The sequence below is a fragment of the Bacillus chungangensis genome (assembly GCF_030812995.1).
GTDB lineage: Bacteria > Bacillota > Bacilli > Bacillales > Bacillaceae_C > Bacillus_CF > Bacillus_CF chungangensis.
Genome location: NZ_JAUSTT010000028.1, coordinates 1 through 57,671, shown reverse-complemented (window position 1 = coordinate 57,671; position 57,671 = coordinate 1). Strand labels below are relative to the sequence as shown.

The window sequence follows — 57,671 nt, the reverse complement described above, 5'->3', positions numbered from 1 at the left end:
CAACTGTCACAATAACTCTGTTGCCATTTTTAGATATTACTGCTTCCAAGCAATTTGGCTGCTGAAGTACTCGTGCCGATATTTCTTTATCGTTCAAGCTGTCTGAATCACGATATTTCAGTTTGATTACATCTGTGTATTCAACTTTTTCTGTAACAACAGATGTTTTTGTATTGTCATGATGAGAATACCAAACATTAATATCATAAGAACCACATACCTCTATTTTTTTGCCAATTTTTCGTGCTTCGTACTTATGATTAATAATCCAACAGCCCAAAATGCTCGATGGGTGGTTTGGCGGTTTTACAGTATGATTGGACTTTGTAAACTTCCGCCCTTTCGCAACAACCGCTTTTGTAATAATCTCTCTACATTCTGCCATTCGAGCGAACCCTCCTCACTTATTTTCATTTCATCTTATGCTTAAAAATAGACTAGTGTGCCGATCATAAAGAAGGAGATCGCCCATTTTTGATCATCCTTCCATTAACCAATGTTTCATGGTATATCGTATGAATATTATTTTTGAAGGTGTGCTTTGCAAAAAATTAAATATACATTGTAGGAAAATCACTTCAAAAATTGATGCGAGAATTCTGAAATGATTGTTGAAGCTATTGATTGATCCAACCTCATTTAAAGCTGTACTTGATCATCGAGAAAAACAGCAGGGATGATTTATACATTGAAAAAACTTCTTATCATAAGGAGAAAAGAAGAATAAGATAATTAAAATGGTGTATGTAATAAGTGCAAGTTGAGGAAAAGTTATATAGATAATTTTTTTTAGAAGGAATGAAACGAAAAAAAAAATAAGAGGGAAATTTAACAGTTTTCTTCACATTCCCTCTTACTCTATTGTCTTTTTAAAAAATTACTCGTTGCTTAATCGATAGTCCCACATGTTTCCATCTCTCCAAAAACTTCTTTTCCTTCTAAAAGTAGTCCTGCGTCTAGATGTTCTGCGACCAGATCTTCTCCTCTTTGTACAACGTACTCTACATCGTATAGAAGTTCTTCTTCTCCTAGTCGTTCTTCTTCTAGTCGTTCTTCTTCTAGTTGTTCTCCGACAGCTAGAACTTCTTCTTCTCCGTCTTACTGTACAGTGTACTTTACAACGAATAGAAGTTCTCCGTCGTCTGGTTGTTCTGCGTCTAGTCGTTCTTCTTCTAGTCGTTCTCCGACATCCAGAAGTTCTGCGTCTCCGCGTACAGCGTACTCTGCATCGTATAGTCGTTCTCCGTCGTCTAGTCGTTCTTCGTCTTGATGTACACCGTCTTGTACGCCCTCTTCGACTAGGACCTTGAAACATAAAATCATCAGATCCTGATGAAATTAAGTCATCTGCAGCTCTTTGTATTTCATCACTGGAAATATAGCTCATTTATTAAACCTCCTTTTTTTTTAAAAAGGGAGACTGTACTTTATTTTCAAAATAAGATTCTGTATCCCTTTTCTTAATATAAGGTACGTGGACTGGTATATTTCTGCGTGAGGCATCCGCTCAATTATTGAAAATTGGTTTTCTGTCTATGTGGCAAATGTTTCATTTTTTCATACGATTAACAGCAAGGAGGGAATATTATAATGGAAAACAAATCAGAATTGCCTTTATATAAACTTTTTATTAATCCCATGGACTTAATGGAACTTAAAAGAGATATTTGGAATGATGAGCCAGTTCCTGCAATCTTAACGAAAAATAAAAAAAAATATGACATTGATATTGTATATCGCGGAGAGCATATTCGAGATTTTTCAAAAAAATCCTATCATATTTCCTTTTATAAACCTAATCGTTACCGTGGTGCTAAGGAGATTCATTTAAATGCAGAGTATAAAGATCCTTCTCTCATTAGAAATAAATTATCTTTCGATTTTTTTGAAGATATTGGAACATTATCGCCCCACTCTCAACATGTCTTTTTAACGCTAAATGGAAAAAAAGAAGGGGTATATTTGGAGTTAGAATCGGTAGATGAGAACTTTTTGACAAAACGGAAACTGCCAAACGGTGCTATTTTTTATGCAATTGATGGGGATGCTAATTTTTCACTCATGAGCGAACTTGATCACGAGGCAAAAAAATCGCTGAAACTTGGCTATGAAAGAAAATGTGGTACGCCTTTAGATGATTATTATTTACAAGAAATGATTTATAAAGTAAATACCATTTCTAAAGCCGACTTTGAAACAGAAATCATAAAGTTTATTGATATAAATAAATATTTGCGCTGGTTAGCTGGAATTATCTTTACGCAAAACTATGATGGCTTTGTTCATAACTATGCAATATATCGAAATGGTGAAACAGAATTGTTCGAAATGATTCCGTGGGATTATGATGCGACTTGGGGAAGGGATATAAATGGAGAAATAATGGATGCTGATTACGTTCGGATAGAAGGGTTTAATTCGTTGACAGCACGCATACTTGATGTTGATCAATTTCGAAAACAATATAAAAAATTGTTGGAAGAAATCATGGATCATCAATTTACAATAGAATACATGAAACCAAAGGTAGAATATCTTTACAATTTAATCCGCCCATCAGTTTTAATGGACCCTTTTGAGAAAGACAATATTGAGATGTTTGATCAAGAACCAGAGGTCATTTACGATTACATTGAAAGACGGCGCAACTATTTAACGAGCCGTTTAATCAAACTGGAATAGTAATTACGAATAAAAAATGAAATCTAAAAATGTTGCTATCGTATAGTGATATGAACAAACTGTTTGTACATCATAAGTAAAAATACCAATGAGGAGGAACTCATTGGTATAATGTTACAGATAAAATGATGCTATTATTCAAACCGCAATGTGTTTTTAATCATAAACGGTTTACTGGCATTGGAAGCAATCAAACTTTTGTTACTGTACGTGACTATTTAATAGATAAGCGCAACCAATTTATTACGTGCAAAGACTTTATTTATAAAGTTTGAAACAATCACTTGAAGACATGTATAAAATTGCTTGTAAATGTCATATGTTGTAATAATGAAGTTAATCTCTGAATAAATGAAAATAGTGAGGAGGAACGAAAAACAATGTACACTTTTATCAAAATAATGTTTCAAACAGTAAAAGTGTTTATTTTATTCCTAGGCTGCACAATCCTTTTTTACTATGGTATGATATGGATGAATCAGGAATATGAAAATTATCATCGCTATGACGAACCAGAGGGAAGATCAATAAAAGTTTTTCAGCAGCAAAGTATAGAGAAACCTCGCTGGCTAGAGCGTCTTTTACTTTTTTATGTAAATGGGGAGTAAGGTAGATGGAAGATCATATAAAAGATTTTGTTCATTATTTAACGGTTGAAAAAGGCTTGGCGAAAAATACAATCGTTTCCTATGAGAGAGATTTAAGATCGTATGCGGCATATCTTCAAAAAGTAGAACTGCTTAAGTCGTTAAACGAAGTAAACAGGACGCATTTGCTGCAGTTTTTAGGACATTTAAAGCAAAATGGCAAATCAGCGAAGACATTGGCCCGTCATGTAGCTTCGATCAGAGCATTTCATCAATTTTTACTGAGAGAAAAGATATGTGAGCAAGATCCTGCTGTTCATTTAGAAACACCACAGCAAGAGCAGCGTTTGCCAAAAGTTTTAAGCTTGTCTGAAGTAGAGGCTTTACTGGAAGCGCCGAAATCAAATTCCCCCTTTGACCTTCGCAACCGTGCGATGTTGGAACTCCTCTATGCGACGGGGATGAGGGTAAGCGAACTGATTCAGATGAAGCTTGATGACCTCCATTTGGCTATGGGTTTTGTAAGATGTATAGGCAAAGGGGATAAAGAACGGATTATTCCAATTGGACAAACAGCAATTAAAGTAATGGAAGCGTATTTAGTCAATGGACGTCCACACCTTCGTTCTGCCAAACATCGTTCAAATGCGCTATTTTTGAATCATCATGGCAAAGCGATGTCAAGACAAGGTTTCTGGAAGATATTGAAAAAAATTGCTGTAGATGCAGGAATCGAAAAACCATTAACGCCCCACATGCTTAGGCATTCTTTTGCAACACATCTATTAGAAAATGGTGCAGATTTGCGCGCTGTTCAGGAATTGCTTGGCCATGTGGATATTTCCACTACACAAATTTATACCCACGTGACAAAAACAAGACTGAAAGATGTCTATACGACATTTCATCCCCGAGCGTAAAGTGAAACTCCATTTATCTAATTGGCAGCTTCACTTTATTTTTGTTTTACGAATTTGATGTGTAATGGAAGTAAAAGTTCGTAAAAAAAACAAGACGTCAGACATCATACTTGGTAAATGAAAAAGAAAAATGTATGATAGAAGTAGGAAGATATTTTCTCATTTTTTTCCACAGGGAGGACATAGCATGAAAAACACGACATTTAAAAGAATTCATTTATTAGTGATGGACTCAGTAGGCATTGGTGAAGCGCCTGATGCTGCATTATTTGCTGATACTGGCTCTGATACGTTGGGACATATAGCAGAAAAAATGGATGGCTTAAAGATGCCAAATATGGGTAAATTGGGACTCTCTAATATTCGTGCAATAAAAGGAATTGATAGAGCTGAAAAACCACTCGCTTATTTTACCAAGATGAAAGAAGCATCGAACGGCAAAGATACGATGACAGGCCATTGGGAAATAATGGGTTTACATATAAAAACACCTTTTAAAGTGTTTCCAGAAGGTTTTTCTGAAGAGTTATTAAATAGGCTAAAAGCAGAAACTGGCAGAAATATTATTGGCAACAAGCCTGCAAGTGGAACAGCTATTATTGAAGAACTCGGAAAAGAGCATATGGAAACTGGAGCGATGATCGTATATACATCGGCTGATTCTGTCCTGCAAATTGCCGCCCATGAAGAGATTATACCATTGAAAGAGCTGTATCAGATTTGTGAAATTGCCCGTAAGCTCACATTAGATGAGAAATATATGGTGGGCCGTGTTATTGCTCGTCCTTTTATTGGAGAGCCAGGACAGTTTAAGCGCACGCCTAATCGCCATGATTATGCACTAAAACCATTTGGACGAACAGTGATGAATGAATTGAAGGATGCACAACTTGATGTTATTGCGATTGGGAAAATTTCTGATATTTATGATGGAGAAGGAGTTACTGAAGCAATTCGATCGACTTCAAATAAAGATGGAATGGATAAATTCATTCAAACCTTCGACAAATCGTTTACTGGCATCAGCTTTGCTAACCTCGTTGATTTTGATGCAATGTTTGGACATCGCCGCGATCCGATTGGCTATGGAAAGGCACTGGAAGAATTTGATGCTCGCCTGCCAGAAGTATTTGAAAAAATGACAGAAGATGATTTATTAATTATTACAGCTGATCATGGGAATGACCCTACACATCCAGGAACGGACCACACACGTGAATATGTACCTTTACTTGTGTATTCGACACGCTTTCAATCTGGCAAGGAACTTCCTATTAGAGAAACATTTGCTGATATTGGCGCAACGATCGCTGATAATTTTCATGTTCAACTACCGAAACATGGAACTAGTTTTTTGGATGAATTGAAGTAATGAAAGTACTTTATCGATTAAGAAATATTTGTATAAACGATTCCATTGAGTCATTATTTTTGATAGGACAAAAAAGAATCAGTAGGAAGCACTTTATGAGATCGATATGCGAAGTCGAAAGATGAATAAAAGGTGTAAAAGCACTGATAGTGAGGAGAGAAACACGTGAATTTTTCACAAGTAGAAGCGGCAGCAGCATTTTTACAGAAGCAATATCAGCAAGTTCCTAGTCTTGGCTTTATTTTAGGGTCGGGTCTTGGCATCTTGGCTGATGAAATCGAAAACCCACTAAAGATTAAATACGATCAAATCCCTCATTTTCCTGTTTCAACTGTAAAAGGCCATGCGGGTCAACTTGTGTTCGGCCAGTTGAATGGAAAAGAAGTTGTCATGATGCAAGGGCGTTTTCATTATTATGAAGGGTACTCGTTTCAAGAAGTTGCCTTTCCTGTTAGGGTAATGAAACAGTTAGGTGTTGAAATGTTAATTGTAACCAATGCTGCTGGCGGCATCAATGAACAGTATACACCTGGAGATTTTATGCTGATTTCCGATCATATTAATCTTATGGGAGGAAATCCGCTGATTGGACCGAATATAGAACAATTTGGAGATCGTTTTCCTGATATGTCAGAAGCATATAACCAGGAGCTAAGGGAATTAGCGAAAAAGATTGCAAAGAGAATGGAGATGAAAGTTCAGGAGGGGGTATATGTTGGCAATACTGGCCCTGTCTATGAAACCCCAGCAGAAGTAAAAATGGCTAGAATACTTGGCGGCGACGCAGTGGGAATGTCAACAGTACCAGAAGTCATTGCTGCTCGTCATGCTCGTTTAAAGGTTTTGGGAATTTCTTGTATTTCAAATATGGCAGCTGGAATCCTAGATGAGCCGCTGACGCATGAAGAAGTAATCGAAACAACTGACAAAGTAAGAGCTGACTTTATTCGCTATCTAAACGCAATTGTGAAAGAGATAGAAATTACGAGGTGAGAGAGAATGAGAATGGTTGATTTGATTTTAAAGAAGCGCGGAGGTCAAGTATTAACGGCTGAGGAGATTCAGCAATTTATTCATGGCTATACAGAGGGAGCCATTCCAGATTATCAAGCGAGTGCACTTTTAATGGCGATCTATTTTAAAGGAATGAGTGAACAGGAATGTGCCGACTTAACAATGGCAATGGTTCAATCAGGCGAAACGATTGATCTTTCAGAGATTAAAGGTGTGAAGGTCGATAAGCACTCAACTGGAGGTGTTGGTGATACAACAACATTAATACTTGGTCCACTAGTAGCGTCAGTCGGGGTTCCTGTAGCCAAAATGAGCGGGCGCGGGTTGGGTCATACAGGCGGTACGATCGATAAATTAGAGGCGATTAAAGGTTTTCATGTTGAATTAGAGAAGGAAGCATTTATTCAAATTGTGAATGAAAACAAAATCGCGGTCGTTGGACAAAGTGGCAATCTTACACCAGCTGACAAAAAAATCTATGCACTAAGAGATGTAACTGGAACAGTGGATAGTATTCCTCTCATAGCTAGTTCAATTATGAGTAAAAAAATTGCTGCTGGTGCTGATGCCATTTGTTTAGATGTAAAAACGGGTGCAGGTGCATTTATGAAAACTGTTGAAGAAGCACAGCAGCTTGCGAAAACGATGGTACAAATTGGGAATCATGTTGGAAGGAAGACAATGGCGGTCATATCTGATATGAGTCAACCTTTAGGAAATGCAATTGGCAATGCTTTAGAAGTAAATGAAGCGATTGACACACTAAGGGGCAATGGACCAAAGGATTTGACAGAGTTATGTCTTACACTTGGAAGCCACATGGTTTACATGGCAGGAAAAGCAGAAACAATAGACAGTGCTCGGGAAAAATTAGAAACTGCGATTAAAGATGGTTCTGCGATTACAACTTTTAAACGCTTTATTGAATCACAAGGTGGAGATGGGACAGTTGTAGACGACCTATCGAAGCTTCCGCAGGCCGCATATGTAATAGAGTTCTCAGCAGAGGAAGATGGCTATATTTCAGAGCTTATTGCTAATCAAATCGGAGAGGCTGCCATGCTATTAGGAGCAGGACGAACAAAGCTTGATGATACGATTGATTTAGCAGCAGGGCTTGTCTTGCATAAAAAGATAGGCGATCAAGTTCAGCCGGGAGATGTACTTGTCTCTATTCATTCCAATCGTGAAAATGTTGATGATGTCAAAGAAAAATTGAAAGCGAGCATCCGTATTTCAAAGCAAAAGCAAGCAGCACCTCCACTCGTTTACAAAGAGATATTATAATTGAATGACCCACGACACTTGACGTGTGGGATTCCTATACCTACGGTTATATAGCAGGTTAACCCCGTAGTCTTTACGGTTAAGTGTGGTCTACTTGGTTTTCGATTGTTCTATTTTATGAGTGGGGGATGAGAGAAAACCCCACTCATGGAAGTTTCACTTTATCCCTCTTTCCTCGTATGTTTTCTGAAGAGTGATAGACCTTCCTAACATTTTTCCAAATGCTCATCAAGGATGTGAATAATTTTACTTGGTTCGGCGTATTTAGCAAACATTAAGGCTGGATAAAGTGAATGAAATGATGGTAATGGATTTTGACACTGGGAAAATAGTAGTTTTTTGAAATGTTTTTAACAGATGATGTAATTCGATAAATCGTCTTGTCTAGGGACCTTCCTCTTGTATCATTTATACGGATTTCACATAAGGGAAGCCGTCTCAGAGTTAATTGTTTGCTTCTCAATAAGTAAGGAAAAGGACAATGGACTCTAAATTCGTGGCAACTCTCCAAACTACAGCAAATTTCCTTACGTTATTTTTTAACTTTTTACTCTTTCTTAAAAGCTCTTACTTCCATTATCGATGCTGTCAAAAAAGAGCTTAATCTCTCTTTGGTATGCTTCCGCTTCTTCAATGTATGGAAAATGATTGCTTTCTTTGAAAATAGTCAACTTTGAATTTGTTATTAGTTTATGCATTTCTTTTGAATAGATAGCTGGACACTGTACATCGTGTTCTCCACATAAAATTAAAGTAGGTATACGGATATGCGGCAATTCTTTTCGAACATCATAATGCTGTAAATCTTTAATATAAGCTTTTATGCGGCTTCCAATCGTTTTCGATTCTGATTGGTCATTTGAAGAAAAATATTGATCGTACTTCTCAGGTCTATGCAAAGAATATTCAATCCACTTTCTTAAAGCACGTGTTCTTTGTTTTTTTGTAGAAAACGGAAAAAATAAGGTCAAAAAGATTTTCATGTATTCATTTCCGAATTTGCCTTTCGGATTGTAAAGGCACTGTTCATTTTTCATAAACTCTTTCGATGGCGCAGAGCAAGAAATAATAAACGATTCAAAAGATTCTGGGAAGGTAATAGCATAAGAAAGACCTAAAAATCCGCCTGTGGAATGGCCGGCAAAAGACCATCTTTCATGACCTAAAGCGATTCTGATACTTTCTAAGTCCTTTATCGTTTCGCGCATGGTCAGTTCCGACTTTGTTTTTACTTTATCTGAGTTTCCAGCATTTTTTAAATTGATTAAATAAACGGTTTTATGTTTAGTGAAGTGTTCTGCAAAAGCATCCCCTTTCTCGCTAAATGCTTCATAGAGATGACTAATACATATCGGGTCACCTGCTCCTGAAACAAAAACTTCAAAAGTGCCGCGGTCTGTTGAGACTACTTGTTGACTCCAGCTCATAATATGACTTCTCCCTCTTTTGTTAAATTAGTACTCAAATTGAGTATAAAAATAGGATAACATACTTTTTCTTATTTTTTTCATTGATATCATCCTAAAACAGCAGTGTATAAAATCAAAGTTGATGGACAAAATGGGTTTATGGATAATATTTCCGCTAATGAAGATGAAAATGGAGGGTTCTCAATGAAAAAAATTGTCATACTCCTATGTACTTTCTTGTTATTTCTAAGTATTGCTCCTACTGTTTTGGCAGATGAAAAAGGCGAAGAGCTCGCTTATGAAGCGAAGTCTGCTATTTTAATTGAACGGGATACAGGAGCTATTTTATACGATAAAAATAGTACAGAACAGTTATCACCAGCATCAATGACAAAGGTAATGACGATGCTTTTAATTATGGAAGCACTGGAGTCAGGAAAAATAAAAATGGAAGAAAAAGTTAGAACCAGCGAATATGCTGCTTCAATGGGAGGCTCGCAAATATTTCTCGAGCCTGGTGAAGAAATGACTGTAAAAGATTTGCTTGCGAGTATCGCGATTGGTTCGGCTAACGATGCATCTGTAGCATTGGCGGAAAGAATAGCCGGAAGTGAAAAAGCCTTTGTTAAAATGATGAATCAAAAAGCTAAGGCGCTTGGGCTAAAGAATACGAAATTTCAAAATACGACAGGACTTCCGGCAAAAGATCATTATAGTTCTGCATATGACATGGCTGTTATGGCAAAAGAGCTGTTGAAATATGAGAAAATTACTGATTTTACAAGCTTATATGAGCGTTATTTAAGAGAAGATACAGACAATAAATTTTGGCTTGTAAACACGAACAAGCTTGTTCGCTTTTATCCAGGTGTTGACGGCTTGAAAACAGGTTTTACAAGTGAAGCGAAGTATTGTTTGACTGCTACTGCGAAAAAAAATGGAATGCGTGTGATTGCAGTCGTTTTTGGCGCACCAAACCCAAAAACGAGAAATGCACAAATAACAAAAATGTTAGATTTCGCTTTTTCACAGTATGAAACTCATAAGTTATATGACAAAGGAGCGAAGCTTTCAAAAATCAAAGTGAGCAAAGGTGATAAAAAATTGCTGCAAACAATGACAGATGAGCAATTGTCACTATTAACTAAAAAAGGGGAAAAGTTAAACGACGTTACAAAAAAATTAGACATCCCTAAAAATGTGAAAGCACCAATTAAAAAAGGCGAAGTTATTGGAAAGATAAAGTTTGAAAAAAAAGGTGAAATCATCTTAGAAAGTAAGATTGTGGCAGCACAGGATGTGAAGAAAGCAAACTGGTGGCAGCTTTATAAACGGGTTCTTGGGCATTTTACGAAAATGGATGCATAAATTCACTAACTTTGGCGAATTTCTTCTAGTTTTGTCATGCGGCAGGAATTAGTCTAACGAAGAGAGAAATCACTTCCTAGTAACAAAATCATCGTGATCAATGAAATCATGCAAAGGAAGCAACCCATTGTTGACTTTGTATTGGCAGCTGCTTGATCACATATATGAGAAAAGACATAGAGGAGGCTAGGCTAGTGAGTCTGACGATTGACTTAGAAGTAAAAAGAGGGGTTTTATGTATTCGTCTTGATGGTGAACTAGATCATCATACAGCGGAAAAGCTTCGCCAAAGTGTCTCTGAAAAAATGGAGATGCATGATATTGACCACATTGTCTTAAACTTAAAGAATTTGTCTTTTATGGATAGCTCAGGATTAGGGGTTGTATTAGGGAGATATAAGGAGATTAAGCAAAAAAAAGGAGAAATGGTTGTATGTGCTATTTCGCCTCCGGTACAGCGTTTATTTGAATTATCTGGCTTGTTTAAAATTATCCGATTGGAAGCCTCGGAGCAATATGCACTACAACGATTGGGGGTTGCATAAATGAGAAATGAAATGCAATTACAGTTCAGTGCTCTTAGTCAAAATGAGTCGTTCGCACGTGTAACAGTTGCCGCTTTTGTTGCTCAGTTGGACCCAACCATTGATCAATTGACAGAGATCAAAACAGTCGTTTCTGAAGCAGTGACTAATGCGATTATCCATGGCTATGAAGGAAATCCGGCTGGACAAGTTTATATTTCTGCGGTGATCGAAGATGACTTTGTTGATCTAATCATTCGTGATGAAGGCATTGGCATTCAAGATATTGAACAAGCCCGAGAACCATTGTATACGACAAAACCTGAATTAGAACGTTCGGGAATGGGTTTTACGATTATGGAAAACTTTATGGATGAGGTAGAGGTAGAATCACACCAAGGCATGGGCACCACAATCCGCCTCAAAAAGCATTTAACGAAAAACAAGACGTTATGTAACTAAGGGGTGGTGCCTGTGGATGTTGAGCTTAAAAAAGGAGAAAAACAGACCTATTTAAAGGACAATGAAGTCAAGCAATTGATCAAACAAAGCCAGGCTGGTGATCCTAAAGCTCGTGATACCCTTGTGGAAAAAAATATGCGCTTAGTTTGGTCAGTTGTCCAGCGTTTTATAAATCGAGGCTATGAAGCAGATGATCTTTTTCAAATCGGCTGCATCGGCCTTTTGAAATCTGTGGATAAATTTGATCTTTCTTACGATGTCAAGTTTTCTACCTACGCAGTACCAATGATTATTGGCGAGATTCAACGTTTTATTCGCGATGATGGCACAGTAAAGGTAAGCCGCTCTTTAAAAGAAATGGGAAATAAAATTCGTAAAGCAAGAGACGAGCTCTCAAAAAAGTATGGACGCTCTCCTACTGTGACAGAACTTGCCGAACATTTGAATGTGACGATGGAAGAGGTCATTATGGCACAAGAAGCCGGACGATTGCCATCTTCCATTCATGAAACAGTCTATGAGAAAGACGGCGATCCCATCACCTTGCTAGATCAAATTGCAGATCAACAAGATCAGAAATGGTTTGATAAAATGGTGCTGGAGGAGGCGATCCGTGGTCTTACTGAACGGGAACGTTTAATCGTTTTTTTGCGATATTATAAGGATAAGACCCAATCGGAAGTAGCTGAACGTCTTGGCATTTCCCAAGTACAAGTTTCTCGTTTGGAAAAGCGAATATTGGAACAAATGAAGGAATATATGGATGTATAAGAAGTGACTCAAAAGAAGGCAATAGCGTTCTTTTGAGTCACTTCTTTTATTGTGAATCATTTTAATTTGGATAATCCATATCCCATTAATGAATACTCCTTAATGAATACTTCGCATAGCTGCTTTTTTTCAGTACATACTATGCAGTACTGATGATGATGATATGTAAAGGAGGAGAGAATAAGTGGAAACCAGTGATTTAAGTGTAAAAGAGCCAATTCCAAAACTTCCCCAAGATCTCGAAGCCATTTTAAAAAAACGGATGGGATTAGGAACGAGTTTCGACATTGGAGTAAGGCAGCTGAAAATTTTAAAGAAGGATATACACCTTTATTATGTGAATGGCTTGACTGATCCGCTGCTTACGACAGAAGTCATTCAAGAATTGGTAGAAATAAATGATGATGAGAGGCAATCATCTAAAATATATGAAATCATCCAAAATCGCTTGATTCATCAGTCTGTCAATCCTGTAAAAACGATCGACGAATTGGTAGACCAAGTATTGTCAGGACTTATAGCAGTGGTTATTGAAGGAGAAGAGAAAGCGCTTGTTGTAGATGTTCGCAGCTACCCAGGCCGAGAGCCAGAAGAGCCTGATACTGAAAAAGTTGTCAGAGGTTCAAGAGATGGATATGTAGAGAATATTATTGTAAACACAGCTTTAACACGGCGGCGTATTAGAGATGAACGTCTGCGTTTTGAAACGTTAAAAGTTGGAGAGCGTTCAAAAACAGACGTTGTCATTGGATACATCGACGATATTGTGAATGAAGACCTTGTTAAAACAATAAAAAAAGAGCTGGAAGCTATCCAAATTGATGGAATTACGATGGCAGAGAAAACGATTGAAGAGTATCTATTAAAGCAAGGGTATAATCCGTATCCGTTAGTTCGTTATACAGAAAGGGCTGATGTAGCTGCCAACCACTTATTAGAAGGACATGTTCTTATTTTTGTAGATACGTCACCAAGTGTCATCATAACGCCAATAACTTTTTTTCATCATCTTCAACATGCGGAGGAGTATCGGGAAGCACCATCAGTAGGAACGCTCATTCGATGGATTCGTTTTTTAGGTGTTGCAGTTTCACTATTTTTATTGCCATTATGGTATTTGTTTACACTTGACCCATCACTTTTACCAGAGAAACTCGATTTTATTGGTCCAAATAAACAAGCGGATGTCCCATTGATCATCCAATTGTTCCTTGCCGATATTGGCATTGACTTTTTGCGGATTGCAGCAATTCATACTCCGACTCCTTTATCAACGGCAATGGGATTGATTGCAGCTGTTTTAATTGGAGAAATTGCTGTAAAGGTAGGACTTTTTGTCCCAGAAGTAATCTTATTTGTTTCTGTTGCTGCCATCGGCAACTTTTCAACACCAAGCTATGAACTTAGCGTGGCAAATAAGATTGTCAGAATGCTGCTTTTATTTGCGGTTGCTTTTTTTAAACTGCCTGGATTCGTTATTGCCACAACCATTTTTATTTTGTACTTGGTAAAAACACGTGTTCTAGACGTCCCATATTTATGGCCGTTCATGCCTTTTAATCCGCAAGCTTTTATGCAAATTTTCTTGAGGCATGCAGTTCCGAGCATCCAGCGTAGGCCAAGTATTGTGCAGCCGCGGAACTTATATAGACAGCCAAAGAAATCTTAGCCACAATGATTGCGAAAAGGACTTTTCTATGATAAAGTAAACATTATTTCACGCGAATCGGGACGGATAAAAATAGGCAGTTTGTCACTTTGACAGCTGTCTCTTCTGTTTATAAAACAAATGAGACAAACAGCAAGAATCTTGGAAAAGAAAAGGGGAAAAGAGATGCACTTTTTTGGCAATATGAAAGTGAATGACAGTGGTCACTTAGAAATCGGCGGGGTGGATACATTATTATTGGCGCAAAAATACGGCACCCCTCTATATGTATATGATGTAGCTTTCATTCGGGAAAGAGCGAGGGCATTTAAATCCGCATTCGAAAAGCTTCAAGTCAAAGCACAAGTAGCTTATGCAAGCAAAGCATTTTCATCTATCGCAATGTGTCAGATTGTAAAGGAAGAAGGTCTGTCTTTAGATGTCGTTTCAGGAGGAGAACTGTATACCGCTATTGCGGCAGATTTTCCATCAAAGCAGATTCACTTTCATGGAAACAACAAAAGTGAATCTGAATTGCGAATGGCCTTAGATTATGACATTGGCTGTATTGTCGTAGATAATTTCCACGAGCTTGAATTACTTGAAGATTTATGTAAAAATCAACATCGAAAGGCTTCGATTTTACTACGGGTAACCCCAGGCATTGAAGCGCATACACATGAGTATATTTTAACAGGACAGGAAGATTCTAAGTTTGGTTTTGATTTACAAAATGGCCAAGCTGAAGCTGCTTTAAACAGGGCGCTTCAATCTGGCCACCTTAAGCTTCTCGGTGTCCATTGCCACATTGGATCACAAATATTTGAGGCAACAGGCTTTATAGTGGCAGCACAGAAAATTATTCAAAAATTAGCTGAGTGGAAAAAGAAATATCAATATGAACCAGCAGTTTTAAATCTAGGCGGCGGTTTCGGGATACGTTATACGAAAGAGGATCAGCCGCTTGCTCCTGAACAATATGTTGTAGCGATCGTAAATGAAGTGAGAAAATTAATGGCAGCTTCTCATATGACAATGCCGGAAATTTGGATTGAGCCAGGCCGTTCACTTGTTGGAGAAGCAGGAACAACGCTCTATACAATCGGGTCTAGTAAAGACATACCTGAAGTTCGAAAATATGTTTCTGTTGACGGAGGTATGAGCGATAATATTCGCCCTGCACTATACAATGCAGTATATGAAGCAGTTTTAGCATCCCGGCCGCTTGCTGAATCAGAAGAAACGGTATCGATTGCTGGCAAATGCTGTGAAACTGGCGATATGTTAATATGGGATTTGCCATTGCCGAAAACAAAGCAAAATGATATTTTGGCCGTTTTTTGTACAGGAGCCTATGGTTATTCAATGGCGAATAATTATAACCGAATCCCAAGACCTGCAGTTGTTTTCGTCGAGAATGGCAAAGATACACTCGTAGTAAAACGGGAAAGCTATGAGGACATGGCGAGGCTGGATATAAAGCTAAAAACAACGATCCCGAACTAAATGCTCACTTTTTCGTATATTCATTTCATGTACATGTTCAAAATGAGGAAGAACATTTTTGAGAGATTATATGTATAATATAAAGGGAGTGCACTTGTTGAGGAAAAAAAATATCATACTTTTTATTATCATTTTACTTATTTCTCTGGCATGGGGGGCTATTTATTTCTTTTGGAAGGTTGTAGGGTAACTGTAAAGCATGAGAATGTTTATTTTCCGGGGAGTATGTGAATAATGGAAGCACAGCAGTTAATCACTGCAATATCTATAACGAGGGATTTTAGATGTTAATTAGGTATAAAAAAGCCTTTGAAAAAATTGCTATGGGTCTTTTGTCGTTTATGCCAAATGAAAAAGACATAAAAAAATTACAGCAAACGATGAAGTCTTATGAAACTGAAGAAGTATGGCAATTGTTTTTATGGAAAGATGATGAGGATATCATCGGATTAATTGGTGTTATTTTAAGTGAAGAAGTTGCTGAAATACAACATATTTCTGTCAATCCATCCCATCGAGACGAGGGAATCGGAAAAAATATGCTAAAATCGCTTCAGGAAATTTACCAAGACAAAAAGTTGGTTCCAACTGAACATACGGCTGCATTTTTTGATAAATGTGATTTTTTGCAAGTAAAAAGCTTGGAAGAGTAATTCCAAGCTTTTTTGCTCGCCTTGTATGTAACTTATGAACAAAATTCTTGGGGGAGTGAATCCCCCAGCCAATTTCATATATCCCACATCTAACTGGCAGTAAGACCCCCACCTCAAGAGTAAGAGGAATCAGAAGCGCTAGGTGGGGACAACTGCCAGTAAATGTCCGATTGGTTCAACTAACCATCAGTGGGGGATGGAGAAAACCCCCACTGATGGAAGTTTCACTTTATTAACAAATATAGGCGCTTCCAACAATGACCAATAAAATAAACAGAACAACAATCAATGCAAAGCCACCGCCGTAGCCAAAACCTCCATCTCCCATAAAAATACCTCCTAACTTATACTTTCATTGTATTCTATGTAGGCATTCTAGAAATGTATAGGCCGCAGCCTATCTTGATGTTAGAAAAATGATTTTTCTATTGGAATCGAATTCTCCTTCCACTATACTAATAGTGGTGTTCAAAAAGGGCGGATAGCTAAAGACTGCATCTGTATAACGCTGCTGATTAAAGAGCAGAAAAAGTTCTGTCATCACTTTGATTTAGACTTTTTGCATAACACCCTCTAATACCACGTGCTTATAAAAGACAATAGAGATGAAGGAGAGCTGAAGGATCGCTGAAGGATCGCCTATTCATGGGAGCAGCATCTCCATTTGTTTTCTTCTTGGACATTGATCGAGTTCTACCCTTTTGTAGAACAAAATGAGATGAGTTGGAAGAAAATTTGATACAAGAAATGGTGATGATTTTGGAATATAATGTAAAGATAGATGTATTTGAAGGACCATTAGACCTTTTACTGCACTTAATTAATCGTTTTGAAATTGATATTTATGATATTCCAATGGCGCAAATAACTGAACAGTATTTCATTTATATTCATACAATGAAGGAGCTTCAATTAGATGTTGCAAGTGAATATCTCGTAATGGCTGCAACATTATTGGCAATAAAGAGCAGCATGCTGCTGCCGAAAAATGAGGAAGCAGTGTTAGATGAAGATATTGATTTAGAACCGATAGATGACCCACGTGAAGAGCTTGTCGAACGTTTAATGGAATATCGAAAATATAAAGAAGCGGCAAAGCAGTTAAAGGAACGAGAAGAAGAGCGACAGCAAATATATACGAAGCCTTCCAGCGATTTATCGGAATATACGAGTGAATTGGCGCCTGCCAAACTTGACGTTACAATTCATGATATGCTTGGCGCTTTTCATAAGCTGTTAAGACGGAAGCAATTACAAAAGCCATTGACGACAAAAGTGGCCAGACAAGAAATTTCAATTGAAGAGAAAATGGCTGATATTTTAACCGATTTAAAAAGAAATAGGAAAAGGAAAAGTTTCTTTTCTTTTTTTCCTCACTTCGAGAAGGAACAAATCGTTGTTACGTTTTTAGCAATTTTAGAGCTAATGAAACGCAATGAAATCATTGTTGAGCAAGAAAATAATTTTACAGATTTTTATCTTTCTCTTGCAGGAGATGAGCAAGATGTACAAGAATGACGAGCGAATAAGCAGAAAAAAAATGCTAATGACTAGACTAATACAAGAGGTGGTTCAAGTCCCAAGTTGTCACTTCTTTTTATAGAAAATATACGAAGGCAGCAGCACTTAAATGGATAGTCGTTAGAACAAGTATGAAAAGGAGGAACCTTTTTTTTGAATAGCAATCAATTAAATGGGATTTTAGAAAGTTTATTATTTGCTGCAGGAGATGGAGGGCTTTCATTAAAACAGATTATGCAAGTGATGGAAATCGGTCAATATGAAGCTCTGGAAACGATTGCATCACTGCAGCAAAGCTATGAAGAAAACGAAGATCGCGGCATCATGCTAGTAGAGCTTGCAGGAACATACCAATTGGCGACGAAGAAGAGCCATTCTGGATATTTAAAAAAACTTGCAACAACGCCGGGTGTAAGTACGTTATCACAAGCCGCTTTAGAAACATTAGCAATTATTTCTTATAAACAACCCATTACAAGAACAGAAATAGAAGAAGTTCGAGGCGTTAAAACAGAAAGGCCTCTTCAAACGTTGATGGCTAAGGGATTAATCAAGGAAGTAGGCAGAGCGTCCGGAACAGGAAGAGCCATCCTATATGGAACAACGAAAGAATTTCTAGACTATTTTGGTCTAAACGATATTAGTGAATTACCTGATCTGTTTGAAAATGAAGAAGAATTCTTGGATCAAGAGGAAGCAGATTTATTTTTTGATCGTTTACAAGATGATAACGATACATAAATGTACTTTTTAATCATGAAATAAGCTGCACCATTGAACAAAAATGGCACGGAGATCACCATTTACGATGATCCCCGTGCTTATTTTTGTTCATATTTCATCTTGTCCAGCATACACTTTTAGTGCATGTACAAAAAGAGAATACTTCTACAAGTGGGAGGCTTCCTTACCCCCTACTGATAAAAACAAACGCTAAGTTCGTGAACATCGTCGGAAAATGAAATCACTTTTCTTCGTGCGATGCCTTATCCTGTCGGCCCAAACCAATCAGACATTTAACGATCAGTTGCTTTACTTCATACATCGGCGCTTTCCTCAAATTGGGCTTGACTAAAAAGAACAAATAATTTCAAGGACAAAGCTAACGGCGATGGAGAAGATGGTGCCAAAATATAATGCGCTCACTTGATAACAGTACTTATACGTCGAGGTTGCATTGTAGCCCATCAGACCTAGAAAATGCAGCAGATAAATATACAAGCATCTTTTCTAACTTCGTTTTGATTTTTTGAACAACCTAGGAGGCGGGAGGAGCAATAAATAATGAAAAGACAGCCAGTCTATCATATTTTCCTCATTCTACTTATCATGTTCTTTTTCATCTTTCAGCAACAACATACAGCATCAGCGGAATTGTCTGTTAGTGGGAAAAGTGCCATTTTGATGGAGCAAAAAAGCGGGCGAGTCTTATTTGAAAAAGATGCTCATGAAACAAGAAGAATTGCTTCCATTACGAAGATCATGACAGCAATTCTTGCGGTAGAATCTGGGACTTTAAATGATACTGTAACAGTAAATGAAAAGGCAGTGTATACAGAAGGCTCTTCTCTTTATTTAAAAGTAGGAGAAAAAATAAAAATGGAAGATTTGGTGTATGGCTTAATGCTGCGTTCTGGCAATGATGCAGCTGTTGCGATTGCCGAACATATCGGCGGCAGTCTAGAAGGATTTGTTTTTTTAATGAATCAAAAAGCGGAAAGCATCGGAATGAAAAATACCCATTTTGCTAATCCTCATGGACTCGATGATCACGAAGATCATTATTCCACCGCTTACGATATGGCTTTGTTGACACGTTATGCAATGAATGATCATACATTTAGAAAAATTTCTGGTACGAAGGTGCATCATGCGCCAAATCCTGAAAGTGAATGGAATCGCAAGTGGGTAAACAAAAATCGTTTATTGACAGAAAAATACCGCTATTGTACTGGAGGAAAAACAGGGTACACGAAGCGAGCTAATCGGACACTCGTTTCCACTGCAACAAAAAATAATTTTAATCTAATTGCTGTTACACTCGATGCTCCAAGCGATTGGGAAGATCATATAAACATGTTTGAATATGGATTTTCTACTTATAAAGAAGTGATCGTGCTTGAAAAAGGGACGATTCCGATTAAGAAGGCGCAACAGCCAAATAAAGTATTAATCTTAAAGACGATTACGTACCCACTGTCAAAGAAAGAGTATAAAGATGTACGGATTAAATACAAGCTTATGAAGCCAAAAGAATGGGAAGAAAACGCTGAGAAGCATAAGATGGTTGGAAAAGCACAAATTTATTTTCAAGACCACATGATTAGTGAGATTCCTGTTTATGATGGGGAGAGCAAAGAAGAGAAGAAAGGTTTTTTTCATTTTTTTGTTTCAATATCTTTACAGATTGCTGGTGTGAAATAAAATGGTGAATTATATTTGGGTCGGGATGATGATAATAGGTTTCCTTTTTGCCATTGTGAATGGCACGATGAATGACGTCAACGCAGCTATTTTTGAAGCCGCTAATGAAGCAGTTGTATTATGTATAGGTTTAATAAGCATTCTTGTTTTTTGGTTGGGAATGATGCGCATTGCACAAGATTCTGGACTTTTAGATAAGATGTCAAAACTCTTTTATCCAGTAATCAAACGGCTGTTTCCTGATATACCAGAAAATCATCCTGCGATGGGGTATATCTTATCTAATATGATTGCGAATATGTTTGGCTTAGGAAATGCAGCGACACCTTTAGGAATAAAGGCGATGGAGCAGCTTAAAGCCCTTCATAATGGGAGTACTAGTGCAAGCCGCTCTATGATCACTTTCCTTGCATTGAATACATCTGGGTTAACGCTTATCCCTACGACTGTCATTAGTATCCGTATGACCTATGAGTCGGTGTCTCCTACAGAGATTGTCGGTCCAACCTTAGTGGCAACTTGTACTTCAACACTTGGCGCTATTTTAATTGATCGGTATTTTTATTATCGACGAACACGTAATGGAGGGAAATAAGATGGAATGGATTACAGCGATATCGATTTGGATTATCCCTCTATTAATTGGTATTATTTTGTTGCATGGTACGTGGAAAAAAGTTGCAGTCTATGAGAGTTTTGTAGAAGGGGGCAAAGAAGGCATTCAGATCGCACTATCCATTATCCCTTTTTTAGTTGGAATGCTCGTTGCCATCACGATACTGCGTGCATCAGGAGCGTTGGATTTCTTTATTTCTTTAGCAGAACCAGTTTTATTGAGACTGGGAGTACCTTCTGAAATCGTGCCGCTTGCAGCAATTCGGCCAATATCCGGCAATGCAGCCCTAGGTGTCATGAGTGATATCATCGCGACGCATGGACCAGACTCTTTCATTGGCAGAATGGCCTCAACGATACAAGGAAGTACAGATACAACGTTATATATTATAACCGTTTACTTTGGTGCAGTTGGCATTAAAAAGATGGGAGATGCACTAAAGGTTGGTCTTTTAGCTGATTTAGTCGGTATTACAGCGGCAATTGTCATTATTTCCTGGATGTTCGGTTCTTAGCAGCCGAACATTTTTATTTGAAAAAACAAAAATAGTGAATGATAGATTGCAACTTCTAAACCTAGAAGTCATTATTTTTTTAAAGCAGTATGATTTTGTAAAGAGAAGATTCTTTGATTTTTATCATTCATATGTAATAATTCATAAAGGATACAAGTTCATAATGTAGAGGTGAAAAAGTTGGAACGTTTACAAAAGGTCATTGCTCAGGCTGGGATTGCTTCTCGTCGAAAAGCAGAAGCATTAATTTTAGAAGGAAAAGTTCGTGTGAATGGCAAGGAAGTAAGAACGCTAGGTACAAAAGTAAGTGAGAGTGATCGCATTGAGGTGGAAGGCATCCCAGTTGAGAGAGAGGAAAAGGTTTATTTGTTATTTTATAAGCCCCGCGGCGTCATCTCTTCTGTTCATGATGACAAAGGACGCAAGGTCGTAACAGATTACATTGGCATGTTTGAAGAACGCATTTATCCTGTTGGCAGGCTTGATTATGATACATCTGGCCTTTTACTGCTCACAAATGATGGCGCCTTTGCCAACCTGATGATGCATCCGCGCTATGAAATTCCGAAAACCTATATTGCCCGCATAAAAGGGATTCCTACTCGTGAAGCATTAGACAAGCTTCGAAAAGGAATCAAGCTAGAAGATGGCATGACAAAGCCGGCAAAAGTAAAAGTAGTAAAGCGCGATCGAAAGGGTCAGCATGCAATTATTGAGCTTACCATTCACGAGGGACGCAACCGTCAAGTCCGCAGAATGTGTGAGGCGATAGGCCATCCAGTTGAAAAGCTGCGGCGAGAACAATTTGCATTTTTACATTTGCGAGGACTAAATGCAGGTGATGTAAGGCCTTTAACGCCTCATGAGGTAAAGCAATTAAGAGCACTTGCTGAATCAGGCAGTATGTAGACCGTGCATACTCCTCGCCAAAGATTTCACATAACCTTCATAGAGTCTTCACAAGGCAGATTAGAGATAATGATATAATGAAAAGCAAAATCTGTCGTATTTAATATTGAGAGTGTGTAAAAGTAGTTTTGTGTTTTGTCATATATGATGTTCATTTTGAACGATCAAGTACTATTTACATACATCGTTGATGAGGGGGTTTTGGGGGATATGGCTCAAAAAAAGCAACGTCGTTTTATCATGAGAAGTGTGATTCTTTCTGTATTAGCTATTGCTATTATCTATGTCGTTTATGCGAATTTTACGAAAGATGAACGCGGAAAATTAAAGGTTGGCGATCAAGCGCCTGATTTTGTTCTAACAGATGTTGAAGGCAATAAGCATCGATTATCTGATTATCGAGGCAAGGGAGTATTTCTTAATTTTTGGGGGACGTGGTGTAAACCATGTGAAAAGGAAATGCCTTATATGAATAATCAATATAAAGTATTTCGCGATCAAGGGGTGGAAATATTAGCTGTCAATGTCGGCGAGTCTGATTTTGCTGTTAATAAATTTATTAACAAGCATGATTTAGTCTTTCCAGTTCTCATTGATAAAAAGAAGGATGTGCTCCAGACTTATGGGATTGTTCCACTTCCAACAACAGTGATGATCGACCCGAATGGGAAGGTTACACATATTTCTAAAGGTGAATTAACGGAAAAAAATATTGAAGCATTAATGAAATCCGTAATGCCTTAATAATGGGGGGAGTGGCAAATGAAACAAATGATTAAATGCGAATGTGGTCATGTGAATCCCCATGGAACCATCCTCTGCGAATCATGTGGGAAAGCGCTGACAGAAGAAGCAAAAAAAGAAACGCTGCATGATATGCGCTATGAGGGTACAGCGAGGCGATCGCAAACATACAACAGAACAATCATTGATAAGATTTGGTCTTTCTTCTCATCTGTCAAAGTTGGTGTGTGGCTTATTGTCATTACATTGATTGCTTCTGCGCTTGGAACTGTTTTGCCGCAAGAGATGTATGTACCAGGAGCAACACCCGCTGAGATTGCCGATTATTATGAAACACAGTATGGCTGGTTCGGCAAACTATATTATCAATTAGGATTTAACGATTTATATGACTTGCTATGGTATAAACTGCTTGTCGCTTCCATTGGCGTCTCTCTCGTTATTTGCAGCCTGGATCGATTTGTGCCTTTATATCGTGCATTAAAGAATCAGCGTGTGACACGAAATGAAGGTTTTTTAAAAAGACAGCGTCTTTACAGCTATACCGAGACAGTACAAGCGGATGCAATTTTTGCTCAAGCGAAAGAAAAACTGCAAGTAAAACGCTATCGAATTCGTGAAGAAAATGGCAATATTCTTGCTGAGAAGGGACGTTTTTCACGTTGGGGTCCTTACGTTAATCATATCGGGCTCATTATTTTTTTGATCGGCATATTGTTGCGCTCCGTACCAGGTATGTATGTAGATGAACTTCTCTGGATTCGAGAGGGAGAAAAAAAAGTGATCCCTGGTACAAATGGTGAATATATGCTGGAAAACAAAAAATTTATCGTTGAAGTGTACGATAAAGAAACAGATAAGGAAGTATTTGGGGAAGCCATTGATCGTGTTGGAGTAATAGAGAAAAATTTCCAAACAGATGCGATTCTTTATAAACGTACAGATGATGGTCTGCCGGGAGAAGATAAATTTGATCAAGAAAGAGAAGTTGAAATTCGTGTAAATGAGCCTTTGAAATTCGATCATTTTGCAGTCTATCAAATGTCTTACAAGCTAAATGAAATCGAAGCAATGACGTTTGATTTAGTCAAAAAGCAGACAGAAGAGTCATTTGGCACTGTTACGATTGATCTTTTTAATCCGCAAGACGAGTATGATCTTGGCAACGGCCGAAAAGTGGAGTTAATGGGGCTGTATCCTGATTTTTCTGGGTTTGCCAGCAACGGCGAACCGCAGACAGCATCTCCAGTTCCAAATAATCCAGCATTTTTATTTAAAATGACCAGCCCAGAGCATCCTGATGGGGAAGTTAGTTTTGTCGCGATTCAACAGACAGTAGAACCATTGGGAGACACGGAGTATAAAATGACTTTTAAAGGAGTCGACACAAGAAACGTTTCTTCTTTAACAATTCGCAAAGACTTAACGCTATGGCTGCTTGGAATCGGAGGGTTTATTTTTATGTTTGGGGTTGTGCAAGGAGCATATTGGAATCATCGCCGCATTTGGCTGCAAAGAAATCAAGATGGCATATTGCTAGCTGCACACACAAACAAAAACTGGTATGGATTAAAGCGAGAATTGGAGTTCATGATGAAAGATACAGATCTACAAGCACCAGTTGATCAACAAGAATTAAAAAAACGAAAAGAAAAGGGGGATCAAGTTGGCAACTAATTTAACACAAGTAAGCAGTGCTTTGCTATATGCAGCTTTTGTTTTATATCTATTAGCAATGCTCTTTTTTGGTGGATCAATTCGCCAGAAAAAGGATGAACGGGAGATTCCGAAAACGAATCGCTGGTCAACGATTGCAATGATGATCACAATCATGGGTTTTATCTCCCAACTAGGCTATTTTATCACTCGTTGGATCGCTGCTGGCCATGCACCTGTTAGTAATTTCTTTGAGTTTGGTACGTTTTTTGGCATGATGTTGGTAGGAGCCTTTATCGTTATCTACTATATTTATAAACTGTCAGTCTTAGGCTTATTTGTGTTGCCGATTGCGACTTTAATCATCGCTTATGCAACGATGTTTCCGCGTGAAATCAATCCTTTAGTGCCATCTTTGAAGAGTTCATGGCTCTATATTCATGTAACGACGGCTGCAGCTGGGCAGGCAATTTTATCGCTTAGTTTTGTCGCAGGATTAATCTATCTATTGAAGTCTGTCAATCAATCTGTTAAGAGCAAAAAGACCTTCTGGCTTGAAGCAATCATGTACACGTTGGTGCTTACTATTGGATTTATTGTTGTTTCCATTTCTTTTTCGGCAGTAGATTACAAGGCTTCATTTAGTTGGGTGAATAAAGAAGGACAGCAAGTAGAAATGGAATATCAAATGCCTGCTATTGTCGGACCTCATGAAGGCCAACTCTTAACTGCCGGAAAATTTGAACCGCTCCTTGAGATGCCAGCGATTATCAATGCACAAAAATTAAATACCAATATTTGGAGCCTTCTAGTCGGCAGTATCATTTATCTTTTGATTCGTCTCATTGCGAGGAAAAGAATCGGTGCATTGCTGCAGCCGTTAACTAAAAAGGTTAACTTGGATTTAGTAGATGAAATTGGCTACCGTTCTGTATTAATCGGCTTTCCGATTTTCACGCTTGGCGGTTTGATTTTTGCGATGATTTGGGCGCAAATTGCGTGGTCTCGATTTTGGGGATGGGACCCTAAAGAAGTTTGGGCGCTCATTACATGGTTATTTTATGCTGCATTTCTTCATTTACGTTTGTCGAGAGGTTGGCACGGTGAAAAATCAGCTTGGCTAGCAATCATCGGTTTTGCTATTATAATGTTTAATTTTATTGTCGTGAACCTAGTGATTGCAGGCTTGCATTCATATGCTTAAATATGTATGAATGATTGGGCTGTCTCAAATAATATTGAGACAGTCTTCTTCATTTTTAAAAGTAAATTTCATTATTTCATTCAAGTCTTTACGTTCGATGTTAATAGTACGAAAAGTGTGAAAGTGTTTTTTTTAAAAGTTTTTGCATTTGAGCTCTGTCCATGTCGAGATATATAATGAAGAATGGCGATTCATTAATCATTGCAGAGATTCAGTGGACTTTTATCATTAGATGGGATAGACTCCCATCTAATAGCGCTATATTAACGATAACTGTAAAATAAAGTGAGAATTTGCGGTATTTTGATTGAGAACTGTACAAAACGGAGGTCATACTTTAAGTAAAGCCTCTTTTCTTATACAATAGGCAATAGAAGTATATAGATGTTGTTCAAACGTCTGAGGAAGGGAAGAAGTGAAAAATGGAACAGGATATTAACATTCTAGTAGTCGACGACGAGGAAAGGATTCGTCGTTTGCTGAAGATGTATTTAGAAAGGGAAAAGTATATCATTGAAGAAGCTGCTGATGGTGACGAAGCCTTGAAGTTAGCGCTGGAGAAAGAATATGATGTCATTCTCCTTGATTTGATGATGCCCGGCAAAGATGGGATGGAAGTTTGCAAAGAACTGCGTGAAAAGAAATCAACACCTGTTATTATGTTGACAGCAAAAGGGGAAGAAACAAATCGTGTACAAGGCTTTGAAGTCGGTGCTGATGATTATATTGTCAAACCATTTAGTCCTCGTGAAGTCGTGCTGAGGGTAAAGGCTTTATTAAGAAGGGCATCGAAAACAAGCTATTTACATACAGATACAACAGCTAAGGATGTTATCGTTTATCCTCATTTAATGATTGATAATGATGCTCATCGCGTCACTGCTGATGGAAAAGAAGTAAATCTGACGCCAAAAGAATATGAATTGCTATACTTCTTAGCAAAGTCGCCAGATAAAGTCTTCGACCGTGAACATTTATTAAAAGAAGTATGGCATTATGAGTTTTTCGGTGATCTTCGTACGGTTGATACCCATGTTAAAAGATTGCGGGAGAAATTAAACCGTGTATCTGAAAGTGCTGCAAAAATGATTGTGACTGTTTGGGGAGTAGGCTATAAATTTGAGGTCACAAATGAATGAAGCTATGGCGGAGTGTAGTAGGCAAGCTATGGATGACGATTCTTCTTCTCGTCGCATTCGTTTTGTTTCTATTAACGATTTTGTTGTTGGAGTTTTTCGAGAACTATCATGTGAACCAAATTGAAAAAGATTTAACAGAAACAGCCCAAAAAGTTGCATTTTTAATTGAATCGCATCCAACTGATGAAGTTGGAAATGCGATTGCATTTGAAATCGTTGACGAGACAACACACGTAATGATTGCTTATAACCGGGATTATTTTTTATACTCACCGTATAAAGAGTCGATTCCCGGTATTGATAAAGACCTTATCATGAGTGATGCTGAGCTTGCAAGTGTGTTTTCAAAAAATATCATTGTGAAAAAAGAAATGACGATTCCTGATCAAGATGTAAAGAGGAATCGTGATAAAAATGTGCTGATTACTGGTGTTCCTTTAAACATAAAAGAAGACGAGCAAGGTGCTGTTTTTATTTATCAATCGCTTGGTGTACTGCACGAAACAACATTGCAAACAACGAAGCTTATTGTATTGGCAGCTGGTATTGCCATTGTTTTAACAACTTTTTTTGCTTTTTTCCTATCTACAAGAATTGCCGCTCCACTACGAAAAATGCGGGAGGCGGCTTTTGAAGTGTCCAAAGGAAAATTTGACACAAAGGTTCCAATATTAACAAATGATGAAATTGGTGAACTTGCGACAGCTTTTAATCAAATGGGCAGGCAGTTAAAATTTAATATGAACGCACTCCGTCAAGAAAAAGAGCAGCTTACGAGTATATTAAGCAGCATGGCGGACGGTGTCATCACTTTTAACAGAGATGAAACGATATTAATAACGAATCCGCCTGCAGAACTATTCTTGCAGCAGTGGTACTTTGAACAGGAAGAAAAAACAAATTTGTCTGCTCCGATTGAATTATTAGCGTTGCTAAAGAAAGTGTTTGAAACGGAAAAAGAACAAACAGGAGAGTTAGTAGTGCAAGGGCGCTCATATGTTGTCATTGTCAGTCCATTGTACAATCATAAGCATGTACGGGGAGCAGTTGCTGTTGTTCGTGATATGTCCGAAGAACGAAGATTAGATAAGCTTAGAATCGACTTCGTTTCTAATGTTTCACACGAATTAAGAACGCCAATCGCTATGCTGCAAGGATATAGTGAGGCTATTATTGATGATATGGCAACAACAGAAGAAGAACGGAAAGAGATCGTGAAAATCATTCATGATGAGTCGATGCGGATTGGCCGCCTCGTGAACGAGTTGTTGGATTTAGCACGGATGCAGGCTGGCCATACCACCTTGGTGAAAGAAATAATAAAAGTGAAGCCTTTTTTAGAGCGTATTACCGTCAAATTTCAAGGGCTGGCTCGTGATAATGATGTTCATTTATCTTATCATACCACTGATCCAGGCGGGGTGATGTCTGTAGATTCAGATAAGATGGAGCAGGTACTGACCAATTTAATAGATAATGCCATTAGACATACTGGAAAAGATGGCAACATAACCGTCGCGCATGAGGAAACTGATACAGCGATCACGATTGCTGTTAAGGATGATGGGTCAGGAATTTCAGAAGAGGATCTTCCATTTGTGTTCGAGCGTTTTTATAAAGCGGATAAAGCGAGAACGCGGGGAAGATCGGGAACCGGTCTAGGACTGGCCATTGCAAAAAATATTGTAGAAGCGCACAATGGCAAGATATCTGTAAAAAGCAAGCTTGGACAAGGAACGACATTTTCTATCAGTTTACCGAAAAATGAGGACTTAGTCATAAAACAGTAATATTAATTTAGAGGCAGTTGAGGACAGTTGCATCTTTCCATGATATACTGAAAAAAGTTTCAAAAAGACTGATGTAAAAGAAACAAAGCTTACGAGAATGGAATATACAGAATGCATTGATTTTTTTTTAATCGATTGGATATAGAGAACGATTTTAATGGGAGTATGACAACAAAGGCGTATTACGATACAGAAATTCGACAGTCATGAAAAGATAGTTTTTTTGAATATCTCTAAAAGAATAGAGAAATATGACGAGTAATCTTGTTCCATGAGAAACATTGAGCTCAGTGAGGGAGACGCTTCACTGGGCTTCACTTTATCCCACATCTAACTGGCAAGTCAGGCCGACAGGACAAGGAAAGCTTCGGCAGTGATACATCGCACGAAGAAAAAGCGCTTTTCTTTTTCGAGGACGCCTGCGATCTTAGCCTTTGTTCTACTTCTTATCAGTGGGGATGAGAGAACCCCCCCACTCATGAAAGTTTCACTTTATCTCCATTTAATTGTTCTAAAGGCAAGAAAGTGGAAGTTTTTTCAGCTTCCAGTTTGGTTTTTGCCAGTCTTATAATAAGAAGAACGTTAAAAAATATCGGAGGATAAGGAATGACAGGAGAGAAAAGTATCACTTCATCCGGCAATTAATACTCTATCATGATGGGGTTGCCTGCTAAGATGAAAAAGAATATCCTTTGTTTTTGGAATCAGTACTTCATTACTAGAAACTTCATCTTTTTGTAACTTTTTTTTAAAATGATCGACTAATTGAATAACGGGGGAGGAGTATTAATGAACTCCGTTTTAGAAGAGATATATGAAAGATATCACTCAGATTTATTTCACTTCTTAATGTATATGGTGAAAAATCGGGAACAGGCGGAGGATCTTACACAAGAAGTGTATATTAGAGTGTTAAAGTCTTATCGTCATTTTGAGGGGAAAAGCACAGAAAAGACATGGTTGATAGCGATTGCTAAAAATGTTGCGATTGACTTTTTTCGAAAAGAAAAAGGCTGGAAAGGCAAAATCCAAGAAGCATTTGACTGGGATCATGATCAAATTAAAGATGATATTAATAAAATACCAGAAGAAATTGCACTACAAAATGAAGAAATTAGGATGCTCTACCATTCTTTAGATTATTGTACGTTGGATCAAAAAATGGTTATCGTTATGCGGTACTTGAATGAGATGAGTATTCGCGAAACAGCTGAAGTACTTAAATGGTCAGAGAGTAAAGTGAAAACAACCCAGCATCGGGGGATAAAAACCCTTCAAAAAGCGATGAATGAAATAAAGAAGAGAGGGGAGTAGAGCGGATGGCTAAAGAAGAGTATCAAGAACATGACATCGAACATCTTCTACAAAAAATGCCTCGTCTAAAAGATAACCTCCTTAAAGAAGAAATCTTCCAAGCTGTTGAAAGGAAAATGAATAAAAAGAAACGATATCGACCATTATTGGTTCCTATATTTGCGTCGATTGCAGCTATTTTTTTCCTCATTTTATTCATTCCTTCTATTGTACAGAAAGAGGATACTGATCTTTCAGCATCGAAAGACGCAAAGGTGGGACCGTTTAGTGCTGCAACGGAGCGGATGGATAGCGCCTTATCAAATGCACAAGATAAAGCAATAAAAGAATCCGTTGTATTAACAGATGCAACGGTCAATAAAACGGCCGTGTATAAAGATCATCTTACTCAATATGATGTGATAAATTATGGTTTTATCACCGAGGATGCAATCACTGTTCCAATAAGTGTAATGATGCCTAAAGAAGCAAGAGAAAATAGCTGGGAAGCGCAATTTAAAGAAGTTGCTGAAAAGCTGCCATTGGAAGAATGGGGCTTTTCTGAAACACCACCTCAGTTTTATGAGGAAGTAAATATGGAGAAGAATAATGAGGAGATTTTTCTCCATTTAAAAGAAAATGTAGATTATTTTATCTACGGAGAACATAATTTTTGGAACGCATTGCAATACAGTTTTCGTTATCAAGATGTAAAAGCTGTGAACATCTCAGATGAAGAGGGAAACATCCTTAACTTCGGGAATATGGGTAAAATCGGAAAAATAGTTATTGACCATACACCACACACTAATTATTATGCTTATACTTTAAAAAATGGTGCAACGTATGTCGCGCCATCGGAATTATCTTATTCATCATTAGCAGAAGCGTTAGAAGCAATGAAAAATACACCAAATGACTTTTATGAACCTTTACTACCGAAGGAAGTGGCATTATCGGTGATTGAGCAAGAAAATCATCCGCCAATTATTCGTTTTCGCTCCCACTATGACCTAATGAATGGTGATAAGACACAGCAGATGAGAATGATGGAAGGAATTCTATTAACTGCAAAGGACTTCGGCTATGAAGAGGTCGAATTTCAAAATTTGTCCCCCGAAGAATGGGGTGGATTTAATTTTTCTGAGAAAGTGGAAGTTCCATACTCACCTAATCGTATGTTGTTTGAAACAAAATAAAGTATACAATGCTTAAACGAGGATGGGGTTTCTAGGCTTTTGAAGTGAGGAAGTTACTTTAAATATCAATATCTTATATAGAAGAGCTGCTCCTTTATTGGGAACAGCTCTTTTTTTGTTTAAAGTTATTTTAAAAGTAACAAAATGGAAATGTGATGCGTTATTTCCTCATTTCTTGCTCCTACAGCAAATAAACGATTCATACCTTTTGTTCGGCTTAACCCTTATTTTTATGATTAATTGTATAAAAATGGACTTTTTACAAAGAATAGCGCAATAAAGAGAATGATAACACTCCATTTTTTTACATGATCATTCAAAGTCTTTAAAATATGTGGTCTATATATATCCTAGCTTTCATATGATGATTGAAAACGATGCAGCTCAGGAGGGAATAGAGTGCAGGATTATCTCAAACGTTTTTTTGTAGCTGTGATTATGGGACTTTTTATTACGATTCTGTTTATTAGTGGACGAGCTTATGCTAATAGCGATGTTCAGGAAGCAACCCATGATTGGATATTTCCTACAGAGGGAACGATTTCCGACGTTTTCCATGCTCGTCAACATACGCATAAAGGGATTGACATTGCTGGGGCGTTAGGAACACCTATCTATGCTGTAGATGAAGGAACGGTAATCAAATCATATTATTCTGAGTCGTATGGCCATGTCATCTTCTTGCGGCATCATAATGGCTTGGAAACAGTTTATGCCCACTTGGATACAAGAAGTGTAGACGAGAACGAACAAGTAGCACAAGGACAAATGATTGGTGAAATGGGGAACACCGGGAATTCAACAGGTGTTCACCTTCATTTTGAGATACATAATGGTGAATGGACAATTGATAAAATACATGCAATTGACCCATTCTTAGTGTTTGGCAATGGTAACATTGGCGATGTTGTCTATGCCCTTAATCATGACCCATACTGGACAATTCCTGCTGCTGCTGTTGCTTATGAACAGGAAGAGCAAGAGGAGGAGCAGATTGATGACGATCATCATGTCGATGAAGCATTAGAAGATATAACAGAAGAACAATTCGAGGATGTCATTTATCAACAAGAAAACGCGAAGCAGCCTGAAACTGACGGGAGCGCTGAAGAAAATGCAGCCTCTGACAATGTTGAACAAGAAGAAGCAGATATGAATAAAACAGATGTCATGCTTTATGATGTAGCAAAGGGAGATACGTTGTGGAGCATTGCTGCTGAGAATGAAACGAGTGTTGAACTGATAAAGGAAGTGAATCATTTAGAAAGTGATACGATCCATCAGGAGCAGATCCTGATTATTCCAACTAAAAATAAGCATGAATATGTTGTAAAGCAAGGAGATACATTAACTAAAATTGCAGAGCATTATCAAGTGTCTATTGATGATCTGAAAGAATGGAATGAATTAGAAGATGATGTTATTTTATCTGAAGACACGTTACTGATTAAAGGAGAGTAAGGATTTTTAACATTTCTACATGTAAAAAAGCTCATTCCTCTGTATGAATGAGCTTTTTTATCATGATAAGCATCCTGTAAGCTTCTCCCGCCTCATTAATGCTTGTATTACTTTTGCTTTTCCGCATAGCGTTTCTTGCATTCTTCAACTAAAGCAGCAGCAGCTTCGGCGCCTTCCCATTTGCCAATTTCTGTTTTCTTTCCTTGCAAATCTTTATAGCGTTCAAAGAAATGAGCGATTTCCTTTAGACGATGCTGCGGCAAATCTTCTAATGTTTTTATTTCATCAAAGCGTGGATCTTCAACAGGAACCCCAATTAATTTTGCATCCTCTTCTCCACTATCAATCATGTTTAAAAATCCAATTACACGTGTATCAATGATACATCCAGGAAAAGTAGGATTGGATACGAGAACAAGAATGTCTAGTGCATCGCCGTCTAATGCTAATGTGTTTTCGATGAATCCGTATTCTGCTGGATAAAACATTGGTGAAAACAACACGCGGTCAAGCTTAAAAACTTTACGTTCCTCGTCAAATTCATATTTGTTTTGGCTGCCTGTTGGTATTTCAATAAAAGCTTCTACTACTTTATTTTCAAAAGCCATTTGTTTTCCTCCTTAAAATCGCTATGTATAAGAGGTTGTCCGAAATCTTTTCGAACAAGCACTACTACTCATTTATTATAGTAAAATGAACTGCAACTCGCAAATAAAGTGGAAGTAGAAAATGGAAAATTTCTTCATTAGGGTTTTTTCAAGTTAAAAAGGATGTTCTCGAAAAAGAAAATCGTTTCTTTTTCGGGGGATGTTGGTGTAAACTCTTATCTTAAGAAAAGTTAGATGTGGTTATGGAAAATTCCTCATGATGAAAAAAAGATTGACAATGGAAAATTGTTGATTGTAAAATGAAGTGTACTTTTGTACATCATTCTTGAAAGGAGGATCGTAAGACAATAGATTTAAAAAAGCGCCAGAACAAAGCTTTGAACGACAAAATGCTTTGTTGACGAGGTGGAGGATAATCGAATTTTCGGCGGGTACCTCCCGATTGCAGCACACAGTCGAACGCTTTTTCTCAAAACATTAGGGCAACTTGATGGACAAATGGAAAAGCATGTGCGTGAATATTAAATTTAAAACAGCTATGAAAGAACAGGGGTAAGAATGCCCCTGGTATTCCTGCCCCTATCAACGGGAGGAAAATAATATGTGCGGAATTGTTGGTTATATAGGAAGTCAAGATGCTCAGGAAATATTGTTAAAGGGATTAGAAAAGCTTGAATATCGAGGTTATGATTCGGCTGGCATTGCGTTAGCGCATGACAATGGTATTACAATAAGCAAAGAGAAAGGCCGGATTGCTGATCTGCGAAAAATAGTAGATGCGCCCGGACTTGCTACGGTTGGCATTGGGCATACACGATGGGCAACACACGGAGCGCCAAGTCGTTTGAATGCTCATCCCCACCAAAGCAGCAGCGGTCGCTTTACAATTGTGCACAACGGTGTGATTGAAAACGAAGCAGAGCTAAAACGTGATTACTTATCAAAGGTTGCATTGCAGAGTGATACTGACACAGAAGCAATCGTACAGCTAGTGGAGAGATTTGTGAATGAAGGTAATTCGACTGAAGAAGCATTCCGGTTGACATTACAGCTGCTTCATGGCTCTTACGCACTAGCGCTTCTTGATGCTGCAGATACGGAAACGATATATGTGGCAAAAAATAAAAGCCCACTGCTCGTCGGTCTTGGAAAAGATGGAAATGTCATCGCTAGCGATGCTGCTGCTATGCTGCACATGACAGACCGTTTTTTAGAAATCATGGATGAAGAAATGGTGATCGTCAAAAAAGACAAAGTGACTATTCAGAAACGAGACGGTTCTGAAGTGAAGCGTGCCGAATTCATTGTAGAACTGAATGAAAATGAATTGGACAAAGGAACATACCCGCATTATATGTTAAAAGAAATCGATGAACAACCACTTGTTGTTCGCAAAATGATGGAAGCCTATCTGAATGAAGATGGCAAGCTTTCTATTGATGACCAAATTATTCAAGCAATGAACGAAACAGATCGTATCTATATTATCGCTTGCGGAACGAGCTACCATGCAGGGCTCGTCGGTAAACAACTGATTGAAAAACTGGCTCATGTTCCAACAGAGGTGCATATTGCAAGCGAGTTTAGCTATAACATGCCCCTCCTTTCCAAAAAACCATTTTTTATCTTTATTTCACAAAGCGGCGAAACAGCCGATAGCCGAGCGGTTTTAGTAAAGGTGAAGGCATTAGAATTCCCGACATTAACGATAACAAACGTTCCACATTCAACCTTGTCCCGCGAAGCAGACAATACACTCTTGCTACACGCTGGACCTGAAATTGCAGTTGCATCGACAAAAGCCTATACAGCTCAAGTAACTGTTCTTTCTATTCTCGCTAACATGATCGCAAAAGACAAAGGAATCGAGAATTTAAGCTATGAACTTGCCATTGCTGCCAGTACAATGGAAGTTCTATGCAACGAAAAGAAAAAAATTGAACAGCTGACACAACAATTTTTGACGGCCTCAAGAAACGCATTTTTTATTGGCCGTTCCATCGATTACTACGTTGCCCTTGAAGGCGCACTAAAACTAAAAGAAATATCCTACATCCAAGCAGAGGGATTTCCTGGCGGCGAACTAAAACATGGGCCGATTGCCTTAATCGAAACAGGAACACCTGTTATTGCACTGACAACACAAGCAAACGTCAACGCAAGCATCCGCAGCAATATCAAAGAAGTGGAAGCGCGAGGCGCCAATACGTGCATCATCTCTATGGAAGGTTTGGAAGAAAAAGGCGACAAATTCGTAATCCCAGCGGTTCAAGAACTATTGACACCACTCGTTTCTGTCATACCGCTGCAGCTTCTCGCTTACTACGCAGCGCTCCAGCGCGGCTGTGACATTGACAAACCGAGAAACTTAGCGAAATCGGTGACGGTGGAGTAGAAGATTTGTTGGCGTGAAGTTTGTTGTAGATTTGAAATAAAGTTCGATAATTTTGTGGAATTTAAATAAAGTCGCGACTTTTATAAAAAAGTTGAGAAGCTTTGCTGTGGATTTGAAATAAAGTTGCACCGTTTATAAAAAATTAAACCGTTTTGAAAAAAGTCGAATCGTTTATAAAAAAGTTGCACCGTTTTACCCTTTAGATAATCATATCTAAAGGGGTGTTTTTATGTCGAAAAGAAAAAGAACATCTGAGATTGAACAGTGGATTAAACAAGGTCGAGGGACCGGTATTGGAGTAGATTATAAACCTTGGTTGAAGATTCAAGATGTATCTTCAAAGGGTCGTTCAACTCGTTTAAAAGGAATAAAAACAAACAGACAGCATGAATTTCTGTCGGATTTAGAACGCAATTATTACAGTAAATACTGATGCTGCATTGGAAGAGATTATTAGAAAAGCTGTAAAGAACAAAAAGCAATCTTTTAATCATTGAAACATGAATATACATCGGTACCTAAAATCAAACGAATTAAAAGTAGTTCCTCAAAGCAACGAATGAAAGAAGATGAGAATACTAAGAAATACTATGGCAGCAATGATTCAATTCGATCTACAGCAGACACTGGAGGTCGCCAATTTGCTAGAGGGTTAGAGTATCAAATGTTACATGAAATCCAGGCTCAAGGTGAACTAAAGGATTTTATTAATGTTTTAAAAGTTCTAGAACAATATCCACAAGAAAAAGCAATTCGAGCGTTTATGGATGTTTTACCGGGAGGATCAGGAGAGCGTAAGTTTACTAAATTAAGTGATGGCGTAACCAAACGACAATATGTGATTGCAGAAGTATATATGGTAAAGGGAAAACAATTTAATATTTTAGAAGTGGAGCGTGAGAGTCGTTCGTTGTCGATGCTGATTTTATCTGCTTCTTATATTCACGATTGGAAACGTATGTATAATCGTTTACTTGTAAATTTGGTGAATGATAGTGGTACTTGGACAAGTAAATCGTTGAAAAGTAGTGAAAATGAAGGAGTTACGATAATTAAGGCAAAGCATAGCTATAAAAGTTTATCATAGGGCAGAAATCTTATTAAGCAAGTTATTGTAGAATAAAAATAAGATTGAAACATTTTCCTTCTTTATCATAATAATCACCCCTTAAAAGCAGTGATGCCCAAAGAGAGGCATTTTTACATCTACTATAAGGCTTAGTCACAGGGTTGCTGCTCTAGTCCGTCATATAGTTTACATGGCAAATATCTTACATTACTGTTGTTAAATAACAATAAAGATGTTTAAACCAGTAAATAAGTTGCTACATTTATTAATGCTGTTTAAAAAGGTTAGTCATGTTAATTCATTAAAAGACCATATTGCGGAAGAGGCAAGGCTTCCTGATAGCCTAGGGATTCTAATCTAGGAGTTAAAGCCGATCCATATTAAGAAGGCAAACAAAGCATTTTGAAAAGTAAGTCCATATAGATGTTTTATGAAAATTCACAACCATATACAAATTCCATCTCCACATAAACTCCAGATAACGATGTTATAATCGTTACAAGAGGTGATAGATAATGAATGATCGTATTCTTGTGATAGAGGATGATCAAGAAATTCAAGAACTAATTAAACAATTTTTAATGGTACAGCAATATACGGTTGAAGTTGCATCAGATGGATTAGAGGGTATGAAACAATTTAATAAGCAATCCTTTGATTTAATTCTTTTGGATGTGATGATGCCAAACCTTAACGGATTTGAAGTTGCGAAAATGATTCGCAGTCAGTCAAATGTACCAGTTATTATGCTGACTGCGTTAGAAGAAGAACAAGATCAAGTGAAGGGCTTTGATCTTGGAATTGATGACTATATTACGAAGCCTTTTTCTTTTCATGTTTTGATTAGACGGGTTGAGGCAGTACTTAGAAGAAGCTATAATCAAAGCACGGATAGTCATTTAGTTTTTAAAGAAATACATGTCGATTGTGATGCATATAAAGTATATGTTAATAAGGTTGAAATACCCTTAACAACAAAAGAATTTGAAATTCTGCAACTTCTACTTAAAAACAAGAAAAGGGTACTCACAAGAGAAAGCATTGTAGAGCAAGTTTGGGGATACGAGTATCAAGGAGAAACACGATTGATTGATACGCACATTAAAAATATACGAAAAAAATTAGATTTCCCCTACATTAAAACAGTAAAGGGCATTGGTTATAAAATCGATGAATAGGATTCGTAACATCATGAAACTGAAGAAAATTACCTATAAACTCTTTATGATTACATCACTCATTTTGTTTTCTTTTGCCATCTTAATTTATTTAACTATATACTTTTTTCTCCCTACATTTTATGAAAAGTATAAAACAAACGAACTTCAAGCAGGATTACAAGAAACATTGGAAAAATCCAAATATCTTACACTTCAAGAGGCAGAACCATTTCTTAACCAATATGCAAAGAATAATAATGCAATTTTATACATCCAAAGTGAAAATGGAACAAGAGTGTACCCCTTTTCTCTATTTACCAAAGAGAGCGTTACTATAGAAAAATTAAGCGATATTAGATCAAAAGACTCATATAGTATTTATCAAGAGGTACAATTTCAAGATGTTACGTATAATCTCCACATACAGGCAACATTACAACCTATAGATGAAGCTTCAAAGGTATTAGTGCTGTTTCTACCTTATATCAGTATGATTGTAATTATTATTGGAATTGGAAGTGCCTATCTATATTCGAGGCTTATAACGAGACCTATCCTATATATTAATCAAGGTGCACAAAAAATGGCAAACCTAGACTTTTCTGAAAAAATTGAGGTTCGCTCCAATGATGAACTAGGTGAATTATCGAATAGCCTCAATGATATGTCCATTAACTTACAACAAACTATGTTCGATTTACAAAAGACGAATCATCAATTAAAAAGCGATATTGAAAAAGAAAAAGAAATAGAAACAAAACGTAGGGAATTTTTTGCAACTGTAGCACATGAATTAAAAACTCCACTTACTGTGATAAAAGGGTATGTAGAAGGAATGATGTATAATATAGGTCCGTATCAAGATCGTGACAAATACTTGAAGAAGAATTACCAAATGGTTGAAAAAATGGAGAATCTAGTTCGCGAGATTTTAAGTCTGTCAAAACTAGAACCTAATAAATTGAAACCAAAATTAGAAGAGGTAAATCTCTCCGAGCTCATTTATACCATCACTAAAAACCTAGACTTTTTTGCTAAACAAAAGAATATTCAAATTATACAACAAATCGATTCACATCTTTTTGTTTCGACAGATGGGAATCTTCTAGAAAAAGCTTGTAAAAACATTATTCATAATGCAATTATGTACTCTCCATTTGATGAAAAGGTATATATCCAACTCACTCAGAATTCACAACAATCAGACATTCAATTTCAAGTCATTAATACAGGGGTACAGATTAACGAAGAGGATATTCAACAAGTTTTTCAACCATTTTATCGAGTAGAAAAATCAAGAAATAGGAATACGGGTGGAAGTGGCTTAGGATTATATATTGTAAAACAAATTTTCGCAGCACTTTCTATTACGTACACCATGAATAATATAGAACAAAGTGTACAATTTTCAGCTACGATCCCCCCTATAATAAAGAAATAAATAAATAATCCCCCACCTCAAAGCATTGATTGAACTGCACCCCAATTGTTAGACACACATCTAACAATTGGAGGTGTAAATTAGTGGCTAAATTTACTGCGAAACAAAAGATTGAGGCTGTTCAATGTTATTTGAATGGAAGAAAAGGCTACCATTCGTTTGCTTTAAAGCTAGGAATTGATCCAAAAACATTTCACTATTGGATTAAATGTTTTGAATACCATGGTGAAAAAGCTTTTATAAAGTCCTATGCAAATTATTCTGCACAGTTTAAACTGAATGTAATTAATTACATGAATGATCAAGGTACATCTGTCAGGGAAACGGCAGCGATTTTCAATTTATCCACACCATCTCTTTTATTATTTTGGAAAAAAAAGATAGAGCGACATGGACTAGATGCCCTTGAGCCAAAGAAAAAGGGGTGTCTATCCATGAAAAAAGATAATCAAAAACAATCAAAGAAACAAGTGCCAACTGAAGAGTCAGTAAAAGCACTACAAGCTGAATTAGAGAAATTACGTATGGAAAATGCGTATTTAAAAAAGTTGAATGCCTTAGTTCAAAGCAAGGAAAAATCACCAAACAAGACAAAGCGCAAATAGTCTTTGAATTAAGGCATGAATTTCCGGTGAAAGCATTGGTGAAGCTAGCAGGGATTCCACGCAGCACATACTACTATTTAGTGAAAAAAATGAATCGTCTTGAGCCAGATGCAGATTTAAAAGAAACGATTAAAGCGATTTATGACGAACATGAAGGACGTTACGGCTATCGTCGTATTCGCGATGAATTGGCGAACCGTGGACAAAAAGTAAATCATAAAAAAATACAGCGATTAATGAAAGAGTTGGGTTTGAAATGCTTGGTACGCATGAAAAAATATCGCTCTTACAAAGGGACGGTTGGCAAGATTGCCCCGAATGTTTTGGATCGCGAGTTTAAAGCTGAAAAGCCAAATGAGAAATGGGTAACAGATATTACAGAGTTTAAATTATTTGGAGAAAAGCTCTATCTTTCACCTGTATTAGACTTATTTAATGGTGAGATTATCACCTATACAATTGGCTCTAGACCTACCTTTTCCCTTGTTTCAGAGATGTTGGAAAAGGCTTTTAAACGCTTGTCAGAAGACGATGAGCTCCTAATGCATTCCGATCAAGGCTGGCATTATCAAATGAAACAATACCGTCAAGCCTTAAAGGAACGTGGTATCACACAAAGTATGTCACGTAAAGGGAACTGTTACGATAATGCCGTAATGGAGAATTTCTTTGGGATGATGAAATCGGAGTTCCTATATTTTAAGGAATTTGAGAGTATAGATCATTTTAAACTAGAATTAGCAAAATACATCAAGTACTACAACAACAAACGAATTAAGGCAAAGCTAAAAGGTATGAGTCCGATACAATATCGAACTCATACCCAACCCGCTGCCTAATAAAATAACCGTGTCTAACTTTTAGGAGTCACTTCATGCTTAGGTGGGGGATTATTTATTTCGACATGTCTCTCACAACTAAATTCTTATTTTTAAGATAAATTGCTTTATCAGATTGTCTGGCAACTTCTTGTGAGTGTGTCACGACAATAATACATTTGTTTTCTTTATGAGCAAGATCTTTAAACAATTCAATGATTTCCATTGATGTTTCTTGATCTAGGTTTCCGGTCGGTTCATCAGCGATTAATAAATCAACATTACAAGATAATGCTCGGGCAATTGCCACACGTTGTTGCTGCCCACCACTAAGTTGCAAGATGTTTCGTTTCGCTTCTACTTCTGTGAGCCCTACCTTTTCTAATAATTCTAGTGCTCGTCCTTTTTTATTTTGCACCTTAACACCTGTAATCTCCATTGCCGTTAATACATTCTGAAGAGCGGTCATGTAGGTAATCAAATTAAACGATTGAAAGATGATGGATACATGTTGATTACGGTATCGATCTAACCCTATTTTCTGAATGTCATTTCCCTTGTAAAGTACATACCCACTTTTGGGTGCATCCAATCCACATCCTAAACTAAGAGTTGTCGTTTTCCCAGAGCCAGATGGTCCTAAAACGGTATAGAACTGTCCCGTTTGAAAAGAGAAATTGACATTGTTTAATATCGTTACTTTTTTTAGATTGCCTTCATAATAATAGTTCACATTTTTAAATTGTAAAATCGTCTCCATATAGAGTCTCCTTACTCATCTTTTAAAAGAATTTGTTTTGGATTTAAGCGTAGAATAGATAGTGCGGGAAGAATAGTTGCTAGTATGGCGATTACCAATCCAATTCCCCCTACTTTTCCGATATCTTCTCCCGTTACACTTACATCAATTTTATCGATTGTTTTTTCTTGTTTAGAGTCAATATCTGGTGGAACTTCTTCCATCATTCCTGTTGTTTCATCTTTGGAATCTGCTGCTGTAGCAATTTCATTGGAAAGTAAATTATCACCTATTACTTGAGAAACTTTAGATCCTGTTGTTAAAGATAATCCAAATGCTAAGACAGCTACAAATAATACTTCTACTAATAACTGCCCCATAAGTTTCCATTTCCTTTCGCCAATGGATAATAAAATCCCCATTTCTTTACGACGCTCTTTAATAGATAACATAATAATTAACCCTAAAATAATGGCACCTGCAATGGAAACTATATATACAATCGTTTGAGAAGTGGATGCGATATTTTTAATAGGACCAATCATTTGTTTATATAATCTTTCCGATGCATCTAATAGTAACCCATCAAAGTCAATAGTAGATTGCTTTGCTTCTTCTTTAAATGCATTAACGTGCAGTGGATCATCTAAATAATATACAGCCTCAAAAGAAGCAAACACTTCATCCTCAAATTTGTCGACAGCCTTATAGGGAACATATAGTTTATTAACTGGGTCCAATACAGGTAAACTAAATCCATCGTTTTTCTCTTTTGTTGTATAAATGCCAACTATTTCTAATTCTATAGTTTTTTCTTTATCTATTTTTGATCTTACCTTGATCTTATCTCCTACTTTTAGATTGTTTTCTTTGGCTAACCTTTTTTCAATTAAAGCAACCTCTTTACCTTGTAAATCTTTGGTGATTGGTTTTCCCTCAACTATTTTGCTTTCCCCTGTTTCAAAACTTTTGGATAATCCACTTTCCATTGTACTTTCTATAATTACGTTGGGTATCTCAACTCCTTCTGGTGGTGATATCCCCCCCATGCTTTCTTGAGATTCATCTGACCACCCGATGGGTTGAAACCCCTCAGCAACTGCAGAGGTTCTAGATGAGTAATTGTAATTTTTAACATATTTTGAAGTTGTTAATTGATCAGCTTCTTCTTCTTTTAATTCCCTATTCAACCTATTCATAGAGTTCTGAGGGTCGGTGCTTAATGTAACAGAAGCCCCTAGTTTTTTCCTTGCATTATCTGTTGCTTTATTCGATGCATTTTGGATAGAGAATCCTGCCAACACTAGGCTTATAACTATAAAAAAGATCCCCATTAAGAGTAAAGATTTTCCTTTCTTTGCTGTGATACTAAGAAATGCTCGTTTTATAAAATTCATTATTTCTTACCTCCTTGATGTCTTATATGTTATAGGAGGAATCTGGAGTATGTATGAAGTTAATCAGTAGTTTATCTAGAGATATAGGAAGTTTATATGAAGTTTATATGAAGTTTTTTAGGGGTAGCGCCACATGCCCATCAAACTAACAAAGTAAATTACTAGATTTGTTTTAAAACTAGCGAGTGATGGAAAAGTAGGCATGCCAAAGAAGCCTATTAAAACGCGATTTTTTCGCTAGGTAGCTTGCCTATGCTTCACCGTCGTTTCATACACAACCCCTAGAATTGTGGATTACAAATAAAGTCGTACCGTTCACAAAAAAGATGTACCGTTTTGAAAAAAAGTTTAACCGTTTTAGAATGATGACTATAAAGAAAATATTGTAATATCAGGGTTTATAAAATATTTTGATCGAACTTTTTTATAAAAATTGCACAACCATTCACATGAAAAGAATCCATTTTAATCAATCTTTTTTCAAAATGGATTCTTTGAGTTCCCCGTAAAATGCAGGTTCGTGCGTTATTTTTGTTCAAACTTTATTCCAAAGCTACGGGAAGAATGATGATTGGGATTTGCTGATTGAAAGTATATGGTAGTATCAATGGCTCCAAAACAAAGTCGAATTGACAGATGAGCTGAATCAGGCAATTTATAATGAGAGCTAAGGCATTGTCGATATTGCCGTAAAGCTTTTTGCTTGAAGTAGCTGTACCGGATAATCGATCTTTATCAACACTCATCATTCCTTCAAAAGGTATAATAATGGAGGACGAAGTGACCATGAGAACAAAGTTAGTTTTTGCAAGTGGGAGTTAGAGTCAATCGTTTCTGTATAACTTACAAAACATAAGGGTAAAGCACCTACAAGAATCTTATCAGCAATGGGCTGCTAGATTAATTAAAATTTTATGAATCCTATTTTTTGGTACGCTCTTCTCTGTTGTAGCAAACTTAAATACATTAGATATAAACAGAGCTGAGGGACTACCAAACAGAGCGAAATAAATATCAGATAGACGATTGATAGATGCCGTTTCAAAAGGGACACCTTATGTATTACCACGATATTAATCATTAATTTGGACTGGAGAGAGACAAATATGAAAGATTCAATTCAAGCTTATTTTTCTTTTCTTGAAGGCAACAGCTACGATATTGGTAGAAGGCAAGGGGAAGAAATAAAAAAGATTCCTGATGCAATGAATGCAGTTTTATTATCCGAACCAATAGATGAGGCGAAATTTAAGGATATGGAAAAACTAATGAACCAGTATTGTCCTGGTTTAATCGAAGAATTACAAGGGTTTGCAGATTCACTAAATGTAAAGCCTAGTTATCTTAATTTCTTTGATGAAGCTTTGTTACAACCAGGTGGATGTAGTTTGGGTGCCGTTTTACCGTCTAAAACAAATGATAGTAAAACCTATGTCCTTAGAAACTACGACTTGTCACCAGCAATATCTGATATAGACTCTGTACAACAAAAGTAAAGGGCAAATACAGTCACACCGGATTCTCCGTTTCTAATTTTGGTCGAAGTGAAGGCTTTAATGAAAAGGGGTTCTGTGTAGCTTTTGCCTCTTGTGGTATGCCAGTTGGAAAACATCTAGGAATGAAAAAGCCTATCATAAAAGGACTACAGTTTATAGTAATAGTCAGAGCTTTACTTGAAAATTGTAAAGACGTTGAGGAAGGAATTTCTTATTTAGAGGAAATGCCTATTGGAACAAATATGAATTTGCTTCTGGCAGATACCAATGGTAACGCAGCTTTAATAGAAACTTATGATGGGGAAAGAGCTGTAGAAAGAGTCAATAATAAATCAGAATTCATTATTGCAACTAACCATGCGCTATTTCCCAATATTTCAAGAAAAGAGAATGGAATGTTGGAACAGTCCAGAGTACGTTATGATTTAATGGAAAACAATTTTAAAAGCAATGATTTTATTTCGAAGAACCACCTACTAAGTTTGACATTAAAAGAGTTTATTGTTAAACTTTCTCTTATCTGTTGATGCAAGTCCGGCATCAGCGTAGGCAATGAATTTTGATAATTCGAAATCTAATAGTATCTTTTTTTCTAAAGGATATAAGGTTAGCTCGTTGGTGTTTCCTCTGTTGATGTTAAAGGCGGGCGGAATGCTGTCACCATCCATGAAAAGATCTATTTGGACAATTGGATTAGGGCAGTGTTCTTTCGATGGACCGTATTGTTTCAGACCTTTCTCTTGCTCAAGCTCAAAGAAGTAATTAGTGCAATCGTAGTAAAGAACAGCTGTATTTCTTTTTAATATTTTCAGACTATTTTTATATTATTCAGACTGTATAAAATCATTTTCCTTAGCAATGACTTCTAGTACTCTTGGATTTCGAAATCTGGTTGCTCAATAAATGTTGATGAAAGTTGGGTTTGAAGTTTGGATGACGGAAAAATACGTAGATTAAATGAGAGAGTATAGAATTCAGATTAAAGGAAAACATCACAAAGAATGACAAAGTACAGGGGAAAACAGCGTTATTTATGTAAAGAGTGTGGAATGAACTTCATAGTTGGCAATGAAAGAAGCAATGAAAAAATAGCAGCACTAAAAGCATTGGTAATACTATTCTATTCGCTTGGTATAGGTTCATAACATGCTTTGCAAGATATTTGGCCGTAGTCGTTCATTGATATACCGGTGGGTAAAGGAGACGGTTTGGGAATGGATGAACCCTGTATTATGGAGAAATAAAAGAAAATGAGAATAATCCCAAAGGAGAAGAGTGATGATTGATATTTTAAAGCTTTTTGTGGCCTTAGCTTTGGGCTACCTTTTAGGCAGCCTTAATACAGCGGTGATTGTAGGGAAAATATACGGCAAGGACATAAGAAGCCATGGAAGCAAAAGCGCCGGGCTTACCAATACTCTGAGGGTACTTGGGAAATCTGCAGCGGTGTTTGTTCTTGCGGCAGATATATTAAAAGGGATAATTGCCTGTCTTATAGGCTTGTTCCTTAGCGTTTACTTTTATTCGGGAGAGGCTAAAGATTGCGTAAGCCTTTTAGCTGCAGGCGCAGGAGCGGTTATAGGGCATAACTGGCCGGTATATTTTGGGTTTAAAGGGGGCAAGGGAGCACTTACAGCAGTGGCTGTGCTGTTTATGGTTAACTGGGTTATGGCCCTTTTATGCCTTGGCTTATTTGTGATAATAGTAGCTTTTACCCGTTATGTTTCTTTAGGCACAATATGTGCTACAATGCTTTTTGCGGCTATTTCATTTATTCCTGTTTTTGGGAATACTTTATATTTTTATATATTTGCTTGCCTAATGGCGTTTATAGTTATTTTCAGGCATATGGAAAATATACAAAGGCTGCTTTCAGGAACAGAAAATCAACTTAGTTTTTGACTTTTTGCGGCGTTGAGCATGTCGTCAGAATATAAAAATTCAAATACGGCACTTCTCAAAAGGCTTATTTAAGCGCGATTTTGGACCTATATGATGGCTCGATTGTCAGTCATTTTCTCGGTCAATCTAACAATAATGATTGGTATTGAAGACAGTTGATTTAGCAATTTAGAGTTAAAGGGGAAAACAGGATGCAAGAAAATCGTGTTAGGTTGAATGGAGGATTTAATAACGACGTTTTTTATATCGAAGAGAAAGAAAGGGTAGTTAGAATTTCTGAAAAGAGTAAGATAAAGAAGATGGTTTTACAAGAAATAGAGTGGATGAATTTTTTATATGAAAAAGGTGTACTTGCACCTAAGCCAGTAATTCCTTTAGAGTGTGAGGAAGAACGGGTTAAAACGTATTTTGAATTTATTAAGGGCGATCAAATTAATGTTACAAATAAATCCCACTGGAATGAAAAAACTTTTGAAAAACTTGGGAAAAATTTAGGAAGAATGCATGCGCTATCCAAAGATTTTAAAGTACAAGCAATACAACGTCCTGAATGGAAAGTTGAAAATCCTGATGTCTTTGATATTAGAAGAAAGTTAGACCCATGGATTAGGGAAAAATATGAAAAGTTGGTATACAGTCTAACTTCATATATTATTACTCCTGATACTTTCGGACTTATTCATAATGACTATCATCAAGGAAACTTAATTATTAATGAGGAAGGTCGTATAACTACAATTGACTTTGATGACTGCTCATTTAATTGGTATGCTCAAGATATTGCAGTAGCTTTCTATCATGCTTATTGGCAACATAACTCCTTCAATGGCAATACACATTCTTTTTGTGATATATTTATGAGTAAATTTTTTGCAGGATATAAAACAGAAAATACGCTTCATAAGGATATAATGATACAAATTCCTATTTTCTTAAAAATAAGAGAGATATATTTGTATCAATTATTCATACAAAAATGGGATACGAATAATTTAGAAGAATGGCAAGAATATACCTTACATAGCTTAGAAGACAAAATCAATAATCAAGTTCCATATGCAGGTATTAATGACTTTTCTATTTTTTTTTAGAATTCTCGACATGTACATTATATTTTGTTAATGCACTAACGGGTACTTTTCTTAAATAGGTGAAGAATATTATTCATTCCTCTAATTCAATCATTAACATTCATTTGTTTTCTGATAGAAGAATGTTCATTTCAGGCGTTTCAATCAATTTCACTTCAATTTGATTTAGGTAAGACATAATATCCATTCCCATTTCCCTCATATGACGTTGTACGGCCTTACGATTAATAGTTATTCCGCTGTTGTTTAAGCAACGGTAATTCGCGTGGTACCGAAATAGGGATGTTTGGTATAAATTTCATCAATTTTATGCTTAATGAATATTTCCTCAGGAGAAGGCTCAACAGGCTTATAATACAAGCTAGAACGATTAAGCCCAAGCAGCTCAGCCTGAGTGGTGATTGGTAGCTCTTTATCATCCCAATCAATCATTTAAATACGTTCAACTTTCATATTCTGCCCTTCATTTGATCCGCTTTTTTATTTTCTTTAGCGAAGATCAAAGGCATTTGTTCAAGAAATGCATTCCTCCATTGTCGAATTTAATTGACGTGAATTCATGAGATGAAGCAATTTCATTCATGGTCTTTTCTTCCTTAAGGACCTCTAGAACGACTTGAGATTTAAATTCTGGTGTATATCGTTTTCTCTTCATAAATCTACTTTAACATCTCCTCATTTCGTGTCTAGTTTCTTGGGTCCATTATATTTATTCCAAGCTTGTGTTCACGAATAATAAAGTTGTTTAAAAAAATATCAAGAAAAAATCCTTAAAAATAAAGAAGAAAACATATTTCACATGACTAATATGTTTTCTCCTTTTATTCAAATTAAAGTGCTCTTTTCTGGAACAACAATATGTCTTTTTAATGATTTTTCATCCACTCTGACTTATTCAATATATAGTGATTATATAATTCATTTTCTATAGTCTGTTGACTCAGATAAGTAAATCCACATTTTTCAATAACTTTATTTGATAGAACGTTGTTAATGAAAGCTACTGCGTTAATGACATCTAAATTTGTATTTGTAAACAAATAGTTAATCAATCCTTTAGACGCTTTAGTAGCGTATCCTTTCTTTTTATATTTACTTGAAATGGCATAATCATTTCTCTATTCGGTGAAGGTAGCTTCATCTTTAATGCCTGTACAGCACCAACCAATAAATTCATCTGTTTCCTTAATAAATACCCCTATTTTTAAAAAATGACCATCTATGTTTGATGTTTTTACAATGGCATCAAGAAAGGCTTTATTTGCCGGTATTTCATAATTGTTTCATCTTTATTTTATAGCTACATAAAGAAGAATCAATATGGAAGTACAGTTTTGTGGGTAATATGTGTGAGAAACAAGTTTCTACCATTCAATTAAATTTCATTTTTTATTCAAACTGGAGTTTTTGTGTGGACTGCTTAATAAGGTTTTATGAATTCATTTTTATAAAAAATCCAGATCAACACTAGTCCCATATTTAGATTGTTAACAACCATACTCTCCATTTCTTCTGTTCTGCCCTCATTTTTAAAATCAAGAGTTATCATAAGCAGATAACTCAATAACTTTTTTCACAGTTTACTCTCAACTGATTAAAGCTGAAGCATACATTAAGAAAGAACGCTAGTTGATGGAATGTTATCCAAAATTACGACATTATATTGGTCGATTGGTCTGCGGACTGGGCCTGCTTGGTTCGCACGCTTGCAAACAAGCTCAGCAAAATCAATGCAAGATTGAACGTCATGGCGAATGTAATTCCGGCTTCTAATGACATTCCAGCGGTTTGACTCATCGCGATGATAGCACCGCCAATTCCGACTGCAACGCCGGGCGTAAACGAGTCGGCAAATTGTAAGCTTCCGGAAACTTGTCCGGATTCCCCCTCTTTAGCGAGAGAGAAAGCGACCGTACTGCTAACGGTATGAGCTAAACCAATCCCGATACCCGTAACGATTTCACCGAGTACTGCTAATACGATGTTGATGGCAGGAATCCAAACCATAATTGCGATCCCTACGATCATCAGCAGTATACCGGCGATGATCCGTTTATTCCGGCCTCGCCCTTGGTCAGCCGCATCCCAACGAGCCTGCAAAATCGCCACGATACACCAGCTAAGCGCCGCGCTTGCCACGATGAGCCCGGCTCTGTCAGCGGCCAATCCTTTCGTATCCGTCAAGGCGAGCACCAGAAAGTTCTGCGTACAGACATAAGCAGCGAAGAATAAACCGCGGGAGGCGATGAGAGACGATAATCCTGAACGAAATGTCAACGTACCTTTTGGCAGCAGCTTGCGGAGGGGCTGTGCCATAAGAGATAAGCCGACAAGCAGAAGTACAATTCCTAATATTTTGGGAAGCATGCCGAGTCCGCTTAAGAAAAGCCCTGTCCCGATCGCAAGCAGCACGGACAACCCAATGACCCCTGTTTCATTTTTCTCTTGAACGCTAGGCATTTTCAATTTACGGAATACAGGCATACTGAGGAGCACCGCCAGAAGCAAAAAAGGAAGAACCCCCCAAAAAACGAACCGCCAGGAAAAATGTTGGGCAATAAGCCCAGCAACATAAGGACCGAGCATCGAAGGCAGCACGTAAGCTGTGCCGAGAGCGCCCAAAATTTTAGCGCGCAGCTCATCCGGGTAACTTAAAGAGATGGCTGTGTATATGCATGTATACATGGCGCCTGCACCAAATCCTTGCATAGCGCGTGACCCGATCAAAACATACATGTTGTTTGCAACAGCAGCGATGATTAAACCGACTGCAAATATTAGAATAGCCATAGTAAAAAGCAAAGCAGGCCCTTTCCTGTCAATTTGGCGACCTATAACCAAGGTACCGACAATTTGCGCGAGTAGATAAGCACTGAATATCCAACCGAAAAGATGAATTCCGTGCAGATCGCCAGCAATGACTGGGGCAACCGTTGTTACGGCTAATCCTTCAAACCCGATAGTCATTGAAGCTAAAATGATACCGATCGTTAATGCAAGATAGCGTGTTCCAAAAATGCTTTGCGTTGAAGACATCCTGTTCACCTTCCATCATGTAATAGCCTCTCAGCATATGCCGAGGCAGATGGGACAAAGAGTTTCTTATCCCATCCAATGATTTACCTCTAATTTGCAGAGGATTTAATAAAATTGGTTTAAAGCTCCATGTTTCTTAAAAAATCCCCGGCCCTTTACTACAGTAAATAAGATGAATTAGTATGAAACCGTTTTTATTTTCCACGATATGTACCAATTCGTTGTCATGGAGCAACTAAAAAAGCACTTATGGAGGGCACTGATATTGGTTTGTCTACATTAACTTATCCTGCTTATTTTCCCAATGATAGCTAAAGCAGATATTTCTATGTACCCTCCGAGCTTCTTTATCATGTACTTTTCTTGAAAATAAGTTTGAACATGGTCCCCTTTATGTTTTCTTTTTTAATTTTTTTCCAGTTGTTTTCTAAAGATCACTCCTTATAGGCCTTTAAATTCCGAGAGTCTATTATTCAGTATCCGAATACTTTCTAAACAAAGATCTTTAGAAATAAGATATCCCGACTTTTTGACTTTGTCAATATTTTTCTTTATAATCTATTTAGAACCAAAATTGAAGGTGAATGGAATGAAAAAAAGGAATTCGCGCGCAAAAGAAGGTACCGAAAGAACAAGAAGATCCATTGTTAAATTGCTCAAACATAATGGGTCTATGGATGCCCTCCAATTGGCGAATCAGCTCGGGGTTACTGCAATGGCAGTGCGGCAGCATTTATATGATTTGCATGAACAAAGGTTGGTCACTTTCACGGAAGAATCAAGGAATATGGGGCGGCCTGCGAAGATGTGGGCGCTTACCCCTGAGGCGAATAAGCTATTTCCGGACGGGTACGCCGATCTGACAGTTAGTTTGATTGAATCCATGAAAGAAGCGTTCGGAGACGAAGGTTTGGAGAAACTGCTGGAGATTCGTAACCAAAAACAAGTCATGGATTACCGAAACAAAGTTCCTGCGAACCTTCCGTTGAAGGAAAAATTAAAGGCTCTTGCGGAATCGCGAACAGCTGAGGGGTTTATGGCCGATGTAATAGAGAACCCCGATGAATCCTTTTATTTTGTGGAGAAGCATTGCCCGATTTGTGAAGCGGCGAAAGCATGCACCAGTCTTTGTAGGAAGGAATTAGAAATGTTCCAACATGTCCTTGGCGACGGTGTTAAGATCACTAGAGAAGAGCATATCTTGAAAGGCAATAACCGTTGTGTGTATTGGATTAAATCGGGAGAGACATCTGGGTGAATTTGTACATTCATTTGGGATGCCAATTTGAAAAAAAATGAAGTTTACTAGCAGAGAAGAAAGCTAGCAAACAAGAGGATCAAAAGCCCGTCGGTCTGGAATTGCTAAAGCTTGGCGAATCCTGTACGCTCATTGAAAAGGAGTGAAGAAGTAATACGTACGCTTCTACAAGTGAGTAAGTTGCAGAAAACTTTGGGTCTGAAGAATAAGAACAAAATGCGCTTATTGTTTGGACGATTTTTGGCCTGTTTTATGATGAGGACTTGATAACGCATGGAATGATGAGTGCTAAATCTATTATAAAAACAATTATAATCAATTAATAAATAGTACTTGAGTTAAACAAATGAAACATTAAAAATGATCAAACTTTATTATAAAGCCGAAGATGATCCTAAAAGTTCTTTTTCCTAAGTAACGGGAAAACTGAGCGAAGAGACCGGAGAAACAATATGAATCTGGGTGTTTTTCAATCATCATCCATTCGTATTTCACAATCTACATTTAATACAAATAGAGGCTGAATCCATACGGGTTCAGTCTTTTTCTTTATGTTCGAAAAAATGCTTAATCTCTTATTTAATAAAGATTCGTATGTTTTTTCAAACCTCCGATATAGAAACAAAATGGGGTACGGAATAGAAAAAACTAAACACTTAACCATTGAAAATTGTGATATAGCTTAAAATCAACATTATTTACATCTAATGCTATCAAAAGATTAGTACAAATTTTTTATATAAATCTTGATTTTATTAAAAGAATCAATTAGCATTTACTTACCGGTCGGTAAAAGGAACGTAGAAAATGAGTAATAAAGTAGATATCTATAATCTTATTGTAGAAACAGCATATAAGATGTTTTCTAAAAATGGTTTTGAAAAAACAAGTTTATCAATGATAGCTAAAGAAGTAGAATTTCGAAGCCAGCATTCTAAAGATAAAATAATTAACGTCTTATTTGAAGAAATTTGTAAAAAATCGAACTTCCATATACTTTTACATTTTAAAAATATAAATGCTGAGGGCTTCAAACAATTTATGTTATCCATTGGTTATCAAATGATAGTAGAGCAGGAGATTGATGATTAGCTATTCGAAATGAGAAGTATCTAATCGGTTGTATGAGATTCAAAAAGGCTTTTATGACTTAGTGAATGATGGAGTGAAAATTGGTGCAGTTGAAACCCAAGAATATAGAACTAAAAGCTCATATGCTTGTGATGGTAATTGATAATATTAGTAACCTCATATTGATTGGATTCCAATTAGATGATAGAGGAAATATAGAAAGAGACTATTCATAGTGTACTTAAGGGGGAACAATGATGACCAAACACTCACAATATAAACGTATTGAAGGATTAGATTTCGCTAGGGCCTTGGCTATGTTTGGAATGCTTATTGTTAACTATACAATTATTATGGGAGCGGGAGGAAATGGGCCGTATTGGCTTGTATGGTTTACTGAGCTTTTTGAAGGAAGAGCATCAGCCGCTTTTGTAGTGTTGGCGGGGATCGGAGTTGCTTTAATGACAAGAAAAGCTAGAAATGGAGGTTCTCCTTCTTTCATTTAGAGAAAATAGAGTCAAATTATGGAAACGTTCAGCTTTTCTATTTATTCTAGGTTTACTTTTATATGTGACAGGTTGGACTGGAGATATACTACATTATTATGGTGTTTATATGCTAATCGCATCATTCCTTATAGTAGCTTCTACCAAGCTGATTGTCATGTTATCTAGTCTCTTTTTATTACTTTCGCAAATCTTACAAGTGACAATTGATTATATGAAAGGATGGCACCCTGAACAACCATTTATGGAATATCTTGATTTCTGGACCATAGAAGGTTTTATAAGAAATCTTTTGTTTAATGGGTATCATCCAGTATTCCCTTGGATATGTTTCTTTTCGCTGGGAATGATCCTTGGCAGACTTGATCTATCTAAGAAAGTTGTAAGAAAAAAAATGTTGGTTATTTCTGTATTTTTACTAATATTAACGGAGTTGCTTTCAAAAGTTTTATTACGACTATCCTTGTCGATATTAGATGTAAATAGTGCAGAATTTCTGTTCCAAACTGGGCCAATTCCCCCAAACATCTTATATATTTTATCTAATTCCTCTTCAGCAATCATTGTCATCGTTTCTTCTATTTATATCGCAGAAAAGTTCGCTGGACATTGGTTTACAAAATCACTTATTAAAACAGGACAATTAACATTAACTCACTATGTAAGCCATGTATTCATCGGTATTGGCATATTAGTTTTATTAAATAGATTAGAAAACCAAACGTTAGCATTTTCACTAATATTCACTATACTATTTTTTGTGGTGAGCATTTTATTATCTGTTTTATGGAGCAGTAAATTTAAAAGAGGACCAATTGAATGGGTTATGAGAAAAATAACAAATTAATATTGTAGTAGTGGAAGTGAATTTCTGTTACATAAGGGATAACAATTATAAAAAAGAGCGACTGATCTAACAATTGAAGTGTAAATTAGTGGCTAAGAACAAACAGAGTAAATTTTCGTGGAGGAACTTCAAAAGCTTTGGAAAATGGAAAGTGTTTAAAATGTCCATTGGGCTATATTTATTTGACTATAAACCAAAAAACGAAAATGCTATATTGCCGATGTTGTTGTCCATCCAGAACATCGCAGCAAAGGAGTAGCAAAGCTGCTAATGCAGTGGGCGCAGGATATTGTACAAGCAGAGCCAAACCTCGATAGGTTAAGTTTACACGTTTCAGGTAAAAATCCAAGAGCTAAGGATTTATACGAGAAATTATCATTCCATACTCACTTACAAGAGAAGAGTATCATCTGGCATTTTCTATTCAATAAAAAGGAATGGTATTATATGGTATGGAGATAACATTGGACGCTGTATACTTTAACTACCTGCAGAAAAACTAACTACACTCTGTTATTGCACTAACCGGGCAGATATTTTTTATTTATCTTATTTTGGCTCATCGGACGCCCCCAGGAAAGCGCCTAGTAGGAACGGAAATCAACCCTACGTTATGGTGAAGAGCCCTAATTTTGTAAGATGTCGAATTTTTTTTGATGCCAAACTTAGTTATTATTATAAACCTATATTTTATTTTTCGACGTACTGATAATATGAAATACCATAAAAAATATGTAGCAACGATAAAGGAGAATATAATGTACACAATTGGACAAGTAGCTAAATTTTTAGGTGTATCTAGAGATACCTTGAAATTTTATGAAGAAAAGGAATTAGTAAAGCCAAAGCAAAATATTGAAAATGGGTATAGAAAATATAATCATTTTGATATCTATGATATAACAACAGTAAATTTCTATAGAGAAATTGATATTGAAATTAAAAAAATCCAGGAATTAAGAAAAAGTAAGAGTATTGAGGGAATAAAATCATTATTAGAAGAGAAAGAACAAGAGGTCTTAGAGGAAATAGAATATAAAAAGCTTCTTTTAAAAAAGCTTCAGTTAGTAAAAGAAGATTGTGAAAAAATTAAACAATTTTTAGGAGAATACATAGTAATAGAAATGAAGCCTTTAGAAATAAAAGGAGAAATAGAACATTATACTGCGTATGATAAATATGAAACTATAAAAAAGAATGCAGACAGCTTAAAAAAAGCTGTTACTCTCACATCTTTAAGAAGAGTCATCAATTTCAATGAAGAAGGTATTTTAGAAGATAAGTTTATAATTGTAAGAAAAGTAGAAGACCTTGATGAAGAAATAGAAGGTGAAATTTTATCCCATCCAAAATGTATTTATACAGTTATTGAAGATGGAAGATGGTCCACTGGTGGAAAAAATATTGACCATAACGTGGAAGCTAGTTTAAGAAAAGTAGCAATAGAAAAAGGGTATGAACTTTTGGGGCTAGTTTATATCAATCTATTACTTACCACTTATGAAGATGGACTTGAACGTATATTTTTAGAGATTTATGCACCTATAAAGTGAAACTTTAATCAGTGGGGTTTTCTTCATCCCAAAAGGATAGAGGAACACAAACTAAAACCTTCACATCCTGTGAAAACGCTTGTGTGACCAACATCCTGTTGCCCCGAACGATTCGGAATTTTACGGGCAGTTAACCTACCATTTTTGTTTTCGCTGAATTTTGAGGTGGAGGCTTACTTCCCGTTAATGCGAGATAAAATAATGCAGACATGTATTGACCTGTGAGTAACCCCTAGGTTTAAGCTGAAGGTATTCGTAAATATGAGCGCTATATATTTACGAAATACTTAGTTTGAAGCGGGGAATATGAATGAATAGAGAAAAGAAACTAAAAAAACCAGTAGCAAGTTTTATTCTACTAACCAATATCATTTTTTTGCCACTTTTTTGTCTTGTAGGAGTTATAAGCATGTTAGGATTTCCTAAATGGTTTTTTGATGTAATGCTCTGTATATCAGCTTGGTCCTCAACCTTTGCTTTTGCTATACTATTTAAAAAAATCTATCCTGGGCAAAGTTTTATACAATTTGTAAAAGATAAATTCAACAATAAACTTAAATTTTCTGTGATTCTTACTGTGATTATGATTCAAACCTTCATATTTTTGATGATTTTGTTTCTCGTATCGAATAATAGTGAAGTAGACTCTATTTTTACGATTTCTTCATGGGGAATGCTAATCTATTTCTTTTTTAAAAACCTTCTTGCAGGGCCACTAGGAGAAGAAATAGGGTGGAGAGGTTTCGCTCAAATTGAACTCCAAAAGAAGCATTCGCCATTAAAAGCTTCGATAATCATAGGATTTTGGTGGGGTATGTGGCATCTACCCATATGGTTTACTACAGGGTTTGTGGGCGTTGATTTAATAAAATATATTTTATTCTTTATGATTTCGCTCACATCCACTAAGATCGTCATGACAGCATTTTATAACTTAAATCAGAATTTAATCATCCCAATCATCATCCACCAATTCTTTAATTTTTTTATTGGCATAATAAATGGAAACTTAATCGATTTAATCATGTATAACGCAATTTTTTATTTAGTAGTAGCAGTTTTAATCATCATTATAAATCCAAAGAAAGTATTGTATGGAAAGGAAGATACAAACGTTATTCATGGAAAGCGTTACATGATTTAGTGATAGTTTGTACAGCTATACACGGGAGCATTAGTTGAAAAGGTTTCATAAAATTTTATTTTCAAGCTACATCAAGAGAAGCTAATAGTTGGTTAGAGGATATATTCGGAAAGCCATGCTTATATATTGAAGTATTTACGTTAATTAAAGACAATATTAAACCATTTGATCAAATGCTGACTAATTAAAATTAAGGTCGGCATTTTCGTTTTTAACAGTAAACGCATACCTAAAATTACCATCAAAATCAAATTGAGGCTCATCACCATAACGAGGATTGATTTCTGTTTTATTTTGAATTTATATATTATTTCTAAATAAGGGGGAATTATACGTAAACGTATTATATTCATAACGATTGCGGTGAACAGCAAAACTTCAACAGGGTTATAATTGCTAACAAATGAACAAATCTTGTGGAATACGGAGGAGAAATAGATGAAGAGAAAAATTTGGTTGTCTTACCCTTACCAGATTTTGCATCAGAGATTGGTCGATAGATATGGTGTTTGGAAGATGTAGCCTACGCCAACGGAAATCGTTCTTTCAGAAGCAACTGGTATACAAGCAGCAATAACTATTAATACAGATATTTCAATTGAAAAGTTTTAAACTAATTGAATGCAAACAATTGGATACTCTTCTTTAAAGACCTTAAGAAGTGGAGGCAAATCTATCCTTCAGGTAACCGTCAAATAGGTTCCACCTATTAACTATTAAAAAAATATGAGCTAACCTCCTCTAGATACATTTTGAGGAGGTTTTTCCATGTGCGACGGGCAGTCGCACCTTGTGTAGCTTTGCTACACAAATGAATTGTTAAAGGTTGGAATACGTTACCTAGGTAAAAACGATTCCCGAA

Annotated in this window: 51 protein-coding genes and 5 pseudogenes (1 of these 56 running past the window's edge); 44 read left to right on the top strand and 12 right to left on the bottom strand. The window is 36.7% G+C overall.

What is annotated here, in order from left to right; genetic code table 11:
• Together cotE and J2S08_RS18645 are read right to left on the bottom strand one after the other, a co-directional pair.
• On the bottom strand, positions 1 to 385 hold the 5' portion of the coding sequence (gene cotE, locus J2S08_RS18650) for an outer spore coat protein CotE (protein ID WP_307232235.1). 176 nt of this gene lie to the left of the window's left edge; 385 of the gene's 561 nt are visible here — the first part of the coding sequence; it begins with the start codon at positions 383 to 385; its stop codon lies beyond the left edge, outside the window.
• A 713-nt stretch (positions 386 to 1,098) separates the two neighbouring features.
• The gene (locus J2S08_RS18645) at positions 1,099 to 1,323 is read right to left on the bottom strand and encodes a hypothetical protein (protein WP_307232233.1); all 225 of its coding nucleotides are present in this window, start codon (positions 1,321 to 1,323) and stop codon (positions 1,099 to 1,101) included.
• 267 nt (positions 1,324 to 1,590) lie between these two features.
• Between J2S08_RS18645 and J2S08_RS18640 the strand changes: the two genes are divergently transcribed.
• The 6 genes from J2S08_RS18640 (at position 1,591) to J2S08_RS18615 (ending at position 7,862) form a co-directional block, all read left to right on the top strand.
• A complete protein-coding gene (locus J2S08_RS18640; RefSeq protein WP_307232231.1) occupies positions 1,591 to 2,682 on the top strand; it encodes a CotH kinase family protein in 1,092 nt (363 codons plus the stop codon).
• 380 nt (positions 2,683 to 3,062) lie between these two features.
• Positions 3,063 to 3,290, top strand: coding sequence for a YqzK family protein (locus tag J2S08_RS18635; RefSeq protein ID WP_307232229.1), 228 nt, complete (start codon positions 3,063 to 3,065; stop codon positions 3,288 to 3,290).
• 5 nt (positions 3,291 to 3,295) lie between these two features.
• Positions 3,296 to 4,189: a site-specific tyrosine recombinase XerD gene (xerD, locus tag J2S08_RS18630; RefSeq protein WP_307232227.1), complete on the top strand. Its 894-nt coding sequence runs from the start codon at positions 3,296 to 3,298 to the stop codon at positions 4,187 to 4,189.
• Between the two features lie 187 nt (positions 4,190 to 4,376).
• On the top strand, positions 4,377 to 5,561 hold the full coding sequence (deoB, locus tag J2S08_RS18625; RefSeq protein ID WP_307232225.1) for a phosphopentomutase: 1,185 nt from the start codon (positions 4,377 to 4,379) through the stop codon (positions 5,559 to 5,561).
• Positions 5,562 to 5,726: 165 nt separating this feature from the next.
• Positions 5,727 to 6,554, top strand: a complete 828-nt coding sequence (locus J2S08_RS18620; RefSeq protein WP_307232224.1) for a purine-nucleoside phosphorylase — start codon at positions 5,727 to 5,729, stop codon at positions 6,552 to 6,554.
• 6 nt (positions 6,555 to 6,560) lie between these two features.
• Positions 6,561 to 7,862 carry a pyrimidine-nucleoside phosphorylase gene (locus J2S08_RS18615; RefSeq protein ID WP_307232222.1) on the top strand — a complete coding sequence of 434 codons (1,302 nt, stop codon included), beginning with the start codon at positions 6,561 to 6,563 and terminating at the stop codon, positions 7,860 to 7,862.
• Positions 7,863 to 8,419: 557 nt separating this feature from the next.
• Here the strand turns inward: J2S08_RS18615 and J2S08_RS18610 are convergent.
• Positions 8,420 to 9,289 (bottom strand): alpha/beta fold hydrolase, encoded by an 870-nt coding sequence (locus tag J2S08_RS18610; protein WP_307232220.1) that lies wholly within the window; start codon positions 9,287 to 9,289, stop codon positions 8,420 to 8,422.
• A 186-nt stretch (positions 9,290 to 9,475) separates the two neighbouring features.
• Here J2S08_RS18610 and J2S08_RS18605 point away from each other — a divergent pair, with 186 nt between their 5' ends.
• The 7 genes from J2S08_RS18605 (at position 9,476) to J2S08_RS18575 (ending at position 16,203) form a co-directional block, all read left to right on the top strand.
• Positions 9,476 to 10,639: a D-alanyl-D-alanine carboxypeptidase family protein gene (locus J2S08_RS18605; RefSeq protein WP_307232218.1), complete on the top strand. Its 1,164-nt coding sequence runs from the start codon at positions 9,476 to 9,478 to the stop codon at positions 10,637 to 10,639.
• Positions 10,640 to 10,833: 194 nt separating this feature from the next.
• A complete protein-coding gene (gene spoIIAA, locus J2S08_RS18600) occupies positions 10,834 to 11,184 on the top strand; it encodes an anti-sigma F factor antagonist (protein WP_307232216.1) in 351 nt (116 codons plus the stop codon).
• Entirely contained in the window at positions 11,185 to 11,625 is a 441-nt protein-coding gene (spoIIAB, locus tag J2S08_RS18595) for an anti-sigma F factor (protein ID WP_307232215.1), read from the top strand. It begins immediately after the preceding gene.
• Positions 11,626 to 11,637: 12 nt separating this feature from the next.
• On the top strand, positions 11,638 to 12,396 hold the full coding sequence (sigF, locus tag J2S08_RS18590; RefSeq protein ID WP_307232213.1) for an RNA polymerase sporulation sigma factor SigF: 759 nt from the start codon (positions 11,638 to 11,640) through the stop codon (positions 12,394 to 12,396).
• A gap of 184 nt (positions 12,397 to 12,580) precedes the next feature.
• Positions 12,581 to 14,065, top strand: a complete 1,485-nt coding sequence (locus J2S08_RS18585; RefSeq protein ID WP_307232211.1) for a spore germination protein — start codon at positions 12,581 to 12,583, stop codon at positions 14,063 to 14,065.
• Between the two features lie 165 nt (positions 14,066 to 14,230).
• Positions 14,231 to 15,550, top strand: a complete 1,320-nt coding sequence (lysA, locus tag J2S08_RS18580) for a diaminopimelate decarboxylase (RefSeq protein WP_307232209.1) — start codon at positions 14,231 to 14,233, stop codon at positions 15,548 to 15,550.
• Between the two features lie 284 nt (positions 15,551 to 15,834).
• Positions 15,835 to 16,203: a GNAT family N-acetyltransferase gene (locus tag J2S08_RS18575; RefSeq protein WP_307232208.1), complete on the top strand. Its 369-nt coding sequence runs from the start codon at positions 15,835 to 15,837 to the stop codon at positions 16,201 to 16,203.
• A 232-nt stretch (positions 16,204 to 16,435) separates the two neighbouring features.
• On the opposite strand, the gene J2S08_RS18570 is transcribed toward J2S08_RS18575, so the two are convergent.
• Positions 16,436 to 16,531: a YjcZ family sporulation protein gene (locus J2S08_RS18570; RefSeq protein WP_307232206.1), complete on the bottom strand. Its 96-nt coding sequence runs from the start codon at positions 16,529 to 16,531 to the stop codon at positions 16,436 to 16,438.
• Positions 16,532 to 16,956: 425 nt separating this feature from the next.
• On the opposite strand from J2S08_RS18570, the gene J2S08_RS18565 reads away from it, so the two are divergent.
• The 14 genes from J2S08_RS18565 to J2S08_RS18500 all read left to right on the top strand — a co-directional run bounded on the left by J2S08_RS18565 (position 16,957) and on the right by J2S08_RS18500 (position 32,673).
• Positions 16,957 to 17,721 carry a segregation/condensation protein A gene (locus J2S08_RS18565; RefSeq protein ID WP_307232241.1) on the top strand — a complete coding sequence of 255 codons (765 nt, stop codon included), beginning with the start codon at positions 16,957 to 16,959 and terminating at the stop codon, positions 17,719 to 17,721.
• A gap of 156 nt (positions 17,722 to 17,877) precedes the next feature.
• Entirely contained in the window at positions 17,878 to 18,465 is a 588-nt protein-coding gene (gene scpB, locus J2S08_RS18560; protein ID WP_307232204.1) for an SMC-Scp complex subunit ScpB, read from the top strand.
• Between the two features lie 543 nt (positions 18,466 to 19,008).
• A complete protein-coding gene (locus J2S08_RS18555; protein WP_307232202.1) occupies positions 19,009 to 20,148 on the top strand; it encodes a D-alanyl-D-alanine carboxypeptidase family protein in 1,140 nt (379 codons plus the stop codon).
• Position 20,149: 1 nt separating this feature from the next.
• A complete protein-coding gene (locus J2S08_RS18550; protein ID WP_307232200.1) occupies positions 20,150 to 20,743 on the top strand; it encodes a nucleoside recognition domain-containing protein in 594 nt (197 codons plus the stop codon).
• Between the two features lies 1 nt (position 20,744).
• On the top strand, positions 20,745 to 21,278 hold the full coding sequence (locus tag J2S08_RS18545) for a spore maturation protein (protein ID WP_307232198.1): 534 nt from the start codon (positions 20,745 to 20,747) through the stop codon (positions 21,276 to 21,278).
• A 180-nt stretch (positions 21,279 to 21,458) separates the two neighbouring features.
• A complete protein-coding gene (locus J2S08_RS18540; protein WP_307232195.1) occupies positions 21,459 to 22,187 on the top strand; it encodes a pseudouridine synthase in 729 nt (242 codons plus the stop codon).
• A 210-nt stretch (positions 22,188 to 22,397) separates the two neighbouring features.
• Positions 22,398 to 22,931 carry a thiol-disulfide oxidoreductase ResA gene (gene resA / locus J2S08_RS18535; RefSeq protein ID WP_307232193.1) on the top strand — a complete coding sequence of 178 codons (534 nt, stop codon included), beginning with the start codon at positions 22,398 to 22,400 and terminating at the stop codon, positions 22,929 to 22,931.
• A gap of 18 nt (positions 22,932 to 22,949) precedes the next feature.
• Entirely contained in the window at positions 22,950 to 24,608 is a 1,659-nt protein-coding gene (resB, locus tag J2S08_RS18530) for a cytochrome c biogenesis protein ResB (RefSeq protein WP_307232191.1), read from the top strand.
• 58 nt (positions 24,609 to 24,666) lie between these two features.
• On the top strand, positions 24,667 to 25,791 hold the full coding sequence (ccsB, locus tag J2S08_RS18525) for a c-type cytochrome biogenesis protein CcsB (RefSeq protein WP_307232239.1): 1,125 nt from the start codon (positions 24,667 to 24,669) through the stop codon (positions 25,789 to 25,791).
• Between the two features lie 422 nt (positions 25,792 to 26,213).
• Positions 26,214 to 26,930 carry a response regulator transcription factor gene (locus J2S08_RS18520; protein WP_307232189.1) on the top strand — a complete coding sequence of 239 codons (717 nt, stop codon included), beginning with the start codon at positions 26,214 to 26,216 and terminating at the stop codon, positions 26,928 to 26,930.
• Entirely contained in the window at positions 26,927 to 28,720 is a 1,794-nt protein-coding gene (locus J2S08_RS18515) for an ATP-binding protein (protein WP_307232187.1), read from the top strand. The genes J2S08_RS18520 and J2S08_RS18515 overlap by 4 nt, the downstream gene beginning before the upstream one ends.
• A 789-nt stretch (positions 28,721 to 29,509) precedes the next feature.
• Entirely contained in the window at positions 29,510 to 30,034 is a 525-nt protein-coding gene (locus J2S08_RS18510; RefSeq protein WP_307232185.1) for an RNA polymerase sigma factor SigX, read from the top strand.
• Positions 30,035 to 30,039: 5 nt separating this feature from the next.
• Complete coding sequence (locus J2S08_RS18505) at positions 30,040 to 31,212, top strand: hypothetical protein (protein WP_307232183.1); 1,173 nt, start codon at positions 30,040 to 30,042, stop codon at positions 31,210 to 31,212.
• A 399-nt stretch (positions 31,213 to 31,611) separates the two neighbouring features.
• Entirely contained in the window at positions 31,612 to 32,673 is a 1,062-nt protein-coding gene (locus J2S08_RS18500; RefSeq protein WP_307232181.1) for a M23 family metallopeptidase, read from the top strand.
• 107 nt (positions 32,674 to 32,780) lie between these two features.
• On the opposite strand, the gene J2S08_RS18495 is transcribed toward J2S08_RS18500, so the two are convergent.
• Positions 32,781 to 33,281: an inorganic diphosphatase gene (locus J2S08_RS18495; protein ID WP_307232179.1), complete on the bottom strand. Its 501-nt coding sequence runs from the start codon at positions 33,279 to 33,281 to the stop codon at positions 32,781 to 32,783.
• A gap of 601 nt (positions 33,282 to 33,882) precedes the next feature.
• Between J2S08_RS18495 and glmS the strand changes: the two genes are divergently transcribed.
• The 6 genes and pseudogenes from glmS (at position 33,883) to J2S08_RS18465 (ending at position 40,790) form a co-directional block, all read left to right on the top strand.
• Positions 33,883 to 35,676 (top strand): glutamine--fructose-6-phosphate transaminase (isomerizing), encoded by a 1,794-nt coding sequence (gene glmS, locus J2S08_RS18490; RefSeq protein WP_307232177.1) that lies wholly within the window; start codon positions 33,883 to 33,885, stop codon positions 35,674 to 35,676.
• 229 nt (positions 35,677 to 35,905) lie between these two features.
• Positions 35,906 to 36,097: pseudogene (locus J2S08_RS18485) on the top strand (TnsA endonuclease N-terminal domain-containing protein); the annotation flags it as partial.
• Positions 36,098 to 36,169: 72 nt separating this feature from the next.
• Positions 36,170 to 36,763, top strand: coding sequence for a Tn7-like element transposition protein TnsE (locus J2S08_RS18480; RefSeq protein WP_307232175.1), 594 nt, complete (start codon positions 36,170 to 36,172; stop codon positions 36,761 to 36,763).
• Positions 36,764 to 37,257: 494 nt separating this feature from the next.
• The gene (locus J2S08_RS18475; RefSeq protein WP_307232237.1) at positions 37,258 to 37,923 is read left to right on the top strand and encodes a response regulator transcription factor; all 666 of its coding nucleotides are present in this window, start codon (positions 37,258 to 37,260) and stop codon (positions 37,921 to 37,923) included.
• Positions 37,924 to 37,936: 13 nt separating this feature from the next.
• Entirely contained in the window at positions 37,937 to 39,346 is a 1,410-nt protein-coding gene (locus tag J2S08_RS18470) for a sensor histidine kinase (RefSeq protein ID WP_307232173.1), read from the top strand.
• 83 nt (positions 39,347 to 39,429) lie between these two features.
• Positions 39,430 to 40,790 (top strand): IS3 family transposase gene (locus J2S08_RS18465; RefSeq protein WP_307232171.1). Its coding sequence is split into 2 segments (ribosomal slippage): positions 39,430 to 39,886 and positions 39,886 to 40,790, totalling 1,362 coding nucleotides; the frame shifts between segments, so codons are not numbered across the junction.
• A 55-nt stretch (positions 40,791 to 40,845) separates the two neighbouring features.
• On the opposite strand, the gene J2S08_RS18460 is transcribed toward J2S08_RS18465, so the two are convergent.
• Both J2S08_RS18460 and J2S08_RS18455 read right to left on the bottom strand, forming a co-directional pair.
• The gene (locus J2S08_RS18460; protein WP_307232170.1) at positions 40,846 to 41,529 is read right to left on the bottom strand and encodes an ABC transporter ATP-binding protein; all 684 of its coding nucleotides are present in this window, start codon (positions 41,527 to 41,529) and stop codon (positions 40,846 to 40,848) included.
• A gap of 11 nt (positions 41,530 to 41,540) precedes the next feature.
• Positions 41,541 to 42,905 (bottom strand): ABC transporter permease, encoded by a 1,365-nt coding sequence (locus J2S08_RS18455; RefSeq protein WP_307232168.1) that lies wholly within the window; start codon positions 42,903 to 42,905, stop codon positions 41,541 to 41,543.
• 1,106 nt (positions 42,906 to 44,011) lie between these two features.
• Between J2S08_RS18455 and J2S08_RS18450 the strand changes: the two genes are divergently transcribed.
• Positions 44,012 to 44,401 carry a C45 family peptidase gene (locus J2S08_RS18450; protein ID WP_307232166.1) on the top strand — a complete coding sequence of 130 codons (390 nt, stop codon included), beginning with the start codon at positions 44,012 to 44,014 and terminating at the stop codon, positions 44,399 to 44,401.
• Between the two features lie 41 nt (positions 44,402 to 44,442).
• Positions 44,443 to 44,928, top strand: a pseudogene (locus J2S08_RS18445) (C45 family autoproteolytic acyltransferase/hydolase); the annotation flags it as partial.
• Here J2S08_RS18445 and J2S08_RS22780 read toward each other — a convergent pair.
• Positions 44,899 to 45,391 (bottom strand): annotated as a pseudogene (locus J2S08_RS22780) (IS1634 family transposase); the annotation flags it as partial. The pseudogenes J2S08_RS18445 and J2S08_RS22780 sit on opposite strands and share 30 nt — an antisense overlap.
• A 288-nt stretch (positions 45,392 to 45,679) precedes the next feature.
• Between J2S08_RS22780 and plsY the strand changes: the two are divergent.
• The gene (plsY, locus tag J2S08_RS18440; protein ID WP_307232164.1) at positions 45,680 to 46,303 is read left to right on the top strand and encodes a glycerol-3-phosphate 1-O-acyltransferase PlsY; all 624 of its coding nucleotides are present in this window, start codon (positions 45,680 to 45,682) and stop codon (positions 46,301 to 46,303) included.
• A gap of 191 nt (positions 46,304 to 46,494) precedes the next feature.
• The gene (locus J2S08_RS18435; RefSeq protein ID WP_307232162.1) at positions 46,495 to 47,394 is read left to right on the top strand and encodes a phosphotransferase enzyme family protein; all 900 of its coding nucleotides are present in this window, start codon (positions 46,495 to 46,497) and stop codon (positions 47,392 to 47,394) included.
• 246 nt (positions 47,395 to 47,640) lie between these two features.
• Here the strand turns inward: J2S08_RS18435 and J2S08_RS18430 are convergent, their stop codons facing one another.
• The 4 genes and pseudogenes from J2S08_RS18430 to J2S08_RS18420 form a co-directional block, all read right to left on the bottom strand.
• A complete protein-coding gene (locus J2S08_RS18430) occupies positions 47,641 to 47,826 on the bottom strand; it encodes a hypothetical protein (RefSeq protein ID WP_307232160.1) in 186 nt (61 codons plus the stop codon).
• Positions 47,827 to 47,893: 67 nt separating this feature from the next.
• Positions 47,894 to 48,049 carry a transposase gene (locus tag J2S08_RS22640; RefSeq protein ID WP_370875716.1) on the bottom strand — a complete coding sequence of 52 codons (156 nt, stop codon included), beginning with the start codon at positions 48,047 to 48,049 and terminating at the stop codon, positions 47,894 to 47,896.
• 211 nt (positions 48,050 to 48,260) lie between these two features.
• A pseudogene (locus tag J2S08_RS18425) lies at positions 48,261 to 48,665 on the bottom strand (GNAT family N-acetyltransferase).
• 379 nt (positions 48,666 to 49,044) lie between these two features.
• Entirely contained in the window at positions 49,045 to 50,430 is a 1,386-nt protein-coding gene (locus J2S08_RS18420; RefSeq protein ID WP_307232158.1) for an MFS transporter, read from the bottom strand.
• A 589-nt stretch (positions 50,431 to 51,019) separates the two neighbouring features.
• Here J2S08_RS18420 and J2S08_RS18415 point away from each other — a divergent pair.
• The 7 genes and pseudogenes from J2S08_RS18415 to J2S08_RS18395 all read left to right on the top strand — a co-directional run bounded on the left by J2S08_RS18415 (position 51,020) and on the right by J2S08_RS18395 (position 56,809).
• Complete coding sequence (locus J2S08_RS18415; protein ID WP_307232156.1) at positions 51,020 to 51,688, top strand: helix-turn-helix transcriptional regulator; 669 nt, start codon at positions 51,020 to 51,022, stop codon at positions 51,686 to 51,688.
• A 224-nt stretch (positions 51,689 to 51,912) separates the two neighbouring features.
• A complete protein-coding gene (locus J2S08_RS22635; RefSeq protein WP_370875718.1) occupies positions 51,913 to 52,011 on the top strand; it encodes a YoaP domain-containing protein in 99 nt (32 codons plus the stop codon).
• A gap of 484 nt (positions 52,012 to 52,495) precedes the next feature.
• Complete coding sequence (locus tag J2S08_RS18410) at positions 52,496 to 52,780, top strand: hypothetical protein (RefSeq protein WP_307232154.1); 285 nt, start codon at positions 52,496 to 52,498, stop codon at positions 52,778 to 52,780.
• Positions 52,781 to 53,016: 236 nt separating this feature from the next.
• Positions 53,017 to 54,112 (top strand): annotated as a pseudogene (locus tag J2S08_RS18405) (DUF418 domain-containing protein).
• A 213-nt stretch (positions 54,113 to 54,325) separates the two neighbouring features.
• Positions 54,326 to 54,574: a GNAT family N-acetyltransferase gene (locus tag J2S08_RS22630; RefSeq protein WP_370875717.1), complete on the top strand. Its 249-nt coding sequence runs from the start codon at positions 54,326 to 54,328 to the stop codon at positions 54,572 to 54,574.
• A gap of 296 nt (positions 54,575 to 54,870) precedes the next feature.
• Entirely contained in the window at positions 54,871 to 55,665 is a 795-nt protein-coding gene (locus J2S08_RS18400; protein ID WP_307232152.1) for a MerR family transcriptional regulator, read from the top strand.
• A gap of 310 nt (positions 55,666 to 55,975) precedes the next feature.
• Entirely contained in the window at positions 55,976 to 56,809 is an 834-nt protein-coding gene (locus tag J2S08_RS18395) for a CPBP family intramembrane glutamic endopeptidase (protein WP_307232150.1), read from the top strand.
• Positions 56,810 to 57,671 lie beyond the last annotated feature (862 nt).

What these genes read in the sequence shown, in the direction of transcription:
- J2S08_RS18395 (WP_307232150.1), top strand. Translation starts at nt 55,976, where the DNA reads ATGAATAGAGAAAAGAAACTAAAAAAACCAGTAGCAAGTTTTATTCTA.
- J2S08_RS18550 (WP_307232200.1), top strand. Translation starts at nt 20,150, where the DNA reads ATGGTGAATTATATTTGGGTCGGGATGATGATAATAGGTTTCCTTTTT.
- J2S08_RS18495 (WP_307232179.1), bottom strand. Translation starts at nt 33,281, where the DNA reads ATGGCTTTTGAAAATAAAGTAGTAGAAGCTTTTATTGAAATACCAACA.
- xerD (WP_307232227.1), top strand. Translation starts at nt 3,296, where the DNA reads ATGGAAGATCATATAAAAGATTTTGTTCATTATTTAACGGTTGAAAAA.
- J2S08_RS18615 (WP_307232222.1), top strand. Translation starts at nt 6,561, where the DNA reads ATGAGAATGGTTGATTTGATTTTAAAGAAGCGCGGAGGTCAAGTATTA.
- J2S08_RS18610 (WP_307232220.1), bottom strand. Translation starts at nt 9,289, where the DNA reads ATGAGCTGGAGTCAACAAGTAGTCTCAACAGACCGCGGCACTTTTGAA.
- J2S08_RS18520 (WP_307232189.1), top strand. Translation starts at nt 26,214, where the DNA reads ATGGAACAGGATATTAACATTCTAGTAGTCGACGACGAGGAAAGGATT.
- J2S08_RS18575 (WP_307232208.1), top strand. Translation starts at nt 15,835, where the DNA reads ATGTTAATTAGGTATAAAAAAGCCTTTGAAAAAATTGCTATGGGTCTT.
- J2S08_RS18505 (WP_307232183.1), top strand. Translation starts at nt 30,040, where the DNA reads ATGGCTAAAGAAGAGTATCAAGAACATGACATCGAACATCTTCTACAA.
- J2S08_RS18515 (WP_307232187.1), top strand. Translation starts at nt 26,927, where the DNA reads ATGAAGCTATGGCGGAGTGTAGTAGGCAAGCTATGGATGACGATTCTT.
- J2S08_RS18410 (WP_307232154.1), top strand. Translation starts at nt 52,496, where the DNA reads ATGAGTAATAAAGTAGATATCTATAATCTTATTGTAGAAACAGCATAT.
- J2S08_RS18400 (WP_307232152.1), top strand. Translation starts at nt 54,871, where the DNA reads ATGTACACAATTGGACAAGTAGCTAAATTTTTAGGTGTATCTAGAGAT.
- spoIIAB (WP_307232215.1), top strand. Translation starts at nt 11,185, where the DNA reads ATGAGAAATGAAATGCAATTACAGTTCAGTGCTCTTAGTCAAAATGAG.
- J2S08_RS18460 (WP_307232170.1), bottom strand. Translation starts at nt 41,529, where the DNA reads ATGGAGACGATTTTACAATTTAAAAATGTGAACTATTATTATGAAGGC.
- J2S08_RS18430 (WP_307232160.1), bottom strand. Translation starts at nt 47,826, where the DNA reads ATGATTGATTGGGATGATAAAGAGCTACCAATCACCACTCAGGCTGAG.
- glmS (WP_307232177.1), top strand. Translation starts at nt 33,883, where the DNA reads ATGTGCGGAATTGTTGGTTATATAGGAAGTCAAGATGCTCAGGAAATA.
- resA (WP_307232193.1), top strand. Translation starts at nt 22,398, where the DNA reads ATGGCTCAAAAAAAGCAACGTCGTTTTATCATGAGAAGTGTGATTCTT.
- deoB (WP_307232225.1), top strand. Translation starts at nt 4,377, where the DNA reads ATGAAAAACACGACATTTAAAAGAATTCATTTATTAGTGATGGACTCA.
- J2S08_RS18605 (WP_307232218.1), top strand. Translation starts at nt 9,476, where the DNA reads ATGAAAAAAATTGTCATACTCCTATGTACTTTCTTGTTATTTCTAAGT.
- J2S08_RS18470 (WP_307232173.1), top strand. Translation starts at nt 37,937, where the DNA reads ATGAAACTGAAGAAAATTACCTATAAACTCTTTATGATTACATCACTC.
- J2S08_RS18450 (WP_307232166.1), top strand. Translation starts at nt 44,012, where the DNA reads ATGAAAGATTCAATTCAAGCTTATTTTTCTTTTCTTGAAGGCAACAGC.
- J2S08_RS18565 (WP_307232241.1), top strand. Translation starts at nt 16,957, where the DNA reads ATGATTTTGGAATATAATGTAAAGATAGATGTATTTGAAGGACCATTA.
- J2S08_RS18645 (WP_307232233.1), bottom strand. Translation starts at nt 1,323, where the DNA reads ATGATTTTATGTTTCAAGGTCCTAGTCGAAGAGGGCGTACAAGACGGT.
- J2S08_RS22640 (WP_370875716.1), bottom strand. Translation starts at nt 48,049, where the DNA reads ATGAAGAGAAAACGATATACACCAGAATTTAAATCTCAAGTCGTTCTA.
- J2S08_RS18415 (WP_307232156.1), top strand. Translation starts at nt 51,020, where the DNA reads ATGAAAAAAAGGAATTCGCGCGCAAAAGAAGGTACCGAAAGAACAAGA.
- resB (WP_307232191.1), top strand. Translation starts at nt 22,950, where the DNA reads ATGAAACAAATGATTAAATGCGAATGTGGTCATGTGAATCCCCATGGA.
- J2S08_RS18555 (WP_307232202.1), top strand. Translation starts at nt 19,009, where the DNA reads ATGAAAAGACAGCCAGTCTATCATATTTTCCTCATTCTACTTATCATG.
- J2S08_RS18510 (WP_307232185.1), top strand. Translation starts at nt 29,510, where the DNA reads ATGAACTCCGTTTTAGAAGAGATATATGAAAGATATCACTCAGATTTA.
- J2S08_RS18435 (WP_307232162.1), top strand. Translation starts at nt 46,495, where the DNA reads ATGCAAGAAAATCGTGTTAGGTTGAATGGAGGATTTAATAACGACGTT.
- J2S08_RS18545 (WP_307232198.1), top strand. Translation starts at nt 20,745, where the DNA reads ATGGAATGGATTACAGCGATATCGATTTGGATTATCCCTCTATTAATT.
- lysA (WP_307232209.1), top strand. Translation starts at nt 14,231, where the DNA reads ATGCACTTTTTTGGCAATATGAAAGTGAATGACAGTGGTCACTTAGAA.
- J2S08_RS18420 (WP_307232158.1), bottom strand. Translation starts at nt 50,430, where the DNA reads ATGTCTTCAACGCAAAGCATTTTTGGAACACGCTATCTTGCATTAACG.
- J2S08_RS18570 (WP_307232206.1), bottom strand. Translation starts at nt 16,531, where the DNA reads ATGGGAGATGGAGGTTTTGGCTACGGCGGTGGCTTTGCATTGATTGTT.
- ccsB (WP_307232239.1), top strand. Translation starts at nt 24,667, where the DNA reads ATGCTCTTTTTTGGTGGATCAATTCGCCAGAAAAAGGATGAACGGGAG.
- J2S08_RS18640 (WP_307232231.1), top strand. Translation starts at nt 1,591, where the DNA reads ATGGAAAACAAATCAGAATTGCCTTTATATAAACTTTTTATTAATCCC.
- J2S08_RS18635 (WP_307232229.1), top strand. Translation starts at nt 3,063, where the DNA reads ATGTACACTTTTATCAAAATAATGTTTCAAACAGTAAAAGTGTTTATT.
- J2S08_RS18455 (WP_307232168.1), bottom strand. Translation starts at nt 42,905, where the DNA reads ATGAATTTTATAAAACGAGCATTTCTTAGTATCACAGCAAAGAAAGGA.
- plsY (WP_307232164.1), top strand. Translation starts at nt 45,680, where the DNA reads ATGATTGATATTTTAAAGCTTTTTGTGGCCTTAGCTTTGGGCTACCTT.